Raw genomic sequence first — 53,201 nt, forward strand, 5'->3', positions numbered from 1 at the left:
CGAGGTGCTGGCCGCCGCTCCAAGCCCGGAGCTGGCCGAAATGGTCGAGCTGGCGCAATCGCCCGAAGCCTGGCTGGGTCGCCTGCTGGCCGCCTATGCCGCGCTGTTCCAGCCCCCGAGCGAGCCGAAGAAAGCCAAGGTCGATCCGACCCAGCCGCTGATCCAGGCGGTGAATGTCGACGACGAGGTGCCGGACGAACTGGGCAATGAAGAGCTGGAGGCCTGGCGCAAAGCCCTGAAAGACCTGGTGCTGCGTTTCCGCGCTGCGCTCACCGAGCTCTAATTCCCGCTTCACACTGTGCCGGCCTTCTGGTCGGCCGATGCGCGCTTTGGCTAGGGCGTAGTGGGTGTGGCTGTTACACTACGCGTTCTGTTGTGGAGAACTTCGCTATGCCAACCTCATTTCTGGAAATTGTCGAGCTGCCTGACGGGCGCATTGTGCTGCGTCGCGCGGACGAGGAGGAGGCGCTGGTGACCCTGGAGTTCTCCGCCGATGCCAAGGGCTTCCTGCAGGGCCAGCACATCGAGATCGCCAAGGCGATGTTCAATGTCGGTGTGCAGATGGCCGGCCGTCTCGCCGAAGGTGGCGACATGGGCATGGACGACGAAGGTCCGCGCGTCCTGCACTGAGTTCTGCCGCCTCACTGCGCTCGCGGTGAGGCTTCTTGTTCAGTTCATCCCAGACGAATATTCAGGCTCTGCGCCTGGCCGGCAACGGCAGCGCGGGAAAGCTGCCTGCGCGCGCTTTCGCTGAGATTCAGCCAGCTCACCACCGTATGGCTGTTGCCCAGGCGCAATGCTTCGCAGGCCAGGGCCTGTGCTGCGGCGTGATCGCGGGCAGGCAGCAGGAGGATACGTTCGCGATTCAGGCCGGCCTTGCGCAACCAGTCCGGCGTCAGGCTGGGGGGCGGGGCGATCAGTGTCAGCCAGCGGGAGTCGCTTTCCTCGCTGAGCCCACGGAGCATTGGCGCCAGCAGCGTCAGGCACTGGCCGGGTAGCCCGCGCAGGGCAATCTCGCTGAAGGCACTCTCGTCGGCAACCGGCTCGTCTTCCAGCAGTTCAGGGAGCAGGGGGGCAGTACCGCTCGCCCAGAGTGCTTCCTGGAACAGCGGGAGTTGCGGCAGGTTCTGTGGCTGCGGGTACTGCATGGTTGTCTCCTGTTCAGCGACGGATAACGCCGACGCTCAAGCCTTCGATGACCAGTTCCTGTTCCTTGAGATCGACCTCGATGGGGGCGAACTCCGGGTTCTCGGCCAGCAGCCAGACCTTGCTGCCTTCGCGCTTGAAGCGCTTGACCGTCACCTCTTCACCCAGGCGGGCGACCACGATCTGGCCGTTGCGCGCCTCGCGGGTGACATGCACGGCGAGCAGGTCGCCGTCCATGATGCCGACATCCTTCATGCTCTGGCCGCGAACGCGCAGCAGGTAGTCCGCCGGCGGGTTGAAGAAGGTGGGGTTGATTCGGCAGGTGTCGTCGACGTTCTGCTCGGCGAGGATCGGCGCGCCGGCAGCGACGCGGCCGATGATCGGCAGTTCGTCGTCATTGGCGGCGGCCTTGGGCTCGAAGCCGGGGATGCGGATGCCGCGGGAGGCGCCCGGGGTCATCTCGATGGCGCCTTTGCGGGCGAGGGCTTTCAGGTGCTCCTCCGCGGCGTTGGGCGACTTGAAGCCGAGTTCCTGGGCGATCTCCGCGCGGGTGGGCGGATAGCCGTTGGCTTCCAGGCAGCGTTTGATGAAGGCGAGGATCTCGGCTTGGCGCGGCGTGAGCTTCAGCATGTCCATACTCTGGCTTTTTATACAGTGCCTGGAATTATATACAGTGATAGCGGGCTGGCAATGCTTTTATTGGGCGAGGCTGTTGGTGGAACGTTCGTGCATGTAACCTTTGGACGCTGGCAGGCGTCTTGCTGTAGATACAGTCTCTCGTCGCATTGCCATGATATTGGTAACAATCCATCGCACTTTGCTTGACAATAGAAGACGCTGAAACGTATGTTTCAAACAAGTGTTTGTCAGGCGGAGTAGCCATGGCCCAGTCGGAAACCGTCGAACGCATCCTGGATGCTGCGGAACAGCTGTTCGCGGAGAAAGGCTTCGCTGAAACCTCCTTGCGTCTGATCACCAGCAAGGCGGGGGTGAACCTCGCGGCGGTGAACTACCACTTCGGCTCGAAGAAGGCGCTGATCCAGGCGGTCTTCTCGCGCTTCCTCGGTCCGTTCTGCGCCAGTCTCGAGAAGGAACTGGATCGCCGCCAGGCCAAGCCCGATGCGCCGCGTGCCACGCTGGAAGAGCTGCTCGAACTGCTCGTGGTCCAGGCCATGGCCGTCAAGCCGCGCAGCGGCAATGACCTGTCCATCTTCATGCGCCTGCTGGGCCTGGCGTTCAGCCAGAGCCAGGGGCACCTGCGCAAGTACCTCGAAGAGGTCTATGGCAAGGTGTTCCGCCGCTACATGCTGCTGGTGAACGAGTCCGCACCGCGTCTGCCGCCGCTGGAGCTCTTCTGGCGTGTGCACTTCATGCTGGGTACCGCGGTATTCAGCATGTCCGGCATCAAGGCGTTGCGCGCCATGGCCGAGAACGATTTCGGCGTGAACACCTCCATCGAGCAGGTGATGCGCCTGATGGTGCCGTTCCTGGCTGCCGGCATGCGAGCCGATAGCGGTGTAAGCGATCCGTCGCTGGCCGGCGCCCAGCTCAAGCCGCGCACCAAGTCGAGCGCCGCACAGGCTCCCGCCAAAGTCTGATTTGCGCCCGGCTTCGCGCTGGGCTGCGCCGGTCCGATCGGCTACAGTAGCCGGCCATGGCCGATCTTGATCTTCTCCATATCTCCCTTGCTGACCAGATGCTCTACGGCTTTGCCGCGGGGTGTCTCGTCGTCCGTGTTCAGGTATCCACTGCTGTCAACGGCGCGGGGGAGCGCAACGGGTCCGGCTGCACGCCCCGTGGCCTGCACCAGATACGCGCACGCATCGGTGATGGGCTCCCCAAAGGAGCGGTGCTGAAGGGGCGGCGCTGGACCGGGGAAACCTGGACGCCTGCGCTGCACGAAGAGTTTCCCGGCCGCGACTGGATCCTCTCGCGCATTCTCTGGCTCAGCGGCTGCGAACAGGGCCGCAACCGGATGGGCGAGGTCGACACCTTTCGCCGCTACATCTATTTGCACGGCACTCCCGACTGCGAGCCCATGGCCGTCCCGCTGTCGCACGGCTGTATCCGCCTACGCAATGACGACCTGCTGGAACTCTTTCCGCAGGTCCCCCTCCATTGCCGGGTCCGAATCGAAGAGGCTGCATGCCCCGAGTGGCACGCAGCGCAATTGAATTGAAAGGAATGCATATGCAAGGCTCCCTGATGCTCGACATCGGCGGCACCTGGCTCACCGCCGAGGACCGCCAGATTCTGCGCCACCCGGAAGTGGGTGGCCTGATCATCTTCGCCCGCAACATCGAGTCGCCGCGCCAGGTGCGCGAGCTGATGGCCGCCATCCGCGCGGTGCGCCCCGATTTGCTGCTCGCGGTGGACCAGGAAGGTGGCCGCGTGCAGCGCCTGCGCCAGGGCTTCCTGCGTCTGCCGGCAATGCGTGCCATCGCCGATAACGCCAACGCTGAGCGCCTGGCCGAGCAGTGCGGCTGGCTGATGGCGACCGAGGTGCTGGCGGTAGGGCTCGACCTGAGCTTCGCTCCGGTGCTGGATCTGGACCACCAGCGCAACGCCGTTGTCGGCAGCCGCGCCTTCGAAGGCAATCCGGAGCGTGCCGTTGCGCTGGCTGGTGCGTTCATCCGTGGTATGCGCGCCGCCGGCATGGCCTCTACCGGCAAGCACTTCCCCGGCCACGGTTGGGCGGAAGTCGATTCCCATGTGGGGATTCCCGAGGACGAGCGCACGCTGCAGCAGATCCGCGCCGTGGACCTGGTGCCGTTCCAGCGTCTTTCCGGCGAGCTGGATGCGCTGATGCCGGCCCACGTGATCTACCCGCAGGTCGACCCGAATCCAGCCGGCTTCTCCCGTCGCTGGCTGCAGGACATCCTGCGCGGCGAACTGGGCTTCGACGGTGTGATCTTCAGCGATGACCTGTCCATGGCCGGCGCCCATGTGGTCGGCGATGCCGCCAACCGCATCGAGGCCGCTCTGAGTGCCGGCTGCGACATGGGGCTGGTGTGCAATGACCGCGCCTCCGCCGAGCTGGCCCTGAGTGCCCTGCAGCGCCTGAAGGTCCGCGCGCCGCAGCGCCTTGAAAGCATGCGTGCCAGAGCCTGGCCGGGCACCGAATACAAGCAACTGCCGCGTTGGCAACAAGCCGTCGGCGAATTGCGTGCCGCACAACTGATCGACTAAGGATTTGCCATGACTGTCTACGCCATCATCGGCGGTACCGGCCTGACCCAGTTGGAAGGGTTGACCCTGAAGGATGCCATCGAGCTGGAGACGCCCTACGGTGCCCCCTCGGCGGCCGTTCAGCGTGGCGAGTTCGCCGGCCGCGAGGTGCTGTTCCTCGCTCGCCACGGCCATCCGCACCGTTTCCCCCCGCATCAGGTGAACTACCGCGCCAACCTCTGGGCGCTGCAGCAGGCTGGCGCCCAGGCCGTGCTCGCGGTGAACGCCGTGGGCGGCATCCATGCTGCGATGGGGAGTGGTCACCTGTGTGTGCCGCACCAGATCGTCGATTACACCTGGGGCCGTGAGCACACGTATTTCGCCGGTGACATTGACCATGTCACCCATATCGACTTCAGCCACCCCTACGATGAGCCGCTGCGGCAGAAGCTGATCGCCGCACTGCAGGCGTTGGGATATGCGTACAGCAGTCATGGTGTCTACGCGGCTACCCAGGGGCCGCGCCTGGAAACCGTGGCGGAGATCGCCAAGCTGGAGCGCGACGGCTGCGACATCGTCGGCATGACCGGTATGCCCGAAGCCGCGCTGGCACGTGAGCTGGATTTGCCGTATGCCTGCCTGTCGCTGGTGGTGAATCCGGCGGCGGGCAAGTCCAGCGGCATCATCACCATGGCCGAGATCGAGCAGGCGCTGCACGACGGCATCGGCAAGGTGCGCGAGGTGCTGGGGCGCGTGCTGGTGAGTTGACGCTTCGCTCCTGCAGGTGAAAAAAAGCCCGGCGATTGCCGGGCTTTTTCTTTATTGCGCGGGCTGGGCCGGCGGCGGGGCGTCGAAGCCACCGTCTGCCGGAGCGGCCGGCGCAGGCTGCTGCGGCGCATCCGGGCCGGTCGGAGCCTCGTCTTCCATGCCCGGCGGCGGGGCGGCGGCCGGCTTGGCGTTGAGCGGGGTCACTTTAATCAACATGCCCAGGCTCGGGTGGTCGAGGTAGGTCAGCACGCTGTTCTTCAGGCTGGCTTCCTGGACCATGTGCTGGCTGGCGGCGAGCAGGCCGTCCTGGCCGAACTGGTTGATCCAGAAGTCGGTCTGGGTGTTCACGAAGCGTTGCTGGCTGAGAGTGACGGTACCTTCCACCGGGAAGTGGCTGTCACGCTGGGCGCCCTCGGTCAGGGAAACCTTCACCGGGTTGGCATCGATCTCCTGGCGCCAGGCCTTGTGCATCAGCACCTGGAAGCCTTCGTTCTGCTTGAGCTTGGCGACCTGGGCGTCCATGGCAGTAGGGCGCGAGCTGTCCGGGCCGGGCGGTTGCGCACCCTTGGCCCAGTCATCCGGGGCGGGGCGACTGGCGAGCACGACGTCGCCGGACTGCTGGAAGAGGATCAGCTCTACCTGGTAAGGCTCGGCAAAGGCCGCCGGCGACAGCAGTGCCAGCGACAGCAGCAGGGGTTGGAACAGGCGCATTGCACGGAATCCTTAGTGAGTCTGTGGCGTGAGGCGCTCGAGCAGCGCTTCCAGCGTGTTGAACCGTTCTTCCGGGCGCTCCATGGGCACCTGGAACTTGAAGAGGGTGGCCCCTTCGAATTTGTACCGATTGGGCTGGCTCTGGATCATCTTGATCAGCACCAGCGGGTCGACGCAGGTATCGGCGGCGAATTCTACCCGGCCTCCCTGGGGCCCGGCATCTACCTTCACTATCCCGAGCTTTTCCGCCTGCAGTTTCAGCAAAGTCAGACGGATCAGGTTCTTCGCCGGCTCTGGCAGCAGGCCGAATCGGTCGATCATTTCCACCTGCAGTTCGCGCAGGCCGTCTTCGTCGGCGGCGTTGGCGATGCGCTTGTAGAGGATCAGGCGGGCGTGGACGTCCGGCAGGTAGTCTTCCGGGATCAGCGCCGGTACGCGCAGGTTGATGTCCGGGCCGCCGCCCAGCGGCTGTTCCAGGTTCGGCTGCTCGCCCTTGCGGATTGCCTTCACCGCGCGTTCGAGCATTTCCATATAGAGGGTGAAGCCCACCGCCTGGATCTGCCCGCTCTGGCCATCGCCGAGCAGTTCGCCGGCGCCGCGGATCTCCAGGTCATGGGTGGCCAGCACGAAGCCGGCGCCGAGGTCCTGGGCGTTGGCGATGGCTTCCAGGCGCTTCTCGGCGTCCGGGGTCATCTGCTTGCGTGGCGGGGTGAGCAGGTAGGCGTAGGCCTGGTGGTGGCTGCGGCCGACCCGGCCGCGCAGTTGGTGCAACTGGGCCAGGCCGAATTTGTCGGCGCGCTCGATGAGGATGGTGTTGGCGCTGGGCACGTCGATGCCGGTCTCGATGATGGTCGAGGCCACCAGCACGTTGAAGCGCTTGTGGTAGAAGTCGCTCATCACCCGTTCCAGGTCGCGCTCGTTCATCTGCCCGTGGCCGATGCCGATGCGCGCTTCGGGAACCAGCTCCGCCAGGTCGCGGGCGCACTTCTCGATGGTCTTCACTTCGTTGTGCAGGAAGTACACCTGGCCGCCGCGCAGCAGTTCGCGCAGCAGGGCTTCCTTGATCACCGACTTCTGCTCTTCCATGACGAAGGTGCGCACGGACAACCGGCGCGCCGGCGGCGTGGCGATGATCGACAGGTCACGCATGCCGGCGACCGCCATGTTCAGGGTGCGCGGGATCGGCGTGGCGGTGAGGGTGAGGATATCCACCTCGCTGCGCAGCGCTTTGAGCTGCTCCTTCTGGCGCACGCCGAAGCGGTGCTCTTCGTCGATGATGACCAGGCCGAGGTTCTTGAACTTCACATCGTCCTGCAACAGTTTGTGGGTGCCGATGACGATGTCGACCTTGCCCTCGGCGAGCTGGCCTACGGCGCCTTCGACTTCCTTGGCGGACTTGAAGCGGCTCATCATCTCGACCGTTACCGGCCAGTCGGCGAAACGGTCGCGGAAGCTGTTGTAGTGCTGTTGGGCGAGGAGGGTGGTGGGCACCAGCACGGCGACCTGCTTGCCGCTGTGCACCGCGACGAAGGCCGCGCGCATGGCCACTTCGGTCTTGCCGAAGCCCACGTCGCCGCAGACCAGGCGGTCCATCGGCTTTTCCGAGAGCATGTCGGCGACCACGGCTTCGATGGCGGTCTGCTGGTCCGGGGTTTCCTCGAAGGGGAAGCCGGCGGAGAAGGTGGCGTAGTCGACCTGCGGGTCCTTGAAGGCATAGCCCTTGCGCGCGGCGCGGCGGGCATAGATGTCGAGCAGTTCGGCGGCGACGTCGCGGACCTGTTCGGCAGCCTTGCGCTTGGCCTTCTGCCAGGTTTCCGAACCCAGCTTGTGCAACGGCGCCAGGGCATCGTCGCTGCCGGTGTAGCGGGCGATCAGGTGCAGGTTGGCCACCGGCACGTAAAGCTTGGCTTCGTCGGCGTATTGCAGGGCGAGGAATTCGGCGTTCTGACCGTCGATCTCCAGGGTGATCAGGCCCATGTAGCGGCCGACGCCGTGGTCGATGTGCACCACCGGCGCGCCTTCACGCAGCTCGGTGAGGTTCTTGATGACGTTCTCGCCACCGTCGCGGGTCTTCTCGCGGCGCCGACGCTGCATGACGCGCTGGCCGAACAGCGGGCTCTCGGCCACCAGGGCGATGCCCGGTTGGCCAATGCCTGCGTCCAGCAGCAGGCCTTCGTCCATCGGTGCGATGGTGATCGCCAGGCGGTCCTTGTGCGCCAGGAAGCCCGGCCAGCCTTCGACCTCGACCGGGCGCAGCTTCAGTCGCGCCAGCAGTTCCAGCAGCACCTCGCGGCGGCCGGCGGACTCGGCGGTGAAGAGGATGCGTCCGTCGAACTGCTCGATGAACTGGCGCAGGCGTGCCAGCGGCTCGGTGGCCTTGGCCTCGATGGCCAGCTCCGGCAGCGGCTCGGCAGGGAAACGCTCGCGTCCGGCGCCGGTCTCGATGGGCTCGGGGCTGACCACCACGCGCGGCCAGTTCTTCAGGCGGGCGAAGCAGTCCTCTACCGGCAGGAAGACTTCAGCGGGCGGCAGCAGCGGGCGCTCCGGGTCGTAGCGGCGGTCTTCGTAGCGGTTGCGTACGTCGGTCCAGAACTGCTCGGCGGCGGTTTCGATGCCCGGCAGGGAGAACACCTGGGTGTCCTGGGGCAGGTAATCGAACAGCGTCGATGTCTCGCCATCTTCGAAGAACAGCGGGATGTAGTACTCGATGCCGGCAGGTGTCAGGCCGCTGGCCAGGTCCTGGTAGATCGGGCAACGGCGGTAGTCGACGTCGAAACGCTCGCGGAAGCGGCCGCGGAAGCCGGTCACTGCTTCCTTGCGCAGCGGGAACTCGCGGGCCGGCAGCAGGCGGATGCTCTCCACCTTATCGATGGAGCGCTGGGTTTCCGGATCGAAGGTACGAAGCGTCTCGATTTCGTCGTCGAACAGGTCGATGCGGTAGGGCAGTTCGCTGCCCATCGGGAACAGGTCGATCAATGCGCCGCGCACGGCGAACTCGCCGTGTTCGTAGACGGTGTCCACACAGCGATAGCCGGCGGCCTCGAAGCGGCTGCGCATCTGCTCGACGTCGAGCTTCTGGCCGACGTCCAGCACCAGGCTGCTGCCAAGCAGGAACTTGGCCGGCGCCAGACGGTGCAAGGCGGTGGTGATGGGCACCACCAGCACGCCGCGGCGCAGTTCGGGCAGTTGATAAAGGGCGGCGACGCGCTGGGAGATGATGTCCTGGTGCGGCGAGAAAACGTCGTAGGGCAGGGTTTCCCAGTCCGGCAGCTGCAGTACCGGCAGGTCTGGCGCAAAGAAGCGCAGCTCCTGCTCCAGGCGCTCGGCGCTCTGGCTGTCGGCGGTCAGCAACAGGGTGAAACGTTTGGCTGGGCCGGCCGCTTCAGCGATGGCCAGGCTCAGGGCGGCCCCGGGGAGGTTGCCCCAGGATTGCTTGCCGGCAGCTGTCGGCAATGTAGGGATACGCAATACGGACACGGGCGTTCGTGGCTCCGGTCGAGGAATTTGACCGGTCGGATTGTAACTATCCCGATTGACGGATGTCAGTCATACGACCGCTGCGGATTGCCGGCGATTGTTCACGCCGTCATAATGTAGCCCCTTTTTTCTTCTCCTACATGTGGAAGGTATTGCCCGTGACCCAGAAGCCCGACCAGTGTCTCGGTGAGTGGATCGATCGTGAAGCCCTCGCGGAAGCCATGATTCCGCTGATCGGCCAACTCTACCGTAACAACAACGTGGTGACCTCGATCTACGGCCGTGGCCTGATCAACCGTTCGGTGATCGCGATCCTCAAAGCGCACCGTTTCGCCCGTCACCGCCTGGCCGAAGAAGGCGGGCTGTCGGTTCACGACACTTTCCCGATCCTCAAGGCGATGAGCGAGCTCAAGCTGGGCGCCGCTTCCGTCGACCTGGGCAAGATGGTTGCCAAGTTCAAGGCCGAAGGTAACGGTCGCAGCATCGAGCAGTTCACCAAGGACGAGCTGGCCGACGTGGTCGGCAAGCAGAACGGCGGCGCTCGCGAAGGCACCGATGTCGTCCTGTACGGCTTCGGTCGTATCGGCCGCCTGCTGGCGCGCATCCTCATCGAGAAGACCGGTGGTGGCGACGGCCTGCGCCTGCGCGCCATCGTCGTCCGCAAGGGCGCCGAGAACGATCTGGTCAAGCGCGCCAGCCTGCTGCGTCGCGACTCCGTGCATGGTCCGTTCGATGGCACCATCACCATCGACGAAGAACACAACACCATCACTGCCAACGGCAACCTGATCCAGGTGATCTACTCCAACGACCCGGCGTCGATCGACTACACCCAGTACGGCATCAAGAAAGCCCTGCTGGTCGACAACACCGGCAAATGGCGTGACGCCGAAGGCCTGGGCCAGCACCTGAAGTGCCCGGGTATCGACCGCGTGATCCTCACCGCTCCGGGCAAGGGCGCGCTGAAGAACGTCGTGCATGGCATCAACCATGGCGATATCACCGCTGACGACAAGATCGTTTCCGCCGCTTCCTGCACCACCAACGCCATCGTGCCGGTGCTGAAAGCCGTCAACGACCAGTACGGCATCGTCAACGGTCACGTCGAAACCGTTCACTCGTTCACCAACGACCAGAACCTGATCGACAACTTCCACAAGGGCAGCCGCCGTGGCCGCGCTGCGCCGCTGAACATGGTGATCACCGAGACTGGCGCCGCGACCGCTGCCGCCAAGGCTCTGCCGGTTCTGAAGGGCAAGCTGACCGGCAACGCCATCCGCGTTCCGACGCCGAACGTCTCCATGGCGATCCTGAACCTGAACCTGGAAAAAGCCACTACCCGCGAAGAGATCAACGAGTACCTGCGCCAGATGGCCATGCACTCGGACCTGCAGAAGCAGATCGACTTCGTTGCTTCCCAGGAAGTGGTCTCCACCGACTTCGTCGGCTCCCGCCATGCGGGCGTCGTCGATGCCGAAGCGACCATCGCCAACGACAACCGCGTCGTTCTGTACGTGTGGTACGACAACGAGTTCGGCTACAGCTGCCAGGTCGTCCGCGTGATGGAAGACATGGCTGGCGTGAACCCGCCGGCTTTCCCGCGCTGATCCAGGCGGTCTAGATAAACGGGAGCTCTCGGGCTCCCGTTTTTCGTTACTGGCTCCACCATAATCATCAATAAAATCTGCCAATTCCTGAACCTGGAAAGACTTCAAATGGATGGACAACATCTGCATGAAGGCGAGCTGAAGCGCGGTCTGAAGAACCGCCACATCCAGCTGATCGCCCTCGGCGGCGCCATCGGTACCGGCCTGTTCCTGGGCTCGGCCGGCGTCCTGCAATCCGCCGGCCCGTCGATGATCCTCGGCTACGCCATCGGCGGCTTCATTGCGTTCCTGATCATGCGTCAGCTGGGCGAGATGATCGTCGAGGAGCCTGTCGCCGGTTCCTTCAGCCACTTCGCGCACAAGTACTGGGGTGGTTTCGCCGGCTTCATGTCGGGCTGGAACTATTGGGTGCTGTACATCCTGGTGGGCATGTCGGAGCTGACCGCGGTCGGCAAGTACATCCAGTTCTGGTGGCCGGACTTCCCGACCTGGGCGACGGCGGCGGCTTTCTTCGTGCTGATCAACGCCATCAACCTGTTCAACGTGAAGGCTTTCGGCGAAACCGAGTTCTGGTTCGCGATCATCAAGGTCGTCGCCATCATCGGCATGATCCTGCTCGGCGTCTGGCTGCTGGTCAGCGGCGCGGGCGGCCCGCAGGCCTCGGTGAGCAACCTGTGGGCCCATGGCGGCTTCTTCCCCAATGGCTGGAAGGGGCTGATCATGGTCCTGGCGATCATCATGTTCTCCTTCGGTGGCCTGGAGCTGGTCGGTATCACCGCCGCCGAAGCCTCCGAGCCGAAGAAAGTGATCCCCAAGGCGATCAACCAGGTCATCTACCGGATCCTGATCTTCTACATCGGCGCCCTGGCCGTGCTGCTCTCGCTGTACCCGTGGGATGCACTGCTGCAGAGCATCAACAGCGCTGGCGACCCCTACAGCGGCAGCCCGTTCGTGAAGGTCTTCTCGCTGCTGGGCAGTGAGTACGCGGCGAACATCCTGAACTTCGTGGTGCTCACCGCCGCGCTGTCGGTCTATAACAGCTGCGTGTACTGCAATAGCCGTATGCTTTACGGCCTGGCCGAGCAGGGCGACGCCCCGCGCGCCTTCGCCAAGGTCGATGACCGTGGCGTACCGCTGCTGGCCATTGGCGTGTCGGCCTTCATCACCCTGGCGTGCGTCGTGGTCAACTACGTGATCCCGCACCAGGCGCTGGAGCTGCTGATGTCCCTGGTGGTCGCCGCGCTGGTGATCAACTGGGCGATGATCAGCCTGGCTCACATCAAGTTCCGCAAGGCCATGGCGGCCAAGGGCGTGCAGCCGTTCTTCCGCGCGCTGTGGTACCCCTTCGGCAACTGGCTGTGCCTGGCCTTCGTGGTGTTCATCCTGGGCATCATGCTGCAGATCCCTGGCATCGACGTGTCGGTGTATGCGATCCCGGTGTGGATCGTGCTGATGGGCGCCTGCTATTTCCTGTTCAAGCGCAAGTCCCCGGCCAAGGCTGACGCCTGAGCCGGTCGGGAAACGGGAGCTTCGGCTCCCGTTTTCTTTTGGTAATGCACCTTTGCCACAGCGGAAACAGTGCAGCGGGGTGCTTGCGGTAGAATGCCCGGCGCCGCGCGCCTGCCGGCTGATGGAGAAGACCTTGTCCCGTGCAAGCCTGTTGATCGTGCTACTGGTCGCGACCTTGACTGGCTGCGGGCAGTCCATCGAACGCTTCGGCGGCCCGACCATGGGCAGCAGCTACACGGTGCAATACGTGCCGACCGGCAAGGCGCCGGACGCTGCGAAGCTCAAGGCGGAGGTCGATACGATTCTGGCCAGCCTCGACGAGCAGTTCTCGACCTACCGCGACAATTCCGTGGTCTCCCGCTTCAATGCCCTGCCGGCCGGCGCCTGTATGGCTTTGTCGGCGGACATGCTCAAGCTCTGGCGCTATGGCGAGGAGTTGTCGCAGCAGAGCGGAGGTGCCTTCGACCTGAGCGTCGAGCCGCTGATGAACCTGTGGGGCTTCGGCCCGCAGTCGCGTCGCGAGCAGGTACCGGCTCCGGCCGATCTGCAGCGTGAACGCACCCGCGTTGGCCATCAGCACCTGCGCCTGCAAGGCGAGCAGCTGTGCAAGGACGTCGACGCGCAGCTGGACTTCGACAGCATCGTCGCCGGTTACGCGGTGGATCAGGTCAGTGCACGGCTGATGGAGTTGGGCCTGACGGATTACCTGGTGGAAATCACCGGCGAGCTCAAGGCCGTGGGCCACAAGCCCGATGGCTCGCCCTGGCGCATCGCCCTGGAAGTCCCTAGTGGCGAACGCGAGCGGCAGGTGGAGCGCTCGGTGGCGCTGGATGGCATCGGGCTCTCCACCTCCGGCGATTACCGCAACTATTTCGAGGAAGGTGGGCAGCGCTATTCGCACACCTTCGACCCGCGCACTGGCGCGCCGGTCCGGCATGCGCTGGCGTCGGTGACCGTGGCGGAAGCCCAGGCCTTGCGTGCCGATGGCCTGTCGACCCTGCTGATGGTGCTGGGGCCGGAGGAGGGCTATACCTTTGCCGAGCGCAACGGGCTGGCAGCTTTCTTCATCGTGCGCCAGGGCGAAGGTTTCGTGACCCGCGCGACGCCGCGCTTCGAAGCGCTGTTCCCGTCGCCTGAATGAAAGCTTCGGCGGGCATGATGGCGGCCCGCAGTGAGGGGCACGGCTTGTAGTGGCGGCAAAATTCGCCTACCTGCCGACCAACCGCTAATGTGCAGCCTTTTGCCGCAGGGCTAAGCTGCGCCAATGATTTCGATCCGCCTCGGCGCATGTGGTGCCGGGGCTTCGCCGGGAGCGCCAAGCGGGCGCCCCGGCCTGTTCTGAAGGAGTACGCATGGCTGTCTACAACTACGACGTGGTGATTCTCGGCACGGGCCCGGCAGGCGAGGGGGCGGCGATGAACGCCTCCAAGTACGGGCGCAAGCTGGCGGTGGTGGACAGCCGTCGCGTGGTCGGCGGCAACTGCACGCACCTGGGCACCATACCGTCCAAGGCGCTGCGTCACTCGGTGAAGCAGATCATCGAGTTCAACACCAACCCGATGTTCCGCCAGATCGGCGAGCCGCGCTGGTTCTCCTTCCCGGACGTACTGAAAAGCGCCGAGCGGGTGATCTCCAAGCAGGTTTCCTCGCGCACCGGCTACTACGCGCGCAACCGCATCGACATGTTCAACGGCACCGCCAGCTTCGTCGATGAGCGCACCGTCGAAGTCGTCACCCCCAGCGGCGCCGTGGAGCGCCTGGTGGCCGACCAGTTCGTCATCGCCACCGGTTCGCGTCCGTATCGCCCATCGGACATCAACTTCAATCACCCGCGCGTCTACGACAGCGACACCATCCTCTCGCTGAGCCACACCCCGCGCCGCCTGATCATCTACGGAGCCGGCGTGATCGGCTGCGAGTACGCCTCGATCTTCAGTGGCCTGGGCGTGCTGGTTGACCTGATCGACACCCGCGACCAGTTGCTGAGCTTCCTCGACGACGAGATCTCCGATGCGCTGAGCTATCACCTGCGCAACAACAACGTGCTGATCCGTCACAACGAGGAATACGAGCGCGTGGAAGGCCTGGACAACGGGGTGATCCTGCACCTGAAGTCCGGCAAGAAGATCAAGGCGGATGCCCTGCTGTGGTGCAACGGCCGTACCGGCAACACCGATCGCCTGGGCCTGGAGAATATCGGCATCAAGGTCAACAGCCGCGGCCAGATCGAGACGGACGAGAACTACCGTACTTCGGTCTCGAACATCTATGCCGCGGGCGACGTGATCGGCTGGCCGAGCCTGGCCAGCGCCGCTTACGACCAGGGCCGTTCCGCCGCCGGCAACATCGTCGAGCACGATGGCTGGCGCTTCGTGAATGACGTGCCGACCGGCATCTATACCATTCCGGAGATCAGCTCCATCGGCAAGAACGAGCAGGAACTGACGGTCGCGAAGATTCCCTACGAGGTAGGCAAGGCCTTCTTCAAGGGCATGGCCCGCGCGCAGATATCCAACGAGCCGGTGGGCATGCTGAAGATTCTGTTCCACCGCGAGACCCTGGAAATCCTCGGCGTGCATTGCTTCGGCGACCAGGCTTCGGAGATCGTCCACATCGGCCAGGCGATCATGAACCAGCCGGGTGAGCTGAACACCCTGAAGTATTTCGTCAACACCACCTTCAACTATCCGACCATGGCCGAAGCCTACCGCGTAGCGGCGTTCGACGGCCTGAACCGGATTTTTTGAAATACCCCGACCGGCGGCCTGAGCCGGTCGGGGGGAACCTGCTCAGCGATTCCCGATCGTGGCAGTGGCCAAACCGGGAAAGTCTGTGATCAGGCTATCCACGCCAAAATCGGCGAGCCGGCGCATCAGGGCCGGCTCGTTGACCGTCCAGACCGACACATGCAGCCCCTGCTTCTGCGCTTTCAGCAGGCGCTCCGGGGTGCACAGCATCCAGTTCAGCGCCAGCAGATCGCAGCCGTAGTGCGCGGCGACCTTCAATGGGTCGAGCCAGGCGTATTCGGCCACCAGCCCGCGTGACAGGTCCGGCGCCAGTTCCTCCAGCGCGCGCAGCACGGTGCGCGAGCTCGATGTCACGGTAATCCGGTCGCGCAGACCGAAACGGCCCACCAACTGGTGGATGGCCTGTACCGTGCGGCTGGCACGATCCTTCGACGCGCTTTTCACTTCCAGCTGCCAGTGTTCGAACTCGCAACGCTCGAACAGCTCCGCCAGGCGCGGGATAGGGCAGGGGCGCAACCAGCCGGGGCCGCCTTCGCGGGCGTCCATGGTCACCAGGTCATCCGCCAGTTGCTCGGACACCTTGCCGCGGCGACCGGTAGTGCGCTTGAGCGTCGGGTCGTGGATGACCATCAGCTCGCCGTCGCGGGACAGGTGCAGGTCCAGCTCACAGCGCTTCACGCCGTGCTCCAGGCAGTGCAGGAAGCTGTTCAGGGTGTTTTCCGGTGCTTCGCCTTTGGCGCCGCGATGGCCATAGATCAGAGTCACTGGGGCTCCTTGGGAGTCGGTGAAAGGTCCTTGAGGTACTGCGAGCGGTGCTGGCGGACAGCATCGACCACCACCCCGCTCTCGAAATAGACGCTGAATTCGCGGTAGTCCCAGCGGGTGATCGGTGGCTTGCCCACTGCCGGGTGTTCCTCGTCCGGCAAGCCGAAGCGTTCCAGCACGGCCTTCTGGCTGTCGCCGCGGTTCGGCAGCACGATATGCGGATCGCCCTGGTCACCCACGGGTATCGAGAGGATATCGGCCGGCAGTGGCAGCGGGGTGACAAGGCTCAACAGGAGCAGCAGGTGGCGCAAGCAGATGCGTTTGTTCATTCTTCGCGGGCCTTGGCCTGCCGGCGCTCCAGTGCCTGGCGCTGGAGGATGTGACGAGCCAGCAGCTGACGCGGGGCGTCGCCGAGCATCTCGAATTCGGTGCCGATCTCGTAGTCGCCCTCGGCTTGCTGTTGGCAGTGGGTGACCTTCGCGCGCAGCAGCAGGCCCAGGCCGTGGGGTAGCAGGACGATCTTCAGCGCCAGGTCCTGGCCGACCGGGAGCGGCTGGGCATCGCGGAAGTTGATGCCGCCTTCGGACAGCGTCACCCGGCGCGCCGGGCCGATCTCGCTGAGCAGGCTCTGGGTGAGCGCCTGGGCGATCAGGTCGATGCGCTTGTTCATCACCTTGAGATAGCTGGCCAGGGGGCGGTCGCGATCGTGAATATGACGCAGCAGGTGCTGCGACTCGAAGTCGGCCAGGTGCAGGTCGCTGAGCAGATTGAACAGCGCGGAATCATCCTGAAGCACTTCTTGCGACTGGATTTCGTCCTCGCGCAGCGGGCGAAATTCCAATGCGAGCGTATCTTCAATACGATAGTATTCGCGGCGGTTATCCGCGTCTGGAGTGGACATGGCGAACCCACGGCGGCAGTGATGGTCTGAGTGTAAAGCCGCCTGCCCGGCCTCGCCACACGGAAGTCGCACGCCAGAAGGATCTGACGCTCGACGCACTCTTCATCTTCTCAATCGGCCCCTCATGTTCAGACCACTTTCCGTCTACATCGGAACGCGCTACACACGCGCCAAACGCCGCAGCCACTTCGTATCCTTCATTTCGCTCACCTCCATGATCGGCCTCGCGCTGGGCGTGGTGGTGATGATCGTGGTGCTTTCCGTGATGAACGGCTTCGACCACGAGATGCGTACCCGCGTGCTGGGCATGGTGCCCCACGCCACGGTCGAGTCCTACCAGCCGATTTCCGACTGGCAAGGCATCGCCGGGCAGATCAAGACGCAGCACCCCAACGTGCTGGAAGTCGCGCCCTTCATCCAGATGCAGGGCCTGCTCAGCTCGGGCGGCACGGTGCAGAAGGTGCTGATCAACGCCGTCGACCCGAACGAGGAGAGCAAGGTTTCGATCATCGACCAGTTCTTCCAGGAAGGGTCGCTGCAGAGCCTCAAACCCGGCGAGTTCGGCATCCTGATCGGCGACAAGGCGGCGAAGAACCTCGGCGTGAAACTGGGCGACAAGGTCACCTTCATCGCTCCGGAAGTCTCGGTCACGCCGGCAGGCATGTTCCCGCGCATGAAGCGCTTCACCGTGGTTGGCACCTTCCACGTCGGCGCCGGCGAGCTGGACGGCTACGTCGCCATGGTCCACATCGACGACGCGGCGCGCATGCGCCGCCTCAAGGAAGGCCAGGTCGAAGGCCTGCGCCTGAAGCTCGACGACCTGTTCCAGGCGCCGCGCACCGCCTGGGAAATCGCCCGCACCCTGAAGGGCAACGACTACTTCGCCCGCGACTGGACCCGCAGCCACGGCAACCTGTACCAGGCCATCCGCATGGAGAAGTCGATGATCGGCCTCTTGTTACTGCTGATCGTCGCGGTCGCCGCGTTCAACATCATTTCCACCCTGGTGATGGTCGTCACCGACAAGAAGGCCGACATCGCCATCCTGCGCACCCTGGGCGCCACGCCGGGGCAGATCATGGCGACCTTCATGGTCCAGGGCACGGTGATCGGCGTCATCGGCACCTTCATCGGCGGCGTGCTGGGCATCCTCGCGGCGCTCAACGTCAGCTCGGCCATCGCTCTGCTGGAGCGGCTGCTGGGCCACAAATTCCTCAACGCGGACGTCTATTTCATCGATTACCTGCCCTCGCAACTGATGAGCGAGGACGTGATCCTGGTGTGCAGCGCCGCGTTGATCCTGAGTTTCTTCGCCACCCTGTATCCGGCCTGGCGTGCGGCGCGCACCCAGCCCGCGGAGGCATTGCGTTATGAGTAACAACGATCAGGCCGTCCTGAGCTGCCGCGACCTCGGCAAGCGTTACGAGGAAGGCCCGCAGTCGGTCGAAGTGCTGTCCAACGTGCAACTGGAACTGCTGCCCGGCGAGCGCGTGGCCATCGTCGGTAGCTCCGGCTCGGGCAAGAGTACCCTGCTGAACATGCTCGGCGGCCTCGATACGCCCAGCACCGGCAGCGTCTGGCTGGCCGGCGAACAGCTGTCGGCGCTCAACGAGAAGCAGCGCGGCCTGCTGCGCAATCGCGCGCTGGGCTTCGTCTACCAGTTCCACCACCTGCTGCCGGAGTTCACCGCGCTGGAGAACGTCTGCATGCCGCTGCTGATCGGCAAGACGCCGATCCCCGAGGCGCGTCAGCGCGCCACGGCGTTGCTGGAACGCGTGGGCCTGGGGCATCGCCTGAGCCACAAACCGTCCGAGCTGTCCGGCGGCGAGCGCCAGCGCGTGGCCATCGCCCGCGCCCTGGTGAACACGCCCAAGCTGGTGCTGCTCGACGAGCCTACCGGCAACCTCGACCAGCACACCGCCCACGGTATCCAGGAGCTGATGCTGGAGCTGTCGCAGTCCCTGCGCACCGCCTTCCTGGTGGTGACCCACGACACCCACCTCGCCCAGCAGATGGACCGTGTGCTGCGCCTGGAGGAGGGCCGGCTGGTCGCCGCCTGAGGGATACCGGAATGTTCAGACCCCTGTCCGTCTTCATCGGCACCCGCTACACCCGGGCCAAGCGACGCAACCACTACATCTCGTTCATTTCCCTGACCTCGATGATCGGCCTCGCCCTGGGCGTGCTGGCAATGATCGTGGTGCTCTCGGTGATGAATGGCTTCCAGAAGGAAATGCGCTCGCGGATCCTCGGCATGGTCCCCCACGCCGTGTTGCAGAAGACCAGCGGTCCGCTGGATGACTGGCAGCATGTGGCCGAGGTGGCGAAGCAGAACCCGAAGATCGTCGGCGCGGTGCCCTACACCGAGGTCGACGGCATGCTCTCCTATAAGGGGATGATGCAGCCCATCGAGGTGGGCGGCGTCGACCCGGCGCTGGAAACCCAGGTGTCGATCATCGGCCAGCACATGGTTCGAGGCAGCCTGGACGACCTCAAGGCTACCGAGTTCGGTGTGGTCATCGGCGAGATCACCGCGCGGCGCTTCCACGTCAATGTCGGCGACAGCCTGCTGCTGATCGTGCCGGAGCCGAGCACGGCGCCCGGCGGAATCACCCCGCGCATGCAGCGCCTGAACGTGGTCGGTATCTTCAAGGTCGGCGCCGAGTTGGACAGCACCCTGGCGCTGATCCATGTGGACGACGCCGCCAGCCTGCTGCGCTGGCAACCGGGCCAGGTACAGAGCGTGCGCATCGCCCTGAAAGACCTGTTCCAGGCGCCGGAAGTCGGTGCGGCCATCGCCAAGCAACTGGGCGACGGCTACCGCTCGGTGGACTGGACCCACACCCAGGGCAGCCTGTTCAGCGCGATGAAGATGGAAAAGACCATGATCGGCCTACTGCTGTTGCTGATCGTTGCGGTCGCCGCCTTCAACATCATCGCCACACTGATCATGGTGGTGGCCGACAAGCGCGCGGATATCGCCATCCTGCGCACCCTGGGCGCCACGCCGAAGCAGATCATGGCGATCTTCATGGTGCAGGGCACGGTGATCGGCCTGATCGGTACCGTCATCGGCTGCGTGCTGGGCGTGCTGGCGGCGTACAACGTCACCGCCATTGTCTCGACCCTGGAGCGCATCGCCGGCACCCACGTGTTCAATTCGGACATCTACTTCATCAACTACCTGCCGTCCGACCCGCAGATCAGCGATATCGTCCTGATCTGCGTCGCCGCGCTGTCGATGAGCTTCCTCGCCACGCTGTACCCGGCCTGGCGCGCGGCCTCGACCCAGCCGGCGGAATCGCTGCGTTACGAGTGATTCACCGGCCCACGAAAAAGCCGCCCCTCGGGGCGGCTTTTTCGTTTCAGGGATCACCCTAGGAGGTGAGCTTGCTCGCGAACAAACCTGTCGACGGCTCCGGGGCTTGGGCGGTTCGCGAGCAGGCTCGCTCCTGCAAGGAAGTGCCTAAAGTCCTTGCTGCAGATTCCGCAGCGCCCGGCGCCGCCGCCAGCTACGGCCGATCCACCAGCGCCAGTACCCCTCGGTGAGCAGGTAACCGAGAAGGCCGACCAGGATGCCGCAGATCACCGAGCCCAGCAGGAAGGGCTGCCAGAGCAGCGACAACTCGCCGCTGATCCATTCCCAGGTCAGGTGCTCGGGCAGGGCGCGCGCGGGGATGCCCATGACCCAGGCGCCCATCTTGTAGGTGCAGTAGAACACCGGCGGCATGGTGATCGGGTTGGTCAGCCAGACCAGCCCGACCGAGATCGGCAGGTTGGCCCGTACCCACACGGCCAACGAGGCGGCCAGCAGCATCTGCAGCGGGATCGGGATGAACGCGGCGAACAGCCCCATGCCCATGGCGCGGGACACGGAGCGGCGATTCAGGTGCCAGAGGTTGGGCGACTGGATCAGCGGTCCGAGAAAGCGCAGGCCCTTGTGGTTCCTGATGCTCTCCGGATCCGGCATGTAGCGCTTGAAGATTCGGCGCGGCATGAAGGAAATCTCTGGCAGACGGACGACGCGACATTATGCCTAGCTAGGTGACAGTCATTCGTTGCCAACTATGTCCGTGTGTAACCGCCGTCGGCCTGTCGGATCGGTAGTCGTGCGAGGCCTCGGTGGCGCTGGGGGATAAAGTCGTTGCCACTTGCAGGGATGTTCGCTGTGGCCCTGGGACTGCTGGCGCTGCGCTGGCTGCCGGCGCTGCCATCTGGTTGGGTGCTGCTGCTTCTCGCACTGTGCGCTTTGCCTCTGTTGTTCACTCGCGGCTACTTCGTCGGGCTGTTCCTGCTCGGCTTCGCCTGGGCCTGCCAATCGGCCCAGTGGGCGCTGGATGACCGGCTGGCGCCGGAGCTGGACGGCCGCACGCTGTGGCTGGAGGGCAGGGTAGAGGGCTTGCCGGATCGTTCGGGGCCTTCAGTGCGCTTCGTGCTCTCCGAGGCTTCCAGCCCGCGCGCGCAGGTTCCGGCAACACTGCGCCTGTCCTGGTTCGGCGGGCCGCCGGTAGAAGGTGGCGAGCGCTGGCGGTTGGCAGTGAAGCTCAAGCGTCCCCACGGCATGGTCAACGGCGTGGGCTTCGATTACGAGGCCTGGCTCACTGCCCAGCGCATCGGCGCCACCGGCAGCGTGAAGGACGGGCAGCGCCTGGAGGCTTCCAGCGGCCCGCGCGCCTGGCGCGAAGCCTGGAGGCAACGCCTGCTGGCAGTGGACGCCCAGGGGCGCTCTGGTGCGCTTGCCGCGCTGGTGCTGGGCGACGCTTCCGGGTTGACCACGGCGGACTGGCAGGTCCTGCAGGACACCGGAACCCTGCACCTGATGGTGATTTCCGGCTCACACATTTCCCTGCTGGCGGGCCTGCTCTACGCCGTCGTGGCGGGGCTGGCGCGCCTGGGCTGCTGGCCATCCCGTCTGCCCTGGTTGCCCTGCGCCTGCCTGCTGGCTGCCAGCGGTGCCTGGGCCTACAGCCTGATGGCGGGCTTCGAGGTGCCGTTGCAGCGCGCGTGCGTGATGGTCTCCATCGTCCTGCTGTGGCGTTTGCGCTATCGCCATCGGGGATTGTGGACGCCGCTGCTGGGCGCTTTGCTAGCCGTGCTGGTGGCTGAGCCCTTGGTGGTGTTGCTGCCGGGGTTCTGGTTGTCCTACGCGGCGGTGGCTTTGCTGATCTTCGGCTTCTCCGGCCGCCTGGGGCGCTGGACGGCCTGGCGCACCTGGCTGCGTGCGCAGTGGCTGATGGCGATCGGGTTGTTGCCGGCGTCCATCGCGCTGGGCCTGCCGCTGAGCATTTCCGGTGTCGCCGCCAACCTGATTGCGGTGCCCTGGGTGGAGCTGGTCGTGGTTCCGCTCGCTCTGTTGGGCAGTCTGGCGCTGGGGGTTCCCGGCGTGGGGGAGTTGCTGCTCTGGGTGTCCGGCGGCCTGCTGGAAATACTGTTTCGTCTGCTCGGATGGATGGCCGAGCTGGCGCCCGCCTGGCAGCCGGTGGCGGCGCCAACCTGGACGCTGATACTGGCGATGCTCGGTGCGCTCCTGCTGCTGGCGCCGGCGGGAGTACCGCTGCGCTCGCTCGGGCTGGCGATGTTCCTGCCGGTGTTCTGGCCGAGCATTCCGCTGCCCGCGCCGGGCATGGCCGAGATCCGCGTACTGGACGTGGGGCAGGGGCTTTCGGTGCTGATCCGTACCCGCAGTCAGAGCTGGCTCTACGACACTGGTGCGCGCAACGGAGATTTCGATATCGGCGAGCGGGTGGTGGTGCCGACCTTGCGGAGTCTTGGCGTCGGCAAGCTCAATCTGCTGATGCTCAGCCATGCGGACAATGACCATGCCGGCGGTGCGTTGGCGGTGAAGCATTCACTCCGGCCTGCGCAGGTTATCAGTGGCGAGCCGGAAAGACTGGCGCCAGAGTTGCAGGCAAGCCCCTGTCGAATCGAGGAATGGAGGGTTGATGACGTACGCCTGTCCAGCTGGACGTGGGCAGGCGCCAGGGAAAGCAACGACCGCTCGTGCGCGCTGGAAGTCGAGGCCAATGGCGAGCGCATCCTGCTCACTGGCGACCTGCCACAATCTGCCGAACTGGCCTGGCTGGCGGCGCATCCGGCCGAGCGCATCGATTGGTTGCTGGCCGGGCACCACGGCAGCCGTAGTTCCTCCGGGCCGGCCTTCCTGCGGGCGATCCGTCCATCCACCGCGATCATCTCGCGCGGTGCCAATAACCCCTACGGCCATCCGCACCCGTCGGTCGTCGAGCGCTTCCGTACGCTGGGCATACGGATTCAGGATACGGCGGAGGAGGGCGCGCTAGTCCTGACCCTAGGTGCCCATGGCGAGCTTGGGGGAGTGCGGGAAGGCGCACATTTCTGGCAGGAAAATTGACCCTGGGGCGGTCGGCTCGTCACGGCCCCTGTGCTAGAGTGGCGCCACTTTTTTTCAGGGGATTCACCACTGTGTGGGAACTGGTCAAAGCTGGCGGCTGGATGATGCTGCCGATCTTGCTGAGCTCCGTCGCTGCCATGGCGATCGTCGCCGAACGTCTCTGGACCTTGCGCTTGAGTCGCGTGGCCCCGCCGCAGTTGCTCGGCCAGGTATGGAAGCAGATCAAGGACAGGAAGATGAACAGCCAGGCCCTCAAGGACCTGCGCGCATCCTCCCCGCTGGGTGAAATCCTCGCCGCCGGCCTGGCCAACTCCAAGCACGGCCGCGAAATCATGAAGGAGTGCATCGAGGAAGCCGCTTCCCGCGTGATCCACGAGCTGGAGCGCTACCTCAACGCCCTGGGCACCATCGCCGCCATGGCGCCGCTGCTCGGCCTGCTGGGCACGGTGTTCGGCATGATCCAGATCTTCAGCGCCTTCATGGGCGATGGCATGGCCAACGCGCCGATGCTCGCCGGCGGCATCTCCAAGGCCCTGATCACCACCGCGGCCGGCCTGATCGTGGCGATCCCCGCAGTATTCTTCCATCGTTACCTGCTGCGCCGCGTCGATGAGCTGGTCATCGCCATGGAGCAGGAAGCCATCAAGCTGGTGGAAGTGACCCAGGGCGACCGCGAAGTCGACTTCGTCGAGGAAGGCAAAGCGTGAAATTCCGCCGCAGAGCGGGCGGAGCGGCCCGCGAGGACGTCTTCATCAACCTGGCGTCGCTGATCGACGTGATCTTCGTGCTGCTGCTGTTCTTCGTGGTCGCCACCTCGTTCACCAAGCCGTCGCAGCTCAAGGTTGAACTGCCCGAGGCGGTCAGCGGCACGCCGCCCGAAGCCACCGAGATCAAGCAGCTGGAAATCTCCATCAGCGTCGAGGGTCACTACGCGCTCAACGGCCAGAGCCTGGCGCGCGACGACCTGGAAAACCTGATGAACGCCATGCAGCGCGAATCCGCCGGCGACAACAGCCTGCCGGTAGTGATCACCGCCGATGGCAAGGTGGACTACCAGTCCGTGGTCACCGCGATGGATGCCGCCGGCAAGCTGGGCTTCACCCACCTGCGCATCACCACCATCGAGTCCCGGGCGGACAAGAAGAGCCCGTGATGGCGTTCTCCGATCGCCTGCTCGACGCCTGGTACAAGGGCCACCCGGCCCTTGCCCTGCTCAGACCGCTCGAACTCCTCTACCGGCGAGTAGCCCAAGGCCGCCGGCAGGACTTCCTCTCCGGCGCCAAGCCGGCCTATCGCGCGCCGGTGCCGATCATCGTGGTCGGCAACATCACCGTCGGCGGCACCGGCAAGACGCCGATGATCCTCTGGCTGATCGAGCAGTGCCGCGCCCGCGGGCTGAAGGTCGGCGTGGTCAGCCGTGGCTATGGCGCCAAGCCGCCGCAGACGCCCTGGCGCGTGCGCGCCGAGCAATCGGCGGCGGAAGCGGGCGACGAGCCGCTGATGATAGTGCGCCGTTGCGGCGTGCCGCTGATGATCGACCCGGATCGCTCCAGCGCAGTGCGCGCACTGTTGGCCGAAGAACCGCTGGACCTGATCCTCTGCGATGACGGCCTGCAGCATTACCGCCTGGCCCGTGACCTGGAACTGGTGCTGATCGACGCTGCGCGCGGCCTCGGCAACGGCCATTGCCTGCCCGCCGGGCCGCTGCGCGAGCCGGTCGAGCGCCTGGGTGAAGTCGACGCCGTGCTGTACAACGGCGCGCCCAGCGATCCGCCCGGGGCGTTCTCCTTCACCCTGCAACCATCAGCCTTGATCAACCTGGCCAGCGGCGAACGCCGTGGCGTCGAGCATTTCCCCGCCGGTCAGGCACTCCATGCCCTGGCCGGCATCGGCAACCCGCGGCGTTTCTTCACGACGCTCGAGGCGCTAAACTGGCGGCCGATTCCGCATCCCTTCCCCGACCATGCGGCCTTTACCGCCGAGCAGCTGCGCTTCACGCCGGAACTGCCGCTGGTCATGACCGAGAAGGATGCGGTGAAATGCCGGTCCTTCGCCGCGCCCGACTGGTGGTACCTCGCCGTCGAAGCGCAGCCCTCGCCGGCCTTCGTCGCCTGGTTCGACGCCCAGCTCGAGCGCCTGGTCGCCCGCTGATCCGCCGTCGTAACCTGCGCTGCCAGCTTTCAATCCTTTCAAGCTCAAGGAACGCACCATGGACCCGAAACTCCTCGATATCCTCGCCTGTCCGCTGTGCAAGGGCCCGCTCAAGCTCACCGACGACAAGTCCGAGCTGATCTGCAAGGCCGACGGCCTGGCCTACCCGGTGCGCGACGGCATCCCGGTGATGCTCGAAGGCGAGGCGCGTACCCTGAACGTCGACGAGCGTCTGGACAAGTAATCCCATGAGCCAGGCCTACACCGTCGTCATTCCCGCCCGCTACGCCTCCACCCGCCTGCCCGGCAAACCACTGCAGGACATCGCCGGCAAACCCATGATCCAGCACGTCTGGGCACAGGCCGGCAAAAGTTCTGCCACCCAGGTGGTGGTCGCCACCGACGACCAGCGCATCTTCGATGCCTGCCAAGGCTTCGGTGCCCAGGTGGTGCTGACCCGCGCCGACCACAACTCCGGCACCGACCGCCTGGCGGAAGTGGCCGATGCGCTGGGCCTGGCCGACGACGCCATCGTAGTCAACGTGCAGGGCGACGAGCCGCTGGTGCCGCCGTCGATCATCGACCAGGTGGCCGCCAATCTTGCGGCACACCCGGAAGCGGGCATCGCCACCCTGTGCGAGGAAATCCATGATCCGGCCGCGCTGTTCAACCCGAACATCGTCAAGGTGGTCAGCGACAAGAACGGCCTGGCCCTGACCTTCAGCCGCGCCACGCTGCCCTGGGCGCGCGATGCCTTCGCCGTGGATCGCGAATCGCTGCCGGCCAACGTGCCCTACCGCCGCCACATCGGCATCTACGCCTATCGCGCGCGCTTCCTGCGTGATTTCGTGGCCTGGGGTCCGTGCTGGCTCGAGGACACCGAATGCCTGGAACAGCTGCGGGCGCTCTGGCATGGCGTGCGCATCCATGTGGCGGACGCCCTGGAAGCGCCGCAGGCCGGCGTCGATACCCCGGAAGACCTGGAGCGCGTGCGGCGCATCCTGGGGGCCTGATGAAGGTCCTGTTCGTCTGCCTGGGCAATATCTGCCGCTCTCCCACCGCCGAAGGCGTGTTCCGCCACAAGGTCCGCGAGGCGGGCCTTGAGGATCGGGTGGAGATCGATTCGGCCGGTACTGGTGACTGGCATGTCGGCAAGGCGCCGGATGCGCGCACCCGTGCCGCGGCGCTGCGCCGTGGTTATGACCTGTCGAGCCTGCGGGCACGACAGGTCAGTGCGGCGGATTTCTCCCGCTACGACCTGGTCCTGGCCATGGACAACGCCAACCTGCGTGACCTGAAGCGATTGCGCGGCAGCAGCGGCAAGGCCGAATTGGACCTGTTCCTGGCTCGCTACGAGCTGGAAATCGACGAAGTCCCCGATCCGTACTATGGCGGCGAGGATGGTTTCGAGCAGGTGTTGGACCTGGTGGAAAGGGCCTGCGACGGCCTGCTGACGGAAGTGAAGGGGCGACTGTGACGCTGCAACTGCAAGAACGCATTTCCCTCAAGCCCTACAACACCTTCGGCGTCGATGTCGCGGCACGCTGGTTTGCCCAGGCCCATGACGACGCCGAGGTGCGCGAAGGCATTGCTGCGGCGGTGCGGAAGGGGCTGCCGTTGATGGTCATCGGTGGCGGCAGCAACCTGCTGCTGACCCGTGACGTCGAGGCGCTGGCGCTGCGCATGGCTTCCCGCGGCGTTCGCGTCCTCAGTGATGATGGCGAGCGGGTGGTGGTCGAGGCAGAGGCCGGCGAGGTGTGGGACGGCTTCGTGCGCTGGACCCTGTCCCAGGGCTTCGCTGGGCTGGAAAACCTCAGCCTGATTCCGGGTACCGTGGGCGCTGCGCCCATGCAGAACATCGGCGCCTATGGGGTGGAGCTCAAGGATGTGTTCGCCGGCCTGACCGCGCTGGACCGCCAGACGGGCGAGCTGCGCGAGTTCGACCTGGAGGACTGCGCCTTCGCCTACCGGGAAAGTCGCTTCAAGCGCGAGCCCGGTCGCTGGCTGATCCTGCGTGTGCGCTTCGCCTTGAGCCGTGTGGCAAAACTGCACCTGGACTACGGTCCTGTGCGCCAGCGCCTGGCGGAGGAGGGCGTGACCGAACCGACGGCGGCCGACGTCTCGCGGGTGATCTGCGCGATTCGTCGCGAAAAGCTCCCGGACCCTGCTGTGCTGGGCAATGCCGGCAGCTTCTTCAAGAATCCGGTAGTGTCCGCGGATCAGGCAGTGGCGCTGCGTCAGCGCTACAGCGACCTGGTGGCCTACCCGCAGGGTGACGGCCAGAGCAAGCTGGCTGCTGGCTGGCTGATCGACAAGGCTGGCTGGAAGGGCTTCCGCGAGGGTGCTGCTGGTGTCCACGCGCAGCAGGCGCTGGTCCTGGTCAACTACGGTGGCGCTACCGGGTCGCAGTTGCATGATCTGGCGCTGCGTATCCGGGATGACATCCAGCAGCGCTTTGGCGTGGAGCTGGAGATGGAGCCGAATCTCTACTGAGGTTGCTTCAGATGGAAAAAGGGATGCTTCGGCATCCCTTTTTTGTGCCTGCTCACCAGCGCAAATCAGGGCGGGGCTTTGTAGGAGCGAGCTTGCTCGCGGACGGTCCCTAGCTGCTGAGTCAGGCTGAACGTAGGAGCAGGTTTGTCCGCGATATCGGCGCGATGGCGAGCCAATCGCGGACGGAGTCTGCTACGGCGAAAAGGGGAGGTTATCGCATTGCGGGCAATAAAAAAGGGGATGCCTAGGCATCCCCTTTTTCATGCTCGGAAGCTATCAGCTGTGGTGTTTCTCAACCACGGTGCCTTCTTCCTCGGTCTTCTCGGCTTTGTCGCCTTCAACCTGTTCGGCAGCCGGTTCGGCCTGCTCCACGGATTGGGCTTCGGCTTCACTCACCGCTTCGGCCACAACGGTCTCTGCTGTGATGTCGGCAGCCGGTTCGGCCGCGACTTCAGCTTCGACGACGGCAGCTTCCTCGATCACCGCTTCGACAACCGGAGCCTGCTCGACCTGCGGGGCAGCAGCTGCAGCAGCGGCGGCTTCGCGGGCCAGGCGCTCCTGACGACGGCGCTCGCGCGGGTCATTGGAGGCTCGGCCGGTAGCGTTGGCCGGAACGGCCGAGGCGGCTTCTTCGGCGGGCGCCGGAGCAGCTGCCGGGGCTTCTTCGGCAGCGGCCGGCGCTTCTGCCTTGGGCTCTTCGACCAGTTGGGCGATGGCTTCGATCACGGCTTCAGCAGCCGGGGTCGGCGCTTCTTCCGCAATGGTAGGCTCGGTAGCCACCACTTCAACGGTTTCGTGGGCGGCTTCGACCGGCTCGGCAGCCTGTTCGGCGGGCTTGGCCAGGAACTCGATGGTCTGCTCCAGGGCGCTCTCGGTGCGAACGGCCTCGACGACGCCGGACTCGACCGCAACGGTCTCGACCTGGGCTTCGACAGCCGGTTGCTCCTGCTCGCCAGCAGCTTCGGCTACGGCAACGGCGGTAGCAGCGGCAGCGACCATGGCAGCGGGCGACGGAGTGTCGGAAGCAGCCTGCTCGGCGGTGCCTTCGGCGCCAGTCGCTTCACCTTCAACACCATCCACGCCGGCTTCACGCTGGCGCTCGCGGCGGTTGCTGCGGCGGCGCTGGCCGCGGGAGCGGCGACGCGGACGCTCGTCATCCGAACCTTCGTCGTCCTGTTGCTCCAGCAGCTCCTCGTTCGGCAGCTCTTCGGCCTCAAGGGCGGCAGCATCGCGAGCCTGACGGTCTTCACGCGGTTGACGCTCTTCACGGGGCTGACGCTCGGCGCGCTCGCCACGAGGCTGGCGCTCTTCGCGCGGCTGGCGTTCCTCACGCGGTTGACGCTCGGCGCGTTCTTCACGCGGCTGGCGTTCTTCGCGGGGCTGACGTTCGGCGCGCTCTTCACGCGGCTGGCGCTCCTCGCGCGGCTGGCGCTCGGCACGCTCTTCGCGCGGTTGACGCTCTTCGCGGGGCTGACGTTCTGCACGCTCTTCGCGCGGCTGGCGCTCTTCGCGGGCCGGGCGTTCGGCGCGCTCGCCGCGCTCTTCGCGACGACCGCGTTCTTTGCGCTCGTCGTCACGGCGACCGCCGTCACGACCGTCGCGGCGACGATTCTGCTGGCGGCCGTTGCGACGCTCGCCCTGGCCTTCGCTGCGCTCGGTAGCCGGTTTCTCGGCGGCCACCGGGGTCGGCACCGGCTTGCTGCCGGCGAACAGGCCCACCAGCGACTTCACCAGGCCCTGGAACAGGCTCGGCTCAGGCATGGGTTTGGTGGCTTCGACAACCGGCGCTGCGGCAGCGGTCTGCTGCGGGGCAGGGGTCTGCGGGGAAACGGTCTTCACCGCGGCTTCCTGGCGAACCAGGGTGCGGGTGGCGCTGACCGGCTGGACTTCCTCGTGCTCTTCCGGGGCCATCTCGTAGCTGGCGTGGCCGGACAGCAGTTCGGGATTGTCGTCGCGCAGGCGCTGGACTTCGAAGTGCGGCGTTTCCAGGTGGTCGTCCGGCAGGATGAAGATGCGTGCACGGGTACGCAGCTCGATCTTGGTGATGGCGTTGCGCTTCTCGTTGAGCAGGAAGGCGGCAACCTGGAACGGCACGCGCGCACGAACTTCGGCGGTGCGGTCCTTCAGGGCTTCTTCCTCGATCAGGCGCAGGATGGCCAGCGACAGGGACTCGACGTCGCGGATGATGCCCTGGCCGTTGCAACGCGGGCAGACGATGCCGCTGGTCTCGCCCAGGGACGGACGCAGGCGCTGACGGGACATTTCCAGCAGGCCGAAGCGCGAGATGCGGCCGACCTGGACGCGGGCACGGTCGGCTTCCAGGGCTTCGCGGACGCGTTCTTCCACGGCGCGCTGGTTCTTCGCCGGGGTCATGTCGATGAAGTCGATGACGATCAGGCCGCCGATGTCACGCAGACGCAGTTGGCGGGCGATTTCCTCGGCCGCTTCCAGGTTGGTCTGCAGGGCGGTTTCCTCGATGTCGCCGCCCTTGGTGGCGCGCGCCGAGTTGATGTCGATGGACACCAGGGCTTCAGTCGGATCGATGACGATGGAGCCACCCGAGGGCAGCTTCACTTCGCGCTGGAAGGCGGTTTCGATCTGGCTCTCGATCTGGAAGCGGTTGAACAGTGGAACGCTGTCCTGGTACAGCTTCACCTTGCTCGCGTACTGCGGCATGACCTGCTGGATGAAGTTCAGGGCCTCTTCCTGGGCGTCGAGGCTGTCGATCAGCACTTCGCCGATGTCCTGGCGCAGGTAGTCGCGGATGGCGCGGATGATGACGTTGCTTTCCTGGTAGATCAGGAACGGGCCGCTGCGCTCGCCGGAGGCTTCCTTGATGGCGCCCCACAGTTGCAGCAGGTAGTCCAGGTCCCATTGCAGCTCTTCGGAACTGCGGCCCAGACCCGCGGTGCGGACGATCAGACCCATGTCGCCGGGAACGGTGAGGCCGTTCAGGGCTTCGCGCAGTTCGTTGCGCTCTTCACCCTCGATGCGGCGGGAGATGCCGCCAGCGCGCGGGTTGTTGGGCATGAGCACCAGGTAGCGGCCGGCGAGGCTGATGAAGGTGGTCAGGGCGGCGCCCTTGTTGCCACGCTCTTCTTTCTCGACCTGGACGATGACTTCCTGGCCTTCGCTCAGGACGTCCTTGATGTTGATGCGGCCTTCGGGGTTCTTCTTGAAGTATTCGCGGGAGATTTCTTTGAGGGGGAGGAAGCCGTGGCGTTCGGCGCCGAAGTCGACGAATGCGGCCTCGAGGCTCGGCTCGATGCGGGTAATGCGGCCTTTGTAGATGTTGGCCTTCTTCTGTTCGCGCGCGCCGGACTCGATGTCCAGGTCGAACAGGCGTTGGCCGTCTACCAGCGCTACACGCAACTCTTCGGGTTGAGTCGCGTTGATCAGCATTCTTTTCATGTAGTACCAATGGTTTCCGGGGCCACCGGAAACGGCGATCGGCACACACGACTCTCACGGTCGGTGCTAAGGCACGTACTCAGGAATGGCGGACCATTCCCGTGTCCAGCGGCAGCAGGATAGAACTGCTGTGCCGCGACTACGTTTCCTGCTTGTTGTGTAAGAACAAGCACTCATCAGGAGGAGGAATTGACTGTCAGATGCGGACGATAAGTGCGTCTACGTTCAAGGCATGCGTTCAAGGCATGAACGCAACGCAATCCGACAGTTGTGCATCTCCGCCCTGCACATTTCCCTAAGAGCCGGGTGCCACTCGCTGAATCCGGGAGCGGGGTTGGCTTTTATCACGGCGACCTTGGTTGCCGTGGTCATGTCTCAAGGCCTGGGTTTCGAGGCGCTGTCGGCGGGAGAATCGCTCGGGCCGTTGCAACGCTTCTGGGGACTGCCTGGTGTCCTTTCAATGTGTTTGCAGGCGGTTGGGGATGGCGATTACGCGATCATCCGCAGGCCTGGCCACTTTTGGCGGCCTCCCGAATATAGCAGCAATGATTAAGTGCTTCAATTGAATGAAAAATTGTTATTATATTCGGATGACTAATCCCGCCCCTCCGACTTCCGGCGTCCAGCTGCTTGAAGTCGCGCCGGAGTATGCCGGCCAACGAATCGACAATTTCCTCCGCACCCAGCTCAAGGGCGTGCCCAAGACCCTGATCTACCGCATCCTTCGCAAGGGTGAGGTGCGGGTCAACAAGGGCAGGATCAAGCCCGAGTACAAGCTGCAGGCGGGTGACGTGATACGCGTCCCGCCGCTGCGCCTGGCTGAGCGCGACGAGCCGGTGCCGCTGGCGCAGGGGCTGCTCGAGCGCCTGGAGGCTGCCATCGTCTTCGAAGACAAGGCGCTGATCGTGGTGAACAAGCCCACCGGTATCGCCGTGCACGGCGGCAGTGGGCTGAACTACGGGGTCATCGAGGCGTTCCGTCAACTGCGCCCGGAGTGCAAGGACCTGGAACTGGTGCATCGCCTGGATCGTGATACGTCCGGCCTGCTGATGATCGCCAAGAAGCGCAGCATGCTGCGTCACCTGCACGACGCCCTGCGCGGCGAGCGCATCGTGGACAAGCGCTACCACGCCCTGGTGCGCGGCAACTGGCCGGCGGCGAAGAAGCAGATTGCCGTGCCGCTGCTGAAGAACAACCTGCGCTCCGGCGAGCGCGTGGTGGAAGTGAATCCCGAGGGCAAGGAGGCGCTGACCGAGTTCAAGGTGCTGCGCCGCTTCGGCGACTTTGCCACCTTGGTGGAGGCGCGCCCGATTACCGGTCGCACCCACCAGATCCGCGTGCATGCCAAACATGCCGGTCATTCCATTGCCGGCGACCCCAAGTACGGCGACGAGGATTTCTCCCGCGAGATCCGCGAGTTGGGCGGCAAGCGCCTGTTCCTGCATTCCGCGTTCCTGCGAGTGCCGATGCCCGACGGTTCGGTGCTGGAGCTGGAGGCGCCGGTGGACGATATCTGGCAGCGTACCGTGGAGCGCCTGGATGCGTGAGTATTCCCTGCTGATCTTCGATTGGGATGGCACGCTGGTGGACTCCATCGGTCGTATCGTCGAGGCGATGCGGGTGGCGGCAGTCGGTTCCGGTCTCCCGGCGCGTAGCGAGGAGGCGATCAAGGGCATTATCGGTCTTGGGCTGCCGGAGGCTATTCAGACCCTGTATCCCGAAGTCGAAGAAGGCGAGCCGCTGGATCGTTTCCGCCGGGACTACGGCGATCACTATTTGAGCCTGGAAGTGCGGCCGTCGCCGTTGTTCCCCGGTGTGGCCGAGGCAATGGCTGAGTTTCGGGGCTCGGGCTACCAGTTGGCGGTCGCCACTGGCAAGAACCGCCGTGGGCTGGATCGCGTGCTGGCGGGGCAGGGGTGGACGGACTTCTTCGATATCACCCGCGCCGCCGACGAGTCGGCGAGCAAGCCGGATCCGCGCATGCTGCATGAGATTCTCGAGCATTGCCGGGTCGATGCCCGCGACGCGCTGATGGTGGGCGATTCGCCTTTCGATCTGGAAATGGCGCGCCGAGCCGGCATGGATTCGGTGGCGGTGGGCTATGGTGCTCAGTCGCTGGAGGTCCTTCGGGAGTATGCTCCGGCGCTGGAAGTGAATCATTTCAATGAATTGCGCGCCTGGCTCGCCGGGCGCTCGGTCAAACCAGTGCTCGAGGTAGGCAACTGATGTCGGATGAATGGAAGGCGGACGATAGCAAGGCTGCACAAACCGCGGCGGGCGACGACAAGAGCTGGAAGCTGCTGGAGAAGGCTGTGCTGGCTGGTGTCCAGGAGCAGCGCCGGTCGCGCCGCTGGGGCATCTTTTTCAAGTTGCTGACTTTTGTCTACCTGTTTGGCGCGCTGGCATTGTTCAGTCCCTTCAGTGGCCTGTCCAAGTCCGCCTCGCGCAGCGCCAGCCATACCGCGCTGATCGAGGTGAAAGGCATGATCGCCGACAACGAGGCGGCCAGTGCCGACAACATCGTTGGCGCGCTGCGCTCGGCGTTCGAGGATGCCGGCACCAAGGGCATCGTCCTGCGCATCAATAGCCCGGGCGGCAGCCCGGTACAGTCCGGCTATATCTACGATGAAATCAAGCGCCTGCGTGGTGAGCATCCGGATATCAAGGTCTACGCCGTCATCAGTGATCTGGGGGCGTCCGGTGCTTACTACATTGCCAGTGCTGCCGATCAGATCTACGCGGACAAGGCCAGCCTGGTCGGTTCCATTGGCGTGACGGCGGCCACTTTCGGCTTTGTCGGCACCATGGAGAAGCTGGGTGTGGATCGTCGAATCTATACCTCCGGTGAGCACAAGGCCTTCCTCGATCCATTCCAGCCGCCGAAAGCGGATGAAACCGCCTTCTGGCAACAGGTGCTGGACGTTACGCACAAGCAGTTCATCGATAGCGTGAAGAAAGGTCGTGGCGACCGCCTGAAGGACAAGGAGCACCCGGAGCTGTTCTCCGGCCTCATCTGGTCCGGTGAGCAGGCGCTGCAGTTGGGGCTGATCGATGGCCTGGGCAGCTCAAGCTACGTGGCGCGCGAAGTCATCAAGGAGAAGGAAATCGTGGACTACACGGTCCAGGAAACCGCCTTTGATCGTTTCACCAAGAAGCTTGGTGCCAGTGTCGCCGAGCGCATGGCCATGTGGATGGGCTTCCAGGGGCCAGCGCTGCGCTGAGTGTTCTTCCTTATATAAGGAAGGAAAAGGCCTGGCGATTGCCGGGCCTTTTTGTTTCCGTCTTGCGGGTCAGGCCTTCTTTTTCAGGGCACGGGTACCTGTTCGGCGAGCAGCATGTTCACCAGGCGGATCAGCGGCAAGCCGATCAGGCTGGTGGCGTCCTCGCCTTCGGTGGCGCGGAACAGGCTGACGCCCAGGCCTTCGGCCTTGAAGCTGCCGGCGCAGTCGAAAGGTTGCTCGATCTCGAGGTAGCGGCGGATGCGCGCTTCGTCAAGGTCGCGGAAGTGCACGGTGAAGGGCACGCAGTCGACCTGCGCCTCACCGCTCTGGCTGTTCAGCAGGCAGAGGCCGGTGAGGAAGCTCACGCTCTTGCCGCTGGCGTCTTTCAGTTGTTCGGTGGCGCGTTCGATGGTGTGGGGCTTGCCGAGTATCCTGCTGCCATTTACGGCGGCCTGGTCCGAGCCGATGATCAGGTGGTTGGGATATCGCTGGGCGAGAGTGCGCGCCTTGCTTTCCGCCAGCCGGCGCACCAGTTGCTCGGCGCTTTCGCCCGGCAGCGGTGTTTCGTCGACGTCGGGGCTGGCGCATTCGAACGGCAGGCGCAGGCGCTGCAGCAGTTCGCGGCGATAGGGCGAGCTGGAAGCCAGGATCAGGGGTAGCATGGATAACTCCTTCGGTGCGTCGCCGCGATTCTAGCGAAAAGGTCTGTCCATACAGCGGTTTATGGCTAATTTCCTTTGACAGCTTCGGGTGCATCCCTATAATGGCGCGCTTATGTTGAATGGACCGATACCACCTCACGTTGATCCGCGCAAATTGGTAGAGCGCGCCGCCACCCTCGAAGGTGAGCTGCCGATCGCCAAGATGCCACGTCTCAACGAGCAACTGACCAGCAGTGATGGCAAGATTCACGCGAAGTTTTCCTTCTTCCGTGATCAGCAGAAGCTGGCGGTCATGCACGTCGAACTCGACGCCGAGGTGAGCATGGTATGCCAACGCTGTCTCGAGCCGGCCAACTTCCATGTGGGTGGTGCGTACGATTACGTCATCATTCCGGAAGGCAAGTCGATCGATGATCTGCCCAGTGGCTACGATGCATTGGAGGTGGGGGATGACCCCATCGACCTGACCTCGCTGGCCGAGGACGAGTTGCTGCTCGCCTTGCCCATCGTGCCGGTCCATGACCCTGAGGATTGCCAGCAGCCGGTGGGATACGCTACAGCGCCCGAACCGAGCGAGAACGTCGAAGAACGGCCCAATCCGTTCAGCGTACTGGCGCAGTTGAAGCGTGACCCAAACGTTTAGGAGTTAATCAATCATGGCTGTTCAGCAGAACAAAAAATCCCGTTCCGCTCGTGACATGCGTCGTTCGCACGATGCCCTGGACGCGAACGCTCTGTCCGTGGAAAAGAGCACCGGTGAAGTTCACCTGCGCCACCACGTCTCCCCGGACGGTTTCTATCGCGGCCGCAAGGTCGTAGACAAAGGCTCTGACGAGTAATCTTTGTCCGCACCAATCATCGCGATTGATGCAATGGGTGGGGACTACGGTCCCCACTGCATTGTTCCGGCCTGTATTTCCTTTCTGGCCGAATATGCTTCCCTCCAGCTGGTCCTCGTCGGCCAAGCTCCTCTGCTAGAAGAACACCTGCGTGGCCTGTCTCCGGCCGAGCGCCAGCGTCTTCACATTCATCACGCCAGCGAAATCGTCACGATGGACGAGCGTCCGTCACAGGCGTTGCGTGGCAAGCCCGACTCCTCCATGCGTGTTGCCCTCGAACTGGTTCGGGATGGCAAGGCCCATGCCTGCGTCAGTGCCGGCAATACCGGTGCGCTGATGGCGCTGTCTCGCTACTTGCTCAAGACCCTGCCCGGCATCGACCGCCCGGCGATGGTGACTGCAGTGCCGACGCAGACCGGCCACTGCCATCTGCTCGATTTGGGCGCCAACGTCGACTGCAGCGCCGAGCATCTCTACCAGTTCGCCGTCATGGGCGCCGTGGCGGCGGAAGCGTTGGGCAAGATCGACCCCAGGGTCGCGCTGCTGAATGTCGGCACCGAAGACATCAAGGGCAACCAGCAGGTGAAGCTGGCGGCCAGCCTTCTGCAGCAGGCGCGCGGGGTGAACTACATCGGCTACATCGAAGGCGATGGCCTGTATCGTGGGTTGGCCGATGTAGTGGTCTGCGACGGCTTCGTCGGCAATATCCTGCTCAAGTCCAGCGAAGGCCTGGCGGCCATGGTGGCGGCGCGTCTGGAGGAACTGTTCAATTCCAGCCTGCCGGCCAAGGCGGTCGGCTTGATGGCGATGCCTTTCCTGCGCCGTCTGCGGGGCGATCTGACGCCGTCCCAGCACAATGGCGCGAGTTTCCTGGGGTTGCAGGGCATCGTGGTGAAGAGTCACGGCAGTGCGAAGGAAGAGGGCATTCAGAGCGCCTTGCGTCGCGCGCTGCTGGAAGTTCGCGAGAATCTGCCCCAGCGGCTGCATGGCCGATTGGAACATCTGCTCTAATGTGTGACCGCGGTCGTCAGACCGTCATCCAACTGTCAGTTCAATGCGCCAGGCTCTCGCCGGCGCTATCCATTTGACGACATAGACAAAAGGGACCTGTTGCAATGTCCGCATCCCTCGCCTTCGTATTCCCCGGTCAAGGTTCGCAGTCGCTCGGCATGCTTGCCGAACTGGGTGCCCAGCACGCCATCGTGCGCGAAACCTTCGCCGAAGCCTCTGCCGCCCTGGGTTATGACCTCTGGGCCCTGGTCCAGGAGGGCCCTGAAGAGCGCCTGAACCAGACCGACAAGACCCAGCCCGCGATCCTTACGGCCTCCATCGCCCTCTGGCGTCTGTGGCTGGCCGAAGGCGGCGTGAAGCCGGCTTATGTTGCCGGCCATAGCCTGGGCGAATATTCCGCTCTGGTCGCTGCTGGCAGCCTGGCCTTCGCCGACGCGGTAAAGCTGGTCGAGCGCCGTGGCCAATTGATGCAGGAAGCTGTTCCCGCCGGTACCGGCGGTATGGCTGCCATTCTCGGCCTGGAAGACGCTGATGTGCTTGCCGCCTGCGCCGAAGCGGCCCAGGGCGAAGTGGTCAGTGCCGTGAATTTCAACGCGCCGGGTCAGGTGGTGATCGCGGGGGCGGCCAAGGCCGTCGAGCGTGCCATCGAGGCTTGCAAGACGCGCGGGGCCAAGCGTGCCGTGGCGCTGCCGGTCAGCGTGCCGTCGCACTGCGAGCTGATGCGTCCGGCTGCCGAGCGTTTCGCTGAGGCGGTCGAGGCCGTTCAGTGGCAGATGCCGCAGATTGCCCTGGTACAGAACGTCACCGCCCAGGTTCCGGCTGATCTGGCTTCGCTCAAGCGCGACCTGTTGGCGCAGCTGTACAGCCCGGTACGCTGGGTCGAGAGCGTCCAGTTGCTGGCCGAAAAGGGCGTCACTGACCTGGTCGAATGCGGCCCGGGCAAGGTGCTGGCTGGTTTGAACAAGCGTTGCGCGAAGGGCGTGACCACCCATAACCTGGATTCCGCGGACGCCTTTGGCGCGGCTCGCGCGGCTCTGGCTTGAACAGGAGATAAGGCATGAGTCTGCAAGGTAAGGTTGCCCTGGTTACCGGCGCGAGCCGTGGTATCGGCCAGGCCATCGCTCTGGAACTGGGCCACATGGGCGCCACCGTGGTCGGCACTGCCACCAGCGAGTCCGGCGCGCAGAAGATTTCCGAGTACCTCAAGGAAAACGGTATCCAGGGCTCCGGCATGGTGCTCGATGTGTCCAATGACGAGTCCGTCACCGCCGTAGTCGAGGCCATTCAGAAAGAGTCTGGCGCACCGGCTATCGTCGTCAATAACGCAGGTATCACCCGCGATAACCTGCTGATGCGCATGAAAGACGATGAGTGGTTCGACGTGGTCAACACCAACCTCAACAGCCTCTACCGTCTGTCGAAAGCCGTGCTGCGCGGCATGACCAAGGCGCGCTGGGGTCGCATCATCAATATCGGTTCGGTCGTCGGTGCCATGGGTAATGCCGGGCAGACCAACTACGCGGCGGCCAAGGCCGGTCTGGAAGGTTTCACCCGTGCCCTGGCGCGCGAAGTCGGTTCCCGTGCTATCACTGTCAACGCGGTCGCTCCGGGCTTCATCGACACCGACATGACCCGTGAGTTGCCCGAAGCCCAGCGTGAAGCACTGCTCGGTCAGATTCCGCTGGGTCGACTGGGACAAGCCGAAGAGATCGCCAAAGTGGTAGCATTCCTCGCTTCCGAGGGCGCAGCTTATGTAACGGGTGCCACGGTACCGGTGAATGGCGGAATGTACATGAGCTGATGTGACGAGTTCCTTCGTGGCGATGTCATATGCGCTGTCTAAAGTTCTCCAAGCGTTGTGACGCTGGAATAGGCAGAGCATCTGGATTGCCGGAAGGGGCGTCAGCGTTCAGCTTGAAATGCAGAAATCCCTTTCTATACACTTACCCGCAGCCCAGCTGTACGGATTGTCCATAGGAGTGAAAACAAGGTATGAGCACCATCGAAGAACGCGTCAAGAAGATCGTTGCTGAGCAACTCGGCGTTAAGGAAGAAGAAGTCACCAACAGCGCTTCCTTCGTCGAAGACCTGGGCGCCGACTCCCTTGACACCGTTGAGCTGGTGATGGCTCTGGAAGAGGAATTCGAGACCGAAATCCCCGACGAGCAAGCCGAAAAGATCACCACCGTTCAGGAAGCCATCGACTACATCGTTGCCCACCAGGCATAAGACGTAGTCGTCGGTTCCCCGACGAAAGAAGCCGCACGGCCTGCAAAGGCGTGCGGCTTTTCTTTAACGCCGGCTTCTGCCGGCGTTATTGCCGTGAAACACATGAGAGGAAGTCACAGTGTCGCGTAGACGCGTAGTCATCACTGGCATGGGTATGTTGTCGCCCCTGGGTGTGGATGTGCCGAGCAGTTGGGAAGGCATTCTCGCCGGGCGCAGCGGTATCGCCCCGATCGAACACATGGACCTGTCCGCCTTTGCCACCCGTTTCGGCGGCTCGGTGAAAGGGTTCGACGTCGAGCAATACATGTCCGCCAAGGAAGCTCGCAAACTCGACCTGTTCATCCAGTACGGCCTGGCCGCCAGCTACCAGGCGGTGCGCGATTCCGGCCTGGAAGTCACCGACGCCAACCGGGAGCGCATCGGCGTTGCCATCGGTTCGGGCATCGGCGGTCTGACCAATATCGAAAACACCTGTCGTTCGCTGTTCGAGCAGGGCCCGCGGCGCATCTCGCCGTTCTTCGTGCCCGGTTCGGTCATCAACATGGTTTCCGGGTTCCTGTCGATCAACCTCGGTCTGCAGGGCCCCAACTACGCCATCACCACCGCCTGCACCACCGGCACCCACAATATCGGCATGGCCGCGCGCAACATCGCTTACGGCGACGCTGACGTGATGGTCGCCGGCGGGTCCGAAATGGCGGCTTGTGGTCTTGGCCTGGGCGGCTTCGGTGCCGCTCGTGCGCTGTCCACCCGCAACGACGAGCCGACCAAGGCCAGCCGTCCCTGGGACCAGGATCGCGACGGCTTCGTGCTCTCCGACGGCGCAGGTTCCCTGGTGCTGGAGGAACTGGAGCACGCCAAGGCTCGTGGCGCTCGCATCTACGCAGAAATCGTCGGTTTCGGCATGAGCGGCGACGCCTTCCACATGACTGCTCCGCCGGAAGACGGCGCAGGCGCTGCACGCTGCATGAAAGCCGCACTGCGCGATGCCGGCCTGAATCCCGAGCAGGTTGATTACATCAACGCCCACGGCACCTCGACGCCGGCCGGCGATATTGCGGAGATCTCCGCGGTGAAGTCGATCTTCGGCGACCACGCCTACAAGCTGTCGATGAGCTCCACCAAGTCGATGACCGGCCACCTGCTGGGTGCTGCCGGCGCGGTCGAGGCGATCTTCAGCGTGCTTGCGCTGCGTGATCAGGTGGCTCCGCCGACCATCAACCTGGATAACCCCAGCGAAGGCTGCGACCTCGACCTGGTCGCCCACCAGGCCAAGGAGCGTCCGATCGACGTCGCCTTGTCCAACTCCTTCGGCTTCGGTGGCACCAACGGTTCCCTGGTGTTCCGCCGGTTCCAGGGCTGATGCTGAGCTGGATCGACGGCCAGAACGCCGAGGTGCTGTCCGCGCGTGATCGCGGACTGGCCTACGGCGACGGGTTGTTCGAGACCATCCGCGTGTCCGCAGGCCGTCCGCGCCTGCTGGCGCGCCATCGGGCAAGACTGGAGGAGGGCGTCAGGCGCCTGTCCCTGCCGGTCTCGCTCGATCTCGTCGAAGATGAAATCCTGCGTTTCTCCACCCTGCTGGGTGATGGTGTCGCCAAGCTGGTGCTGACCCGCGGCGAAGGCGTGCGTGGCTACGCACCGCAGGCCGATGCCCAGGTGCGCCGACTATTGCTGGCCTCGCCTGCGCCGGCTTACCCGGCGAAGAATTGGGAGGAGGGCGTCAGGCTCTTCTCTTGCGCCACCCGCCTGGCCGAGCAGCCACTGCTGGCCGGCCTCAAGCACCTCAATCGCCTGGAGCAGGTCCTGGCTCGCGCCGAATGGAGCGATCCGGCTTTCGCCGAAGGATTGATGCGCGATGTTTCCGGGCGCGTCGTCGAAGGTGTGTTCAGCAACCTGTTCCTCGTGAAGCACGGCGAGTTGATCACCGCAGACCTCGGTCGCTGCGGCGTTGCCGGGGTCATGCGCGCCGAGATCATCGAGCGCGCCCGTAGCCTGGGCCTGCCGGTCATCGTGCGCGACATCGAGCACGGCGAACTGGCGGACGCCGACGAGGTCTTTCTCTGCAACAGTCTCTACGGTATCTGGCCGGTGCTCGGCGTGGCCGAGTTCACTTGGCCGGTCGGGCCCCTGACCCGTAAACTGCAGGGCCAACTCCGCGAACTTCTGGATTCCTGATACGTGATGCGCAAATTGCTGGTGCTGCTGGAAGGCGGCCTGCTGCTGGCCGGGCTCATGCTGGGCCTGGCGGCCTGGGAGCAGCAGCGTGCGCTGCAGCAGCCGCTCCAGCTCACCGAAGAGCGCCTGCTGGATGCTCCCAGCGGCGCCACCCCCGGTCGTCTGCTGACCCGCCTGGAGGACGAGGACGTCCTGCACGGCGGCTTCTGGCTTCGTCTGTACTGGCGCTTCAACCTGGCGGGCGAGGCGCTGCACAGCGGTGAATACCGCCTGACGCCCGGCATGACTGCTGCCCAGTTGCTCGATCTGTGGCGCGAGGGCGAGGTTGTGCAGTACGGCCTGACCCTGGTCGAGGGCTGGAACTTCCATCAGGTCCGCGACTTGCTCGCCCGCCAGCCCAAGCTGGACCAGACCCTGAACGGCCTCAGCGACGCCGACGTGATGGCCAGGCTGGGCAAGCCCGGCGTATTCCCCGAGGGCCGCTTCTTCCCCGACACCTACCGCTTCGTCCGTGGCACCAAGGACGTCGATATCCTCAAGCATGCCTACCAGCGCATGGAGACCATTCTCGCCGAGGAGTGGGACAAGCGCGGCGAGGACCTGCCCTACAAGGACTCGTACCAGGCGCTGATCATGGCCTCGCTGGTGGAGAAGGAAACCGGCGTACCCCAGGAGCGCGGCCAGATCGCGGGCGTTTTCGTGCGCCGCCTGCAGAAGAACATGCTGTTGCAGACTGACCCGACCGTCATCTACGGCATGGGCGAGCGCTATGCCGGCAAGATCACCCGGGCCGACCTGCGCACGCCAACGCCCTACAACACCTATGTGGTCGCCGGCCTGCCGCCGACGCCCATCGCGCTGCCCGGTCGCGAGGCAATCCACGCTGCGCTGAACCCGGTGCCGGGACAGAGCCTGTACTTCGTCGCCCGTGGCGATGGCAGCCACACCTTCTCCGACAACCTCGACGATCATAACAAGGCCGTCCAGGAATTCCAGATCAAGCGCCGCGCCGACTACCGTTCCAGCCCGGCGCCCGTTCCGTCGCCGGCGCAGACGCCGGACGAAGACGCTCCCGCCGCAGATACCCCTGCAGCGCAGTAGCCCGACAACACAAGGAGTGAGCCGAGTGACCGGCCTGTTCATCACCCTGGAAGGCCCCGAAGGCGCGGGCAAGAGCACCAATCGCGAGTACCTGGCCGAGCGCCTGCGCGAACGCGGAATCGAGGTCCAGCTGACCCGCGAGCCAGGCGGTACGCCGCTGGCCGAGCGCATCCGCGAGCTGCTGCTGGACCCGAGCGATGAAAAGATGGCAGTCGATACCGAACTGCTGCTGGTCTTTGCCGCCCGCGCACAGCACATCGCCGGGGTGATCCGCCCGGCCCTGGAGCGTGGCGCCGTAGTGCTCTGCGATCGCTTCACGGACGCCACCTACGCCTATCAGGGCGGCGGTCGTGGTCTGCCGGTGGAGCGCATCGCCCAGTTGGAAAGCTTCGTCCAGGGCAGCCTGCGCCCGGACCTGACCCTGGTGTTCGACCTGCCGGTGGAAATCGGCTTGTCCCGCGCAGCTGCCCGCGGTCGCCTGGACCGCTTCGAGCAGGAGGGGCGCGCCTTCTTCGAGGCGGTGCGCAATACCTACCTGGATCGCGCCCGCGCCGAGCCTGCGCGCTATCACATCCTCGATGCGGCGCAGACGCTGCCCGAGGTGCAGCGCGACCTGGATGGCCTGCTGCCGATCCTGCTGGAGCGCCTCAATGGCTGACATCTATCCCTGGCAGCAGGGCCTCTGGCAGCAGCTCAGCAGCCGCCCGCGCCATGCCCATGCCTATCTGCTGCAGGGGCCGGCCGGTATCGGCAAGCGTGTGCTGGCGGAGAATCTGGTGCACTTCCTGCTGTGCCAGCGACCCGCGGGCGGCAAAGCATGCGGCCAGTGCAAGGCCTGCCAGTTGCTCGCCGCCGGCACGCACCCGGATTTCTTCCAGCTGGAACCGGAGGAGCCGGAGAAACCCATTCGGGTCGATCAGGTTCGCGAGCTGGTGGGCTTCGTGGTGCAGACCGCGCAGTTGGGCGGGCGCAAGGTGGTGCTGCTGGAGCCGGCCGAGGCCATGAACCTCAATGCCGCCAACGCCCTGCTGAAAAGCCTGGAAGAGCCTTCCGGCGATACCGTGCTGCTGCTCATCAGCCACCAGCCCAGCCGGCTGTTGCCGACCATCAAGAGTCGCTGTGTGCAACAGGCTTGCCCGCAGCCTTCTGCCGAGCAGGCCCGTGCCTGGCTGGCGGGTACTCTGCCGGCCGAGCCGGTGGAGGCGTTGGACGAGTTGCTGGTGCTCGCTGGCGGATCACCGCTGACCGCGCTGCGACTGCAGGGCCACGGCGTGCGCGAGCAGCGCGCACAAGTGGTCGAAGGGGTGAAGAAGCTGCTCAAGCAGCAGGTTGCCCCAGGTCAGCTGGCCGAAAGCTGGAATGCTGTACCTTTGCCACTATTGTTCGACTGGTTCTGCGACTGGTCGCTGTTGATCCTGCGTTACCAGTTGGCTCGGGACGAAGAGGGCCTTGGCCTCGCCGACATGCGCAAGGTCGTGCAGTATCTCGCCGAAAAGTCGACACAGCCCAAGGTGCTGGCCATGCAGGACTGGCTGCTGCTTCAGCGGCAGAAGGTTCTCAACAAAGCCAACCTCAACCGTGCCTTGCTTCTCGAAGCCTTGCTCGTACAGTGGGCAAGTCTCCCTGGGCCGGGCTAGAATCCGGCCATCGGAAAAATCTGCCAGGATAGCTGAATGAGCTTGCCACCAAATCTGGGTCCGCGTAACGGAATCCTGTCCTTGACCATCAAGGACAAATCCGTGCTGTATGCCGCCTACATGCCGTTCATTCGCAACGGCGGGCTGTTCATTCCGACCAACAAGACCTACAAGCTGGGCGATGAGGTCTTCATGCTGCTCAACCTGATGGACGAGCCGGAAAAGATCCCGGTCGCCGGCAAGGTGGTCTGGATTACTCCTCGCGGAGCGCAGGGCAACCGTGCCGCCGGCATTGGCGTGCAGTTCAACGACGGTGACAACACCGCGCGCAACAAGATCGAGACCTATCTCGCCGGCGCGCTGAAGTCGGATCGCCCGACCCATACCATGTAGCTCATCCCCTGTAGAATTAGCAGCCTGTACAGGCTGCAAACACGGAGCGCCCTGAGGGGCGCTTCGTCATTTCCCGGAGAAGGTTTTCATGCTCGTCGATTCCCACTGCCACCTCGATCGTCTCGATCTCGCCGCCCACGACGGATCGCTGGATGCCGCGCTGAACGCTGCCCGTGCGCGCGGTGTCAGCCAGTTCCTGTGCATCGGCGTGAGTGCGGACAATGCCAGGGCGGTGAAGGATCTGGCTGATCGCTACGCCGACGTGCATTGCTCGGTCGGCGTCCACCCGCTCGACCTGGAGCCAGGCGCCGCGCCGGCGCTGGACTGGCTGCTGGGTGAGTTGAACCATCCGCGCGTGGTGGCCATCGGCGAGACCGGCCTGGACTATCACTACGAGCCCGAGGCCGCCGAGCTGCAGCAGGAGGCCTTCCGCCTGCACCTTGAGGCCGCCAAGGTGACCGGCAAGCCGGTCATCGTGCATACCCGCGAAGCCCGCGCCGATACCCTGGCGTTGCTGCGCGAGGCAGCGCTGCCGCAGGCCGGTGTGCTGCATTGCTTCACCGAAGACTGGGAGATGGCCAAGGCGGCGCTGGATATTGGCTTCTATATCTCGCTGTCGGGCATCGTCACCTTCCGCAATGCCGAGCAATTGCGCGAAGTGGCGCGACAGGTGCCGGTGGACCGCCTGCTGGTGGAAACCGATTCGCCCTATCTCGCGCCGGTGCCCCATCGCGGCAAACCGAACCTTCCCGAATACGTGCGCGAGGTGGCCGAGTACCTGGCCGTGTTGCGTGGGGTGAGTTTCGAAACGCTGGCCGAGCAGACCACTGCGAATTTCCGCCGGCTGTTCCCGCTCGCCTGCTGATGGTCCGTGCGCGGACAGCTTTCCCGCGCGCAAAAAAAACCCGGGTTCTGGGGGATGAATCCGGGTCAAGACCATTAGGAGTTTAACAATAAGGTACGCGATCCTCGGTACCTTCACCGGCGGAGCACTTGGGGGGAGATGCCGCGCGCCGGTATCTACAAGTATTGGTCAAGATGCCGCGCTTGCCACAGGGTGCCCGGTGTTTTTTAAACGGATTTGGAATACATCACACCGGGCTGAGCAGCTTTCTCGGCCGCGCCTGCATTATTGCCCCGCCAAAGCCCCGATCAACGCCAGAGTCTCCTCGATGACCGCTTCGCTGGTGTAGAAGTGCGGCGACAAGCGGATACCGGCGCCGCGCTGGATGCACACCACCTGCTCCGCGCGCAAACGCTCCAGCAGGCGGATATTGTCCCAGCCGGCCAGGCTGAACGTCAGGATGCCGGCGCGACGGCCAGGCTCCAGCGGGCTGTGCAGTGAGGCGCCGTTGATGCGGCCCAGGCCATCGTGCAGTTGCTGGACGCGCGTCTGCACCAACTCGCCGACCGAAGCCATGCCGACCTCTTCCAGCAGGCCAAGGCTGGCGTCCAATGCCACGGCGCCGAGCATGTTCGGGCTGCCGCACTCGAAGCGGCGAGCACTGCGCGCCGGTTGCCAGCCGGCAAGGTCGTAGTTGCCGGCGTTTTCCAGCATGTGCCAACCGTATTCCTGCAGCGCCAGTTGCTCGCGTTCGGCGGCGCGGCAATAGAACACACCCAGGCCTTCCGGGCCGAGCATCCATTTGTGGCCGTCGGCCATGGCGAAGGCGCAGTCGTATGCCTGCACGTCGAAGGGCAGGGCGCCCAGTTGCTGGATGGCATCGATGCAATACAGCACGCCGCGCTGGCGGCAGCCGGCGCCCAGGCGTTCCAGGTCCATGCGCAGGCCGCTGGCGTACTGCACGGCGCTGATGGAGAGCAGGCGCGTGCGCGGTGTGCAGGCGGCCAGCAGGTCGCCTTCGGGATCATCGCCGTCCAGGCTCACCTGGATGACTTCCACCCCACGTGGTTTGAGTGCTTCCCAGACGACCCGGTTGGAGGGGAATTCCTGATCGCTGATCACCACCTGGTCGCCGGCGCGCCAGTCCAGGCCAAAAGCGACGAAGGACAGCGCCTCGGACGTGTTCTTCACCAGGGCGATATCGCCGGTGGTCCGGGCATTCACCAGGCGCATCAGGCGTTCGCGCAGGCGCTTCTCGATGGTCAGCCAGCGCGGATAGTCACGGGCACCCAACAGGATGTTCTCCTGGGCAAACGCCGTGACGGCGTCTGCGGCGCGCTTGGGCCAGGGCGCGACCGCTGCGTGGTTCAGGTAGCGCAGGCCGGGTTGTTGGGGAAACTCGGAAGAAAAGCTAATCATGTCGGATGATCCGTGCAATTTGGCGCTGAATAGGCATAATACGCGGCTTCGAATTTTGACTATTTTTGACCGAACAGTCTTTTTATGCAGAAAGAGCCGCGCAAGGTTCGCGAATTCCGTCGTCGCGAACAGGAAATCCTCGACACCGCCCTCAAGCTGTTCCTTGAGCAGGGCGAAGACAGTGTCACGGTCGAAATGATCGCCGATGCCGTGGGTATCGGCAAAGGCACCATCTACAAGCACTTCAAGTCCAAGGCGGAGATCTACCTGCGCCTGATGCTGGACTACGAGCGCGATCTGGCCGACCTGTTCCACTCCGAAGACGTCGCCCGCGACAAGGAGCGCCTGTCGCGCGCCTACTTCGAGTTCCGCATGCGCGATCCGCAGCGCTACCGCCTGTTCGACCGCCTGGAAGAGAAGGTGGTGAAGACCAGCCAGGTCCCGGAGATGGTCGAGGAGCTGCACAAGATCCGCGAATCCAACTTCGAGCGCCTGAGCCAGCTGATCAAGGAACGCATCGCGGCGGGCAAGCTGGAAGACGTCCCGGCCTACTTCCACTACTGCGCGGCCTGGGCGCTGGTACATGGCGCCGTGGCGCTGTACCACTCGCCGTTCTGGCGCGACGTGCTGGAGGATCAGGAGGGCTTCTTCCAGTTCCTCATGGACATCGGCGTGCGCATGGGCAACAAGCGCAAGCGCGACGGCGATACGCCGGCCGCCTGAGTCGACATTCGCGCGATTCATCGTCGCGGTTGCGACAGGGCTCCCGGCGCCGGTGGGGATATACTTGCATGAGTGATCGCCACCGGAGCCGAGCATGATCGTCGACCGCCAGGGCAGGCGCTTCCGCAATCTTCGCGTGAGCCTGACCGCCGCCTGCAACTACGCCTGCACCTATTGCGTGCCGGACGGCAAACGTCTGGTCGCGGCGCAGGACGAGCTGTCGGCGGAATCCCTGGTGCGCGGGGTCGCCTACCTGATCGAGTCCGCCGGCATCGAGCGTCTGCGCGTCACCGGTGGCGAACCGTTGGTCAGTCCGAAGCTCGATGCCTTCCTGCATGGCGTCAGCCGTCTCGGGCTGCAGGACATCGCCATCACCACCAACGGACAGCTGCTGTCGAAGAAGCTGCCGCTGCTGCTGGATTGCGGCATCCGCCGCCTCAACGTTTCCCTCGATACCCTGGATGCCGATGCCTTCCGGCGCATTGCCCGTGGCGGCGATCTGGCCACGGTCCTCAAGGGGCTCGACGAGGCCCGCGCGGCCGGCCTGAAGATCAAGCTCAACATGGTCCCGCTACGCGGGCAGAACCTCGATCAGGTCGTGCCGCTGCTGGACTACTGCCTGGAGCACGGCTTCGAGCTGCGCTTCATCGAGCTGATGCGCATGGGCCACCTGGCCCATGACCCGAACGGCTTCCACCGGCAGTTCGTCAGCTTGCAGGAGCTGCTGGAGCTCATCGGCGAACGCCATCCCTATATCCAGGCCGATGCGCCGGTGGATGCCACGGCCATTCGCTATGAAGTGCCGGGGCAGGGCTATTTTGGCGTAATCGCCAATGAAAGCGTGCCGTTCTGCCGGACCTGCTCGCGTCTGCGCCTGTCTTCCACCGGTTGGCTGCATGGCTGCCTGTCGTCGAGCAACCGCCATTACGTCGGCGACCTGCTGGACAAGCCGCGCCACCAGGCGCTTCCCGCCTTGCAGCGGTTGCTGGTGAGTGCCCTGGCGGACAAGCAGGAAGTCGCCTTCTCCGGCGGCGCCACCATCATGAAGATCATCGGCGGCTGAGATCGCCCTCAAGACCTGATTAGCCCATGCCCAACGAATTCCCCATTTCCTATATCGAGCCGGTGTTCCGGCCGCCGAGCGAGGCACACTCGCTCATTCTTCCCGTCACCAACGGCTGTTCCTGGAACCAGTGCGGCTTCTGTGAGATGTATACCCAGCCGCAGAAGAAATTCCGCGCCCGCGACGAGGCCGAGGTTCTGGAGGAGATTCGCCGCTGTGGCGAGCGCCTGATCGTCCAGCGGGTGTTCCTCGCCGATGGCGATGCGCTGGTGTTGCCGACTCGGCGCCTGCTCAACATCCTCCGTGCGATCCGCGAGCACCTGCCCGAGGTGGACCGCGTCTCCAGTTACTGCCTGCCGCGCAACCTGCGCAAGAAGTCGGTGGAGGAGCTGAAAGAGCTGGCGGACGCCGGTCTGCGCATGGCCTACGTGGGCGCCGAATCCGGCGACGACGAAGTGCTTGCGCGGGTGAACAAGGGCGAGACCTACGCCTCGACGCTGGATGCATTGCAGAAGCTGGGAGAGGCGGGGATCAAGCGCTCGGTAATGATCCTCAACGGCCTGGGCGGCAGCACCCTGAGCGCCCAGCACGCCGACAACTCGGCGCGATTGATGAACGAGGCGCAGCCGGAATTCCTGTCGACTCTGGTGGTGAGCTTTCCCACTGGCGAAGAACGCTATCGCCAGGGCTTCCCGGATTTCCAGTCGTTATCGCAGGCCGAATTGTTCATCGAAGTCGAGCGCCTGCTGAACGGTCTGGAGCTTAGCGACACGGTGTTCCGCAGCGATCACGCATCCAACTACCTGGTGCTCAAGGGCACGCTGGGGAAGGACAAGGCGAAGCTGCTCGCCCAGGTCCGCCAGGCCATCGAGCAGCCGCAGCGCGCGCAGCTGCGCCAGGAATGGCAGCGCGGCCTGTGATGGCGCGGAAGCTGCATTGCCTGTCCGAATGCCGGTTTTTCGTCGCCGGCTCCGGAGACATTGCATGCGCCAACTGATACTGATCCTTGCCTTCGCTGCCCTCGGCGGCTGCATGAGCCCCAACGACCTGGCTGACGGCACCGATTATTACCTGCGCGACGCGGGCTTCCTCGACCACAGCCAGACTCGCCGGACGACCAACTGGCGGCTGCAGCAGGACTCCTTCATCTATATCGCTCAGGGGCCGTTCGTGCCGCCGGGCCATCCGTATGCACGGCCCAATGTGGTGGCGGAGGAGGCATTCGAAGGCTTCGTCCAGTACTTCCCGCTGGTGCGCCGAGCCAAGAGTCCGCTGGGCCTGGAAGGTGCGATGCAGGAAGCGCGCGCAGCGGGCGCCAATTATCTGCTGTATACGCGCTTTGCCCGTGGGGAGGACAATGTCGGCACTTACGAGCAGTACGAAGACACCGATAACGCCGTGGGCCGTGACCGCAGCGTGATTCAGGTGATGCTGATCGAGACCGACAACCGCTACCTGGTGGACAGCGCCACCATCCGCAGTCGCGGCGGTTTTCTGACATTCTATGATGCCAGCCCCGAGGATCTGATCGGGCGGCCGCTGGAAGACTATGCCCGCAGCCTGCTGGGGGTGAAGACGCGAGAGGAGTACCAATGACCGACCCAGGCAAAGCCGGCGATCTGCTGGCGCAGATTCCCGCCAGCAAGGACAAGGGGCTGCCGCCGGTGCACCTGTGGAACCCTGATTGCTGTGGCGATATCGACATGCGCATCGCCCGCGACGGCACCTGGTATTACCTGGGCACGCCGATCGGGCGCAAGCCGATGGTGCGGCTGTTCTCCACCATCATCCGCCGCGATGGCGACGACTATTTCCTGGTCACTCCGGTGGAGAAGTGCGGAATCACCGTCGATGACGCGCCTTTCGTCGCCGTTACCTTGGCCGTCGAAGGGGAGGGCGAACAGCAGGTGTTGCGCTTCACCACCAATGTCGAGGATGAGGTGGTGGCCGACGCCGCGCATCCGATCCGCGTGGAGCTTGATCCGCAGACCCAGGAGCCGTCGCCCTACGTGCTGGTGCGGGTGAACCTGGAGGCGCTGATCCACCGCAACGTCTTCTACCAGTTGGTCGAGCTGGCGGTTCCCCGCGAGATCGATGGAGTTGAGTGGCTGGGAGTGTGGAGTTCCGGCGAGTTCTTCGCCATCGCGCCGCAGCCGTGACCGGTTGGTCTGAACGCGGCCAGTAGTCCCTGTCCTTCATCGCTACAAGTACTTAGCTTGCAAAGAAAAAGGCTCCCGAGGGAGCCTTTTCCGTTACCGCCAACGCCTTACATGTTGGGGTAGTTCGGACCGCCGGTGCCTTCCGGGGCCACCCAGGTGATGTTCTGGGCCGGGTCCTTGATGTCGCAGGTCTTGCAGTGCACGCAGTTCTGCGCGTTGATCTGGAAGCGCTTGCTGCCGTCGTCGTTGCTCACGACTTCGTACACGCCAGCCGGGCAGTAACGCTGTGCGGGCTCGTCGTAGAGCGGCAGGTTCTTCTCGATCGGGGTGTTCGGGTCGGCCAGCTTGAGGTGGATCGGCTGGTCTTCCTCGTGGTTGGTGTTGGACAGGAACACCGAGGACAGCTTGTCGAAGCTGAGTTTGCCGTCCGGTTTGGGATAGTCGATCTTCGGCGCTTCGCTGGCCTTCTTCAGGGTCGCGTAGTCCGGAGTCGTATCGTGCAGAGTGAACGGAAGCTTGCCGCCGAAGATGTTCTGGTCGATGAAGTTGAACGCACCGCCACCGATGGCGCCGAACTTGTGCATCGCCGGGCCGAAGTTGCGGCTGCTGAACAGCTCGTCATACAGCCAGCTGCCCTTGAAGGCATCGACGTAGTTGGTCAACTCGTCACCGCCTTCACGGCCAGCGAACAGGGCTTCGGCAACCGAGTCGGCGGCCAGCATGCCGGACTTCATCGCGGTGTGGCTGCCCTTGATCTTGGCGAAGTTCAGGGTGCCCAGGTCGCAGCCGATCAGCGCGCCGCCCGGGAAGACCATCTTCGGCAGCGAGTTCAGGCCGCCCTTGCAGATGGCGCGAGCGCCGTAGGCCACGCGCTTGCCGCCTTCCAGGTACTGCTTGATCACCGGATGGTGCTTGTAGCGCTGGAACTCGTCGAACGGCGACAGGTGCGGGTTGGTGTAGGACAGGTCGATGATCAGGCCGACCACCACCTGGTTGTTCTCCAGGTGATAGAGGAAGGAGCCGCCCGGGTTGTCGTCGTTCAGCGGCCAGCCGGCGGTGTGCACCACCAGGCCCTGCTCGTGCTTGGCCGGGTCGATGTCCCAGATTTCCTTGATGCCGATACCGTAGTGCTGGGCGTCGGCTTCGCTGTCGAGCTTGTACTTCTTGATCAGCTGTTTGCCGATGTGGCCACGGCAGCCTTCGGCGAACAGGGTGTACTTGGCGCGCAGTTCCATGCCCGGGGTGTAGTAACCCTCTTTCGGATTGCCTTCGCGGTCGACGCCCAGGTCACCGGTGACAATGCCGCGCACCACGCCATTCTCGTCGATCAGCGCTTCCTGGGCGGCGAAGCCCGGGTAGATCTCGACGCCCAGGCCTTCGGCCTGCTGGGCCAGCCAGCGGCACAGGTTGCCCAGGGAGATGATGTAGTTGCCTTCGTTGTGCATGGTCTTGGGCACGAAGAAGTTCGGCACCTTGGCCGCCGCCTCAGGGCTCTTCAGCACATAGATGTCGTCGCGTTTGACGGGGGTGTTCAGCGGCGCTTCGAGTTCCTTCCAGTTGGGGAACAGCTCGTTCAGCGCGCGGGGCTCGAACACGGCGCCCGAGAGGATGTGGGCGCCCACTTCGGAACCCTTTTCGACCACACAGACGCTGATTTCCTGACCGGCGTCGGCGGCCTTCTGCTTCAGTCGGCAGGCGGCGGACAGACCGGCAGGGCCGGCGCCGACGATGACGACGTCGAATTCCATAAATTCGCGTTCCACTATCGATCTCTCCTGAATCAAGGCTCTGGGCATTTTGTAGGTATTGGGATGGGCGTGCCCCCACCCAGTAAGAGCGGGGCGCATTATAGCTAGACCTGTTGCTATATCTAAACCCTTTATCGAGGGCAATACAAACGTTTGTTTGAATCGCGCGTAACCCTGATAGAATCGGGGTCCGCGGCTTATGAAGGGGTATTTTCGTGTATTGACCCGCCCGGTCGATGCGGTCAAGATACCTGCGGTTTTGCGGTCGCGTTGCGCTGGATGTAGTCGCAGATAGCGTGCACTACCGGCCAGGCCTGTCTGGCGACATTCCTATTCACCGGAGAAAAACGAGGAATCCATGAAGGTTCTTGTAGCTGTCAAACGAGTGGTTGACTATAACGTCAAGGTCCGCGTCAAGGCGGACAACTCCGGCGTCGATCTCGCCAACGTCAAGATGTCCATGAACCCCTTCTGCGAAATCGCCGTGGAAGAGGCCGTACGCCTGAAAGAGAAAGGCGTCGTCACCGAGATCGTTGCGGTCTCCGTCGGCCCGACCGCTGCCCAGGAGCAACTGCGTACCGCGCTGGCTCTGGGTGCAGATCGCGCCATCCTCGTTGAAACCAACGAAGAGCTGAGCTCCCTGGCCATCGCCAAGTCGCTGAAAGCCCTGGTCGACAAAGAGCAGCCGCAGCTGGTCATCCTCGGCAAGCAGGCCATCGACAGCGACAACAACCAGACCGGCCAGATGCT

General features: G+C 64.4%; 54 protein-coding genes and 1 pseudogene (1 of these 55 only partly in view). 43 read left to right on the forward strand and 12 right to left on the reverse strand.

All coding sequences use genetic code 11. The annotated features are described in order from the left end of the window. Together A9513_RS12195 and A9513_RS12200 are read left to right on the forward strand one after the other, a co-directional pair. Nucleotides 1-283 carry the 3' portion of a DUF6586 family protein gene (locus A9513_RS12195; protein WP_065084889.1) on the forward strand. It extends 239 nt beyond the left edge of the window, so only the last 283 of its 522 coding nucleotides appear in the window; the start codon falls outside the window, past its left edge; the stop codon is at nt 281-283. Nucleotides 284-390: 107 nt separating this feature from the next. Then, nucleotides 391-630 (forward strand): hypothetical protein, encoded by a 240-nt coding sequence (locus A9513_RS12200; RefSeq protein ID WP_024766857.1) that lies wholly within the window; start codon nt 391-393, stop codon nt 628-630. Between the two features lie 44 nt (nt 631-674). Here the strand turns inward: A9513_RS12200 and sulA are convergent, their stop codons facing one another. Both sulA and lexA read right to left on the reverse strand, forming a co-directional pair. After that, nucleotides 675-1,148: an SOS-induced cell division inhibitor SulA gene (gene sulA / locus A9513_RS12205; protein WP_065084890.1), complete on the reverse strand. Its 474-nt coding sequence runs from the start codon at nt 1,146-1,148 to the stop codon at nt 675-677. A 13-nt stretch (nt 1,149-1,161) separates the two neighbouring features. Then, entirely contained in the window at nt 1,162-1,776 is a 615-nt protein-coding gene (gene lexA / locus A9513_RS12210) for a transcriptional repressor LexA (RefSeq protein WP_026079098.1), read from the reverse strand. A gap of 251 nt (nt 1,777-2,027) precedes the next feature. Between lexA and A9513_RS12215 the strand changes: the two genes are divergently transcribed. The 4 genes from A9513_RS12215 to A9513_RS12230 are packed head-to-tail and all read left to right on the forward strand — an operon-like array spanning nt 2,028 to nt 5,082. Further along, entirely contained in the window at nt 2,028-2,744 is a 717-nt protein-coding gene (locus A9513_RS12215; protein WP_024766860.1) for a TetR/AcrR family transcriptional regulator, read from the forward strand. 56 nt (nt 2,745-2,800) lie between these two features. Next, nucleotides 2,801-3,325: a L,D-transpeptidase gene (locus A9513_RS12220; protein ID WP_065084891.1), complete on the forward strand. Its 525-nt coding sequence runs from the start codon at nt 2,801-2,803 to the stop codon at nt 3,323-3,325. An 11-nt stretch (nt 3,326-3,336) separates the two neighbouring features. Beyond that, on the forward strand, nt 3,337-4,335 hold the full coding sequence (gene nagZ / locus A9513_RS12225) for a beta-N-acetylhexosaminidase (RefSeq protein WP_065084892.1): 999 nt from the start codon (nt 3,337-3,339) through the stop codon (nt 4,333-4,335). Nucleotides 4,336-4,344: 9 nt separating this feature from the next. Beyond that, nucleotides 4,345-5,082 carry an S-methyl-5'-thioinosine phosphorylase gene (locus A9513_RS12230; RefSeq protein ID WP_065084893.1) on the forward strand — a complete coding sequence of 246 codons (738 nt, stop codon included), beginning with the start codon at nt 4,345-4,347 and terminating at the stop codon, nt 5,080-5,082. A gap of 51 nt (nt 5,083-5,133) precedes the next feature. Here the strand turns inward: A9513_RS12230 and A9513_RS12235 are convergent, their stop codons facing one another. Together A9513_RS12235 and mfd are read right to left on the reverse strand one after the other, a co-directional pair. After that, on the reverse strand, nt 5,134-5,793 hold the full coding sequence (locus tag A9513_RS12235; RefSeq protein WP_038803716.1) for a CsiV family protein: 660 nt from the start codon (nt 5,791-5,793) through the stop codon (nt 5,134-5,136). Nucleotides 5,794-5,805: 12 nt separating this feature from the next. Beyond that, a complete protein-coding gene (gene mfd, locus A9513_RS12240) occupies nt 5,806-9,270 on the reverse strand; it encodes a transcription-repair coupling factor (protein WP_065084894.1) in 3,465 nt (1,154 codons plus the stop codon). Nucleotides 9,271-9,410: 140 nt separating this feature from the next. Between mfd and A9513_RS12245 the strand changes: the two genes are divergently transcribed. The 4 genes from A9513_RS12245 (at nt 9,411) to sthA (ending at nt 15,133) form a co-directional block, all read left to right on the forward strand. Continuing rightward, nucleotides 9,411-10,877 (forward strand): glyceraldehyde-3-phosphate dehydrogenase, encoded by a 1,467-nt coding sequence (locus tag A9513_RS12245; protein WP_037007634.1) that lies wholly within the window; start codon nt 9,411-9,413, stop codon nt 10,875-10,877. 108 nt (nt 10,878-10,985) lie between these two features. Then, nucleotides 10,986-12,386, forward strand: a complete 1,401-nt coding sequence (locus A9513_RS12250; RefSeq protein ID WP_065084895.1) for an amino acid permease — start codon at nt 10,986-10,988, stop codon at nt 12,384-12,386. 121 nt (nt 12,387-12,507) lie between these two features. Then, nucleotides 12,508-13,527 carry an FAD:protein FMN transferase gene (locus A9513_RS12255; protein ID WP_065084896.1) on the forward strand — a complete coding sequence of 340 codons (1,020 nt, stop codon included), beginning with the start codon at nt 12,508-12,510 and terminating at the stop codon, nt 13,525-13,527. A 211-nt stretch (nt 13,528-13,738) separates the two neighbouring features. Beyond that, nucleotides 13,739-15,133 (forward strand): Si-specific NAD(P)(+) transhydrogenase, encoded by a 1,395-nt coding sequence (sthA, locus tag A9513_RS12260; protein WP_024766684.1) that lies wholly within the window; start codon nt 13,739-13,741, stop codon nt 15,131-15,133. 42 nt (nt 15,134-15,175) lie between these two features. Here sthA and A9513_RS12265 read toward each other — a convergent pair whose 3' ends face one another. The 3 genes from A9513_RS12265 to A9513_RS12275 are packed head-to-tail and all read right to left on the reverse strand — an operon-like array spanning nt 15,176 to nt 16,799. Beyond that, nucleotides 15,176-15,898: a glycerophosphodiester phosphodiesterase gene (locus tag A9513_RS12265; RefSeq protein WP_024766683.1), complete on the reverse strand. Its 723-nt coding sequence runs from the start codon at nt 15,896-15,898 to the stop codon at nt 15,176-15,178. Beyond that, nucleotides 15,895-16,209 carry a hypothetical protein gene (locus tag A9513_RS12270; protein ID WP_024766682.1) on the reverse strand — a complete coding sequence of 105 codons (315 nt, stop codon included), beginning with the start codon at nt 16,207-16,209 and terminating at the stop codon, nt 15,895-15,897. Before A9513_RS12270 ends, A9513_RS12265 begins: the two co-directional genes overlap by 4 nt. Before the next feature lie 14 nt (nt 16,210-16,223). Further along, on the reverse strand, nt 16,224-16,799 hold the full coding sequence (locus tag A9513_RS12275; protein WP_024766681.1) for a PilZ domain-containing protein: 576 nt from the start codon (nt 16,797-16,799) through the stop codon (nt 16,224-16,226). 124 nt (nt 16,800-16,923) lie between these two features. On the opposite strand from A9513_RS12275, the gene A9513_RS12280 reads away from it, so the two are divergent. From A9513_RS12280 to A9513_RS12290, 3 genes are read left to right on the forward strand one after another with little or no spacing between them, the layout of a single operon-like run. Continuing rightward, a complete protein-coding gene (locus A9513_RS12280; RefSeq protein WP_065084897.1) occupies nt 16,924-18,177 on the forward strand; it encodes a lipoprotein-releasing ABC transporter permease subunit in 1,254 nt (417 codons plus the stop codon). Beyond that, nucleotides 18,170-18,859: a lipoprotein-releasing ABC transporter ATP-binding protein LolD gene (lolD, locus tag A9513_RS12285; RefSeq protein ID WP_024766679.1), complete on the forward strand. Its 690-nt coding sequence runs from the start codon at nt 18,170-18,172 to the stop codon at nt 18,857-18,859. The genes A9513_RS12280 and lolD overlap by 8 nt, the downstream gene beginning before the upstream one ends. Before the next feature lie 11 nt (nt 18,860-18,870). Further along, nucleotides 18,871-20,118, forward strand: coding sequence for a lipoprotein-releasing ABC transporter permease subunit (locus tag A9513_RS12290; protein WP_065084898.1), 1,248 nt, complete (start codon nt 18,871-18,873; stop codon nt 20,116-20,118). 147 nt (nt 20,119-20,265) lie between these two features. Here the strand turns inward: A9513_RS12290 and A9513_RS12295 are convergent, their stop codons facing one another. Next, nucleotides 20,266-20,796, reverse strand: a complete 531-nt coding sequence (locus A9513_RS12295) for a DUF2062 domain-containing protein (protein ID WP_065084899.1) — start codon at nt 20,794-20,796, stop codon at nt 20,266-20,268. A gap of 162 nt (nt 20,797-20,958) precedes the next feature. Here A9513_RS12295 and A9513_RS12300 point away from each other — a divergent pair, with 162 nt between their 5' ends. The 8 genes from A9513_RS12300 (at nt 20,959) to murB (ending at nt 27,813) form a co-directional block, all read left to right on the forward strand. Further along, entirely contained in the window at nt 20,959-23,169 is a 2,211-nt protein-coding gene (locus A9513_RS12300) for a DNA internalization-related competence protein ComEC/Rec2 (RefSeq protein WP_065084900.1), read from the forward strand. A 71-nt stretch (nt 23,170-23,240) separates the two neighbouring features. Then, a complete protein-coding gene (locus tag A9513_RS12305; protein WP_024766675.1) occupies nt 23,241-23,876 on the forward strand; it encodes a MotA/TolQ/ExbB proton channel family protein in 636 nt (211 codons plus the stop codon). Beyond that, nucleotides 23,873-24,322 (forward strand): biopolymer transporter ExbD, encoded by a 450-nt coding sequence (locus A9513_RS12310; protein WP_024766674.1) that lies wholly within the window; start codon nt 23,873-23,875, stop codon nt 24,320-24,322. The genes A9513_RS12305 and A9513_RS12310 overlap by 4 nt, the downstream gene beginning before the upstream one ends. After that, nucleotides 24,322-25,320 carry a tetraacyldisaccharide 4'-kinase gene (gene lpxK / locus A9513_RS12315; protein WP_065084901.1) on the forward strand — a complete coding sequence of 333 codons (999 nt, stop codon included), beginning with the start codon at nt 24,322-24,324 and terminating at the stop codon, nt 25,318-25,320. The genes A9513_RS12310 and lpxK overlap by 1 nt, the downstream gene beginning before the upstream one ends. A gap of 58 nt (nt 25,321-25,378) precedes the next feature. Continuing rightward, nucleotides 25,379-25,564: a Trm112 family protein gene (locus tag A9513_RS12320; protein WP_009621404.1), complete on the forward strand. Its 186-nt coding sequence runs from the start codon at nt 25,379-25,381 to the stop codon at nt 25,562-25,564. Between the two features lie 4 nt (nt 25,565-25,568). Beyond that, the gene (gene kdsB, locus A9513_RS12325; RefSeq protein ID WP_065084902.1) at nt 25,569-26,333 is read left to right on the forward strand and encodes a 3-deoxy-manno-octulosonate cytidylyltransferase; all 765 of its coding nucleotides are present in this window, start codon (nt 25,569-25,571) and stop codon (nt 26,331-26,333) included. Continuing rightward, the gene (locus A9513_RS12330) at nt 26,333-26,797 is read left to right on the forward strand and encodes a low molecular weight protein-tyrosine-phosphatase (protein ID WP_024766673.1); all 465 of its coding nucleotides are present in this window, start codon (nt 26,333-26,335) and stop codon (nt 26,795-26,797) included. Before kdsB ends, A9513_RS12330 begins: the two co-directional genes overlap by 1 nt. Then, on the forward strand, nt 26,794-27,813 hold the full coding sequence (murB, locus tag A9513_RS12335; RefSeq protein WP_038803719.1) for a UDP-N-acetylmuramate dehydrogenase: 1,020 nt from the start codon (nt 26,794-26,796) through the stop codon (nt 27,811-27,813). Before A9513_RS12330 ends, murB begins: the two co-directional genes overlap by 4 nt. A gap of 276 nt (nt 27,814-28,089) precedes the next feature. Here murB and rne read toward each other — a convergent pair whose 3' ends face one another. Continuing rightward, nucleotides 28,090-31,224 (reverse strand): ribonuclease E, encoded by a 3,135-nt coding sequence (rne, locus tag A9513_RS12340; RefSeq protein ID WP_065084903.1) that lies wholly within the window; start codon nt 31,222-31,224, stop codon nt 28,090-28,092. Nucleotides 31,225-31,814: 590 nt separating this feature from the next. On the opposite strand from rne, the gene rluC reads away from it, so the two are divergent. The 3 genes from rluC to A9513_RS12355 are packed head-to-tail and all read left to right on the forward strand — an operon-like array spanning nt 31,815 to nt 34,445. After that, entirely contained in the window at nt 31,815-32,771 is a 957-nt protein-coding gene (rluC, locus tag A9513_RS12345; RefSeq protein WP_024766672.1) for a 23S rRNA pseudouridine(955/2504/2580) synthase RluC, read from the forward strand. Further along, nucleotides 32,764-33,450 (forward strand): HAD-IIIA family hydrolase, encoded by a 687-nt coding sequence (locus A9513_RS12350; RefSeq protein WP_024766671.1) that lies wholly within the window; start codon nt 32,764-32,766, stop codon nt 33,448-33,450. The genes rluC and A9513_RS12350 overlap by 8 nt, the downstream gene beginning before the upstream one ends. After that, nucleotides 33,450-34,445, forward strand: coding sequence for a S49 family peptidase (locus A9513_RS12355; RefSeq protein ID WP_024766670.1), 996 nt, complete (start codon nt 33,450-33,452; stop codon nt 34,443-34,445). Before A9513_RS12350 ends, A9513_RS12355 begins: the two co-directional genes overlap by 1 nt. 83 nt (nt 34,446-34,528) lie before the next feature. On the opposite strand, the gene A9513_RS12360 is transcribed toward A9513_RS12355, so the two are convergent. Further along, the gene (locus A9513_RS12360; protein WP_065084904.1) at nt 34,529-35,107 is read right to left on the reverse strand and encodes a nucleoside triphosphate pyrophosphatase; all 579 of its coding nucleotides are present in this window, start codon (nt 35,105-35,107) and stop codon (nt 34,529-34,531) included. A 112-nt stretch (nt 35,108-35,219) separates the two neighbouring features. Between A9513_RS12360 and A9513_RS12365 the strand changes: the two genes are divergently transcribed. The 13 genes from A9513_RS12365 to A9513_RS12425 all read left to right on the forward strand — a co-directional run bounded on the left by A9513_RS12365 (nt 35,220) and on the right by A9513_RS12425 (nt 45,360). Beyond that, nucleotides 35,220-35,750, forward strand: a complete 531-nt coding sequence (locus tag A9513_RS12365; protein WP_038803737.1) for a YceD family protein — start codon at nt 35,220-35,222, stop codon at nt 35,748-35,750. Between the two features lie 13 nt (nt 35,751-35,763). Beyond that, entirely contained in the window at nt 35,764-35,946 is a 183-nt protein-coding gene (gene rpmF / locus A9513_RS12370; RefSeq protein WP_009621425.1) for a 50S ribosomal protein L32, read from the forward strand. Between the two features lie 3 nt (nt 35,947-35,949). Continuing rightward, the gene (gene plsX, locus A9513_RS12375; protein ID WP_083196101.1) at nt 35,950-36,957 is read left to right on the forward strand and encodes a phosphate acyltransferase PlsX; all 1,008 of its coding nucleotides are present in this window, start codon (nt 35,950-35,952) and stop codon (nt 36,955-36,957) included. Between the two features lie 104 nt (nt 36,958-37,061). Further along, complete coding sequence (fabD, locus tag A9513_RS12380; RefSeq protein WP_065084906.1) at nt 37,062-38,000, forward strand: ACP S-malonyltransferase; 939 nt, start codon at nt 37,062-37,064, stop codon at nt 37,998-38,000. Between the two features lie 14 nt (nt 38,001-38,014). Further along, nucleotides 38,015-38,758, forward strand: a complete 744-nt coding sequence (fabG, locus tag A9513_RS12385; RefSeq protein ID WP_065084907.1) for a 3-oxoacyl-ACP reductase FabG — start codon at nt 38,015-38,017, stop codon at nt 38,756-38,758. 191 nt (nt 38,759-38,949) lie between these two features. After that, nucleotides 38,950-39,186, forward strand: coding sequence for an acyl carrier protein (gene acpP / locus A9513_RS12390; RefSeq protein ID WP_015477931.1), 237 nt, complete (start codon nt 38,950-38,952; stop codon nt 39,184-39,186). A gap of 118 nt (nt 39,187-39,304) precedes the next feature. Continuing rightward, a complete protein-coding gene (gene fabF / locus A9513_RS12395) occupies nt 39,305-40,549 on the forward strand; it encodes a beta-ketoacyl-ACP synthase II (RefSeq protein WP_024764480.1) in 1,245 nt (414 codons plus the stop codon). Beyond that, nucleotides 40,549-41,364, forward strand: a complete 816-nt coding sequence (pabC, locus tag A9513_RS12400) for an aminodeoxychorismate lyase (protein WP_038803738.1) — start codon at nt 40,549-40,551, stop codon at nt 41,362-41,364. Before fabF ends, pabC begins: the two co-directional genes overlap by 1 nt. Before the next feature lie 6 nt (nt 41,365-41,370). Beyond that, nucleotides 41,371-42,465, forward strand: a complete 1,095-nt coding sequence (gene mltG / locus A9513_RS12405) for an endolytic transglycosylase MltG (RefSeq protein WP_037014448.1) — start codon at nt 41,371-41,373, stop codon at nt 42,463-42,465. A 25-nt stretch (nt 42,466-42,490) separates the two neighbouring features. Further along, nucleotides 42,491-43,123, forward strand: coding sequence for a dTMP kinase (tmk, locus tag A9513_RS12410; RefSeq protein ID WP_024764482.1), 633 nt, complete (start codon nt 42,491-42,493; stop codon nt 43,121-43,123). Continuing rightward, nucleotides 43,116-44,102, forward strand: coding sequence for a DNA polymerase III subunit delta' (locus A9513_RS12415; protein WP_065084908.1), 987 nt, complete (start codon nt 43,116-43,118; stop codon nt 44,100-44,102). Before tmk ends, A9513_RS12415 begins: the two co-directional genes overlap by 8 nt. Before the next feature lie 36 nt (nt 44,103-44,138). Next, nucleotides 44,139-44,495 (forward strand): PilZ domain-containing protein, encoded by a 357-nt coding sequence (locus A9513_RS12420; RefSeq protein ID WP_024764484.1) that lies wholly within the window; start codon nt 44,139-44,141, stop codon nt 44,493-44,495. Between the two features lie 88 nt (nt 44,496-44,583). Next, nucleotides 44,584-45,360 (forward strand): TatD family hydrolase, encoded by a 777-nt coding sequence (locus A9513_RS12425; RefSeq protein WP_024764485.1) that lies wholly within the window; start codon nt 44,584-44,586, stop codon nt 45,358-45,360. Nucleotides 45,361-45,624: 264 nt separating this feature from the next. Here A9513_RS12425 and A9513_RS12430 read toward each other — a convergent pair whose 3' ends face one another. Continuing rightward, the gene (locus tag A9513_RS12430) at nt 45,625-46,758 is read right to left on the reverse strand and encodes an aminotransferase class V-fold PLP-dependent enzyme (protein WP_065084909.1); all 1,134 of its coding nucleotides are present in this window, start codon (nt 46,756-46,758) and stop codon (nt 45,625-45,627) included. Nucleotides 46,759-46,842: 84 nt separating this feature from the next. Between A9513_RS12430 and A9513_RS12435 the strand changes: the two genes are divergently transcribed. The 5 genes from A9513_RS12435 to A9513_RS12455 all read left to right on the forward strand — a co-directional run bounded on the left by A9513_RS12435 (nt 46,843) and on the right by A9513_RS12455 (nt 50,703). Beyond that, complete coding sequence (locus tag A9513_RS12435; protein WP_017517621.1) at nt 46,843-47,481, forward strand: TetR/AcrR family transcriptional regulator; 639 nt, start codon at nt 46,843-46,845, stop codon at nt 47,479-47,481. A gap of 94 nt (nt 47,482-47,575) precedes the next feature. Continuing rightward, a complete protein-coding gene (locus tag A9513_RS12440; RefSeq protein ID WP_065084910.1) occupies nt 47,576-48,544 on the forward strand; it encodes a GTP 3',8-cyclase MoaA in 969 nt (322 codons plus the stop codon). 26 nt (nt 48,545-48,570) lie between these two features. Beyond that, entirely contained in the window at nt 48,571-49,464 is an 894-nt protein-coding gene (locus tag A9513_RS12445) for a radical SAM protein (protein WP_065084911.1), read from the forward strand. Nucleotides 49,465-49,528: 64 nt separating this feature from the next. Then, nucleotides 49,529-50,140: a DUF4823 domain-containing protein gene (locus tag A9513_RS12450; protein ID WP_065084912.1), complete on the forward strand. Its 612-nt coding sequence runs from the start codon at nt 49,529-49,531 to the stop codon at nt 50,138-50,140. Continuing rightward, the gene (locus A9513_RS12455) at nt 50,137-50,703 is read left to right on the forward strand and encodes a DUF1285 domain-containing protein (RefSeq protein WP_037014435.1); all 567 of its coding nucleotides are present in this window, start codon (nt 50,137-50,139) and stop codon (nt 50,701-50,703) included. The genes A9513_RS12450 and A9513_RS12455 overlap by 4 nt, the downstream gene beginning before the upstream one ends. Nucleotides 50,704-50,810: 107 nt before the next feature. Here A9513_RS12455 and A9513_RS12460 read toward each other — a convergent pair whose 3' ends face one another. Continuing rightward, complete coding sequence (locus tag A9513_RS12460) at nt 50,811-52,499, reverse strand: electron transfer flavoprotein-ubiquinone oxidoreductase (protein WP_128082525.1); 1,689 nt, start codon at nt 52,497-52,499, stop codon at nt 50,811-50,813. Between the two features lie 310 nt (nt 52,500-52,809). On the opposite strand from A9513_RS12460, the pseudogene A9513_RS12465 reads away from it, so the two are divergent. Next, nucleotides 52,810-53,201 (forward strand): annotated as a pseudogene (locus A9513_RS12465) (electron transfer flavoprotein subunit beta/FixA family protein); the annotation flags it as partial.

It is taken from the genome of Pseudomonas sp. AU12215, assembly GCF_001675465.2.
Taxonomy (GTDB): domain Bacteria; phylum Pseudomonadota; class Gammaproteobacteria; order Pseudomonadales; family Pseudomonadaceae; genus Pseudomonas; species Pseudomonas nitroreducens.

What these genes read in the sequence shown, in the direction of transcription:
- nagZ (WP_065084892.1), top strand. Translation starts at nt 3,337, where the DNA reads ATGCAAGGCTCCCTGATGCTCGACATCGGCGGCACCTGGCTCACCGCC.
- rluC (WP_024766672.1), top strand. Translation starts at nt 31,815, where the DNA reads ATGACTAATCCCGCCCCTCCGACTTCCGGCGTCCAGCTGCTTGAAGTC.
- A9513_RS12445 (WP_065084911.1), top strand. Translation starts at nt 48,571, where the DNA reads ATGCCCAACGAATTCCCCATTTCCTATATCGAGCCGGTGTTCCGGCCG.
- A9513_RS12360 (WP_065084904.1), bottom strand. Translation starts at nt 35,107, where the DNA reads ATGCTACCCCTGATCCTGGCTTCCAGCTCGCCCTATCGCCGCGAACTG.
- rne (WP_065084903.1), bottom strand. Translation starts at nt 31,224, where the DNA reads ATGAAAAGAATGCTGATCAACGCGACTCAACCCGAAGAGTTGCGTGTA.
- A9513_RS12245 (WP_037007634.1), top strand. Translation starts at nt 9,411, where the DNA reads ATGTGGAAGGTATTGCCCGTGACCCAGAAGCCCGACCAGTGTCTCGGT.
- A9513_RS12280 (WP_065084897.1), top strand. Translation starts at nt 16,924, where the DNA reads ATGTTCAGACCACTTTCCGTCTACATCGGAACGCGCTACACACGCGCC.
- A9513_RS12455 (WP_037014435.1), top strand. Translation starts at nt 50,137, where the DNA reads ATGACCGACCCAGGCAAAGCCGGCGATCTGCTGGCGCAGATTCCCGCC.
- A9513_RS12275 (WP_024766681.1), bottom strand. Translation starts at nt 16,799, where the DNA reads ATGTCCACTCCAGACGCGGATAACCGCCGCGAATACTATCGTATTGAA.
- sulA (WP_065084890.1), bottom strand. Translation starts at nt 1,148, where the DNA reads ATGCAGTACCCGCAGCCACAGAACCTGCCGCAACTCCCGCTGTTCCAG.
- A9513_RS12295 (WP_065084899.1), bottom strand. Translation starts at nt 20,796, where the DNA reads ATGCCGCGCCGAATCTTCAAGCGCTACATGCCGGATCCGGAGAGCATC.
- A9513_RS12450 (WP_065084912.1), top strand. Translation starts at nt 49,529, where the DNA reads ATGCGCCAACTGATACTGATCCTTGCCTTCGCTGCCCTCGGCGGCTGC.
- A9513_RS12365 (WP_038803737.1), top strand. Translation starts at nt 35,220, where the DNA reads ATGTTGAATGGACCGATACCACCTCACGTTGATCCGCGCAAATTGGTA.
- A9513_RS12200 (WP_024766857.1), top strand. Translation starts at nt 391, where the DNA reads ATGCCAACCTCATTTCTGGAAATTGTCGAGCTGCCTGACGGGCGCATT.
- lexA (WP_026079098.1), bottom strand. Translation starts at nt 1,776, where the DNA reads ATGCTGAAGCTCACGCCGCGCCAAGCCGAGATCCTCGCCTTCATCAAA.
- sthA (WP_024766684.1), top strand. Translation starts at nt 13,739, where the DNA reads ATGGCTGTCTACAACTACGACGTGGTGATTCTCGGCACGGGCCCGGCA.
- A9513_RS12440 (WP_065084910.1), top strand. Translation starts at nt 47,576, where the DNA reads ATGATCGTCGACCGCCAGGGCAGGCGCTTCCGCAATCTTCGCGTGAGC.
- lolD (WP_024766679.1), top strand. Translation starts at nt 18,170, where the DNA reads ATGAGTAACAACGATCAGGCCGTCCTGAGCTGCCGCGACCTCGGCAAG.
- A9513_RS12290 (WP_065084898.1), top strand. Translation starts at nt 18,871, where the DNA reads ATGTTCAGACCCCTGTCCGTCTTCATCGGCACCCGCTACACCCGGGCC.
- A9513_RS12330 (WP_024766673.1), top strand. Translation starts at nt 26,333, where the DNA reads ATGAAGGTCCTGTTCGTCTGCCTGGGCAATATCTGCCGCTCTCCCACC.
- A9513_RS12230 (WP_065084893.1), top strand. Translation starts at nt 4,345, where the DNA reads ATGACTGTCTACGCCATCATCGGCGGTACCGGCCTGACCCAGTTGGAA.
- A9513_RS12415 (WP_065084908.1), top strand. Translation starts at nt 43,116, where the DNA reads ATGGCTGACATCTATCCCTGGCAGCAGGGCCTCTGGCAGCAGCTCAGC.
- acpP (WP_015477931.1), top strand. Translation starts at nt 38,950, where the DNA reads ATGAGCACCATCGAAGAACGCGTCAAGAAGATCGTTGCTGAGCAACTC.
- A9513_RS12235 (WP_038803716.1), bottom strand. Translation starts at nt 5,793, where the DNA reads ATGCGCCTGTTCCAACCCCTGCTGCTGTCGCTGGCACTGCTGTCGCCG.
- A9513_RS12355 (WP_024766670.1), top strand. Translation starts at nt 33,450, where the DNA reads ATGTCGGATGAATGGAAGGCGGACGATAGCAAGGCTGCACAAACCGCG.
- kdsB (WP_065084902.1), top strand. Translation starts at nt 25,569, where the DNA reads ATGAGCCAGGCCTACACCGTCGTCATTCCCGCCCGCTACGCCTCCACC.
- A9513_RS12215 (WP_024766860.1), top strand. Translation starts at nt 2,028, where the DNA reads ATGGCCCAGTCGGAAACCGTCGAACGCATCCTGGATGCTGCGGAACAG.
- A9513_RS12250 (WP_065084895.1), top strand. Translation starts at nt 10,986, where the DNA reads ATGGATGGACAACATCTGCATGAAGGCGAGCTGAAGCGCGGTCTGAAG.
- rpmF (WP_009621425.1), top strand. Translation starts at nt 35,764, where the DNA reads ATGGCTGTTCAGCAGAACAAAAAATCCCGTTCCGCTCGTGACATGCGT.
- A9513_RS12350 (WP_024766671.1), top strand. Translation starts at nt 32,764, where the DNA reads ATGCGTGAGTATTCCCTGCTGATCTTCGATTGGGATGGCACGCTGGTG.
- A9513_RS12320 (WP_009621404.1), top strand. Translation starts at nt 25,379, where the DNA reads ATGGACCCGAAACTCCTCGATATCCTCGCCTGTCCGCTGTGCAAGGGC.
- A9513_RS12300 (WP_065084900.1), top strand. Translation starts at nt 20,959, where the DNA reads ATGTTCGCTGTGGCCCTGGGACTGCTGGCGCTGCGCTGGCTGCCGGCG.
- A9513_RS12255 (WP_065084896.1), top strand. Translation starts at nt 12,508, where the DNA reads ATGGAGAAGACCTTGTCCCGTGCAAGCCTGTTGATCGTGCTACTGGTC.
- fabG (WP_065084907.1), top strand. Translation starts at nt 38,015, where the DNA reads ATGAGTCTGCAAGGTAAGGTTGCCCTGGTTACCGGCGCGAGCCGTGGT.
- A9513_RS12425 (WP_024764485.1), top strand. Translation starts at nt 44,584, where the DNA reads ATGCTCGTCGATTCCCACTGCCACCTCGATCGTCTCGATCTCGCCGCC.
- pabC (WP_038803738.1), top strand. Translation starts at nt 40,549, where the DNA reads ATGCTGAGCTGGATCGACGGCCAGAACGCCGAGGTGCTGTCCGCGCGT.
- A9513_RS12420 (WP_024764484.1), top strand. Translation starts at nt 44,139, where the DNA reads ATGAGCTTGCCACCAAATCTGGGTCCGCGTAACGGAATCCTGTCCTTG.
- mltG (WP_037014448.1), top strand. Translation starts at nt 41,371, where the DNA reads ATGCGCAAATTGCTGGTGCTGCTGGAAGGCGGCCTGCTGCTGGCCGGG.
- A9513_RS12435 (WP_017517621.1), top strand. Translation starts at nt 46,843, where the DNA reads ATGCAGAAAGAGCCGCGCAAGGTTCGCGAATTCCGTCGTCGCGAACAG.
- A9513_RS12430 (WP_065084909.1), bottom strand. Translation starts at nt 46,758, where the DNA reads ATGATTAGCTTTTCTTCCGAGTTTCCCCAACAACCCGGCCTGCGCTAC.
- fabD (WP_065084906.1), top strand. Translation starts at nt 37,062, where the DNA reads ATGTCCGCATCCCTCGCCTTCGTATTCCCCGGTCAAGGTTCGCAGTCG.
- lpxK (WP_065084901.1), top strand. Translation starts at nt 24,322, where the DNA reads ATGGCGTTCTCCGATCGCCTGCTCGACGCCTGGTACAAGGGCCACCCG.
- A9513_RS12460 (WP_128082525.1), bottom strand. Translation starts at nt 52,499, where the DNA reads ATGCCCAGAGCCTTGATTCAGGAGAGATCGATAGTGGAACGCGAATTT.
- A9513_RS12220 (WP_065084891.1), top strand. Translation starts at nt 2,801, where the DNA reads ATGGCCGATCTTGATCTTCTCCATATCTCCCTTGCTGACCAGATGCTC.